This is a genomic window from Candidatus Pelagibacter sp. (assembly GCF_052049775.1).
Classification (GTDB): domain Bacteria; phylum Pseudomonadota; class Alphaproteobacteria; order Pelagibacterales; family Pelagibacteraceae; genus Pelagibacter.
This window is the reverse complement of the sequence record NZ_JBNGZH010000032.1, coordinates 1-57,287: the sequence shown is the minus strand read 5'-3', so window position 1 is coordinate 57,287 and position 57,287 is coordinate 1. Positions and strand designations below refer to the sequence as shown.

Sequence of the window (57,287 nt, the reverse complement as noted above, 5' to 3'; positions counted from 1 at the left end):
TGTAATTCTTATAGATTTTAATAGATGAAAGATCCAAACAATCCTTGTTTATTTTGTGATGTTAAAAAAAGTGGATGCGCTCATGAAAATGATTTAGCATATGCAAGTTATGACTCTTATCCAGTTTCAGAACATCATTGTTTAATTATACCTAAAAGACACATAAAAGATTATTTTGACTTATCTAATGATGAATTGATTGCGTGTAATGATCTTATAAAATTTGTTAAAAAAGAAATAACTAATAAAGATCCGTTAGTTAAAGGATTTAATCTAGGCACAAATATAGGAATTGTATCTGGTCAATCTATTTTTCATTGTCATTTTCATCTGATTCCCCGAAGAGAAGGAGATGTTGCTAATCCCCAGGGTGGAGTACGATCAGTCATTCCAAACAAACAACATTATAAAAGAAATAATTAGCCTGTTATAAAAGACAAATTGACCCCAGTTTGAGGTTGAACTATAAGCTCAACCAGATATAAAACTTAAGACTAATTCATAATTTAACAAAAGGCGGAAATGTTAAGTAATAATCCATTTTCAATTTTATCAGAAACTATATCACCCTTTGCAATGCAATCTTTCATTATTGCTATGGTTTTGTTAATTGCAGTAGGAACTATTATTCAAATGATACATCACAAAAATTTGACTTATTTTTTTAACAACGCGAAAAAAGCAAAGCTTTCAGCAACAAAAAAATTAGGAGTTGGAGAAAAAGTTTCAGTCATTGCTAAAACAACAGTGGTTGATATTGGCACAACTTCTGAATTAGGGTTTGGTAAAAGAAGGCTGGCCCATGTTCTAGGAATGTATGGCACAATTTTATTTTGGGTGTCTTCAGCTATTTTAGTTTTTTGTTACACAGGTGCTGATAAACCAAGTTCTCAAACTTGGTCAATGATTTGGCATGCAGGAGCAATATTAACATGTTTAGGTGGATATTGGTTTTGGTTTTTTTTAAGAGTTGATGTTTCAGCAGAAGCCCATCCTTGGTATAGAATTATTAAAGCTGATTTATTTGTTTTAGCTTTACTTGCGTGTTCAACTTTTGGGTTAGCTTGGTCATTCACTCAATTTAATGGACAAATAGGTTTGTCTTATTTGTTTTTAATTTTATTTGTTGCATCTAATCTAGTTTTATTTGGTGGTGTTTATTGGTCAAAATTTGCTCACATGTTTTATAAACCTGGAGCAGCTATTCAGAAAAATTTAGCAGAGGCAGACGGATCTAGGGATAATTTACCCCCACCAGCTGATGCCCCAGAACAATTTGGCCTGGGTATAAAAAGAGAAGAGCCAAAACATTATTAATATGTTAATAGAAAAAGGAGAATAATAAAAATTATGTCAACTTTTGTATACATGACAAGATGCGATGGCTGTGGTCATTGCGTAGATATATGTCCTTCAGACATCATGCACATTGATGAAAATATAAGAAGAGCAAAAAATATTGAACCAAACTTTTGCTGGGAATGTTATTCGTGTGTTAAAGCATGTCCTAATCATGCAATTGATGTGAGAGGGTATGCTGATTTTGCTCCGATGGGTCACAGCGTTAGAGTTAGAAGAGAAGAAGAAAAAGGAACTATTTCTTGGAAAATTAAATTTAGAAACGGAACAGAGAAAAATTTCGTTTCACCTATAACAACAAAACCTTGGGGAAAATTTATTCCTAAACTTGCTGAAGGTGATACTCCTAATCAAGGAGAAATTAATTCACAAAGATTATATAGTGAGCCAGAAGGATTAAATACCAATAAAGAATTACCATCGGTTCCAAAAGAGTCTTTTAAAAAAGGTGTTTATTATTAATGGCTAAGCACAAAACACATTATGAAGAGTGTGATGTATTAGTTGTTGGTGGTGGAATGGCCGGCACAGGAGCAACTTTTGAGGCCAGGCATTGGGGAAGAGATTTAAAGATTGTTTGTGTTGAAAAAGCAAACATTGATCGTAGTGGTGCTGTTGCACAAGGTTTATATGCAATCAATTGTTATATGGGTATGCAATGGGATGAAAATCAACCCGAAGACCATGTAAGGTATGCCAGAAATGATTTAATGGGAATGGTTAGAGAAGATTTGGGTTATGACATGGCTCGTCATGTAGACTCAACTGTTCATATGTTTGATGAGTGGGGTCTTCCTATGATGAAAAATGAAAAAACTGGAAGATATCTAAGAGAAGGTAAATGGCAAATAATGATTCATGGCGAAAGTTATAAGCCAATTGTTGCTGAAGCAGCAAAAAAATCTGCAGATAAAATTTACAACAGAATAATGATTACTCATTTATTAATGGATGAGTCTCAAGAAAATAGAATTGGTGGCGCAGTTGGTTTCAATATGAGAACAGGTGATTTTCATGTGTTCAGAGCTAAAGCAGTTATAGTTTCAGCTGGTGGAGCATCACATATTTTTAAACCAAGAGCTGTTGGAGAAGGAATGGGAAGAACTTGGTATGCACCATGGAGTAATGGATCTGCTTACGCTTTACCTATTGCAGCAGGTGCAAAGATGACCCAAATGGAAAATAGAATTGTATTGTGCAGATTTAAAGATGGTTATGGACCAGTTGGTGCATACTTTTTACATTTAAAAACATATACACAAAATGCTAATGGCGAAAATTACGAGAAAAAATGGTATGAGCAAACTAAAGAATTAGTTGGAGATTATATTGATCATCATCCAACTCCTACTTGTTTGAGAAACCACGCCTTTATTCAAGAGGTTGCTGCAGGTGGTGGACCGATACACATGGTTACCAAAGAAGCTTTCCAAGATCCTCATTTAGAAACTGTAGGTTGGGAAAACTTTTTAGGGATGACTGTTGGTCAAGCTGTAGTTTGGGCATCTCAAAATATTGATCCAAAATATACAAATCCAGAACTAACAACTTCTGAGCCTTATGTTATGGGATCACACGCAACATGCTCTGGAGCTTGGGTAAGTGGACCAGAAGATCTATCTCCACCAGAATATTTCTGGGGTTATAACAGAATGCTTACAATCGATGGACTTTTTGGTGCTGGAGATACAGTAGGTGGTAGTGCTCATAAATTTTCATCAGGCTCTTTTACTGAAGGACGATTAGCTGCAAAAGCAGCAGTTAAATATATAGAGGATAAAAAAGCAGAAGGAATTAATGTTACTGATAAACAATGTGAGGATTTTAAAAAGGCAGTTTACAAACCTTTAGAGACTTACACAGTTGCTCAAAACGAGATCACTGGTGGAACTGTTTCACCAAGTTACATTTCTCCAATACAAGGATTACAAAGACTTCAAAAAATTATGGATGAGTATGTTGGGGGAATTACCTCAAATTATATGACGAACGGCAATATGCTTAAGAGGGCCCTTGAACTTCTAGAGTGGTTGCAAGAAGATTTGGAAAACGTGGGAGCTGAGGACTATCATCAATTAATGAGAGCTTGGGAGCTCAAACACAGAGCTTTAACCTCACAATGTGTAACAGAGCATACATTATTTAGAGAAGAAACTCGTTGGCCTGGTTATTATTACAGAGGCGATCATATGAAACTTGATGATGAAAATTGGCATTGTTTAACTGTTTCTAGAAGAGACCCTAAAACAGGAAAATTTACTCTGGAGAAAGTACCAGTTTATCATATTGTTGACGAAAAAGAGAAGAAGAAGGCTTCGTAACACCAAATTCCAAACTTCTTTATGGACCTTTTGAAAAAATCTGACGAGGAGATATACGCGATAGCCAAGCCTTTTTGGGAAAATCTCGTAAGAGCCTCAAATATGAAAGATTATGGTGGCTTTACCAGAGATTTCTCTACCCAAATGCTGTTTGGTGCCAATGAGGTAGAGCTTGGAAAGCAATGGGCTAACAACAAGATTATCACCAATTTAAATGAGACCTATGAACCGTTCGGAACATTAAGAAGAGGTGACCATATTACTGTATTGATTAAGCAGACCAACAAGGAGGTGCCTGGAGAATTTTTAGGAAGGCTGGTCCTTGGTGTTGAGGATGGAGAGGTAAAAATTTTTGGAGCCACAATTTATTAATTAAAGTTTGACAATTTTTCTGCTGGTGCTATTGAGGATGTAGATGCACCTTTCAAATATAAAAATTCTACAAAAAATCTTAAATTATAAAACAGCATTAATTAAAACAGGAATTTTTTCAGCAATATTAGCTTGCTGGGGTGTAATATTATTTGGAACTTTTTTAACTTTTAAATAATTTTTTTAAAAAAGTTAATTATTTTAAATGGAAGTATTCTTACCAATAGCACAAGTACATGTTACTGCTATTGAAATCATTTTATTAAGTGCTTTAGTTGGAATTTTATCAGGACTATTTGGAGTAGGAGGAGGTTTTTTAATGACACCTTTCTTAATTTTTTTAGGTGTTCCACCAGCTTATGCCGTTGCCAATGAAGCAAATAATATTTTAGCTACCTCTGTTTCTGGATCTACTACTCATTATCTTAAAAATACATTGGACTATAAAATGGGTTTTATGATTGTCATTGGTGGTGCAATAGGAACTATTATTGGAATTTATACATTCACTTACTTTAAAGACATTGGCAAAATAGATACAGTTATCTCACTTGCTTACATGTATATCTTGGCAATTATTGGAACTTTAATGCTTGTTGAAAGTCTTGGCGAGATCGATAAAGCAAGAAAAAATACCATTGTAAAACGAAAATTACACGTTCATTATTGGATACATGGTCTTCCATTTAGGATGAGATTTCCTAAATCAAAATTATATGAGAGTGCATTCACACCAATTATCATTGGTTTATTCGTAGGTTTTATTGCAGCAATTATGGGTATTGGGGGAGCTTTTATATTAGTACCTGCCATGATTTATATTATAGGGATGCCCACAAAATTAGTTCCAGGAACTTCTTTATTTGTAACTATTTTTGTAAGTGTCATCGTAACATTTTTACATGCATTCAATTATGGATCCATAGATTTGATTTTAGTTTTAATGTTAGTTATTGGTTCGATAATTGGAGTACAAACAGGTCAAAAAATTGGTCAGTCAATTGAAAGTTCTGGACTTAAAGCATTATTAGCAGTTTTATTATTAATTGTTGGAATTGCAATCGCGTATGATACTTTTTTTGTTGATCATACTATGAATGGCATCACTAAGGTTGCGGAAAAGGATTTAACACCATTATCAGTTTTAGTTCAAAAATTTTCTAAAGACATGCCAATCGTGTATAGTTTATTTTCTATATTTTTTGCTATAGCGTTAGGTGTTGCTGCAGCATTTATTCGAAGATTTTTATCTGATTTAAAAAAAAAGCACTTTAGCAAACCAGCTAAGTAAAAATTTTAAGCACTCCGGTATAATTTGGTCATAACAAATTCTCTATGACCTAAAGCCTCAGCACAAGTAAGTCTACCATTTGCAACTTTTAAAGTAGTCTTAATTAATTCATCTCCAGCTTCAGACAAATTCATTTCTCTCGAGAGAATTTTTGAAACATCACAATCAATATGTTCTCCCATAGATTTAACTGTTAATGGATTTGCAGTTAATTTTATAACTGGTTCAATTGGGTTACCAACAATATTACCCTGACCAGTAGGGAATAAATGAATATTAAATCCTGCAGCTGCTTGTAGCGTTACACATTCTGCTGCAGCAGATGACGTATCCATAAAGTATAAACCTTTTCCTTTTTTTGGTTCCTCAGCCGGTTCTAAAACATCAACAAATTTACAATTTCCTATTTTTTGAAAATTTCCAAAAGCTTTTTCTTCAATAGTTGTTAAACCACCCGCTATATTACCAGCAGTTGGCTGACTTTCAGAAAGGTCATCAGTTGCTTCTTTTAAAATAAAATCGTTATAGGCGCTCCAAGTCTTCATAAATTTATCTGAAGCCTCTTTTGTGGCACCTCTTGTAGCACAAACTTTTTCTGCTCCTGTAAGTTCTGATGTTTCCCCAAAACACAAATGAACTCCAAGTGGTTCAAGTTTATCCATTAAATTTCCAACAGTTGGATTGGAAGCTAAACCAGACGTGGTATCAGACTCGCCACATTTTACTGAAATCCATAAATCACTTATAGGACATTCCTCTCTCTGTTTTTCAGAAGCCCACATAACAAATTCTTGAGCTTTTTTTGAGGCTTTCATTACAGTTCCAATATCGCCGGTACGTTCAATATGGAAACCCTCAACTGGTTTTCCAGTTTTTGCAATTCCATCGACAATTCTCTTAGTCCATTTAGGCTCAATACCAATCACAATTACCGCTGCAACATTCGGGTTACTACCGGTTCCAATCATTGTTCTAAAATGTAATTCTAAATCCGCTCCAAATTGTAATCTTCCATAAGAATGGGGAAGAGCTATTGTTCCTTTAATATTATTTGCAACTGCTTCAGCACATGCGTTTGAAATATCATCAACAGGTAAAATGATTACATGATTTCTTGTTCCTGCTCTGCCATTTTCTCTTTTATAACCTAAAAAACTTTTTGGAATTTCCATCTAATTACCACTTTTTTGTTTTGACGTTATGAACGTGCACATGTTGACCTTTTTTAATTGCTTTGACTACTTTACCTATATCGTGACCATATTTTAAAATTGTATCTCCCTCTTTTAAATCAATCATTGCAATTTTATGGCCTAGAGGGATTTCATCTGCTGATTGAATGTTAACTGAGCTGTCGTTCTCCATTATCCAGCATTTACAATCTTGTTTTGGAGTTATTTTTTCTATCACAACTACACCAACATTGTCTTTTTTGTCGTGAATTATAATATCTGTTGACATTTATATAGTGTCGATTTGTTTGTTTGAATTTTCTAAAATCTTATATATTAATCGCAAAAATTAACAATTAATTTTTAAAAAAATTGTTCTAAAGTAATTTAGAAAGGTTCTACAAATGACTAAAATGACAACAGAAGAAGCTTTTGTAAAAGTTTTACAAATGCATGGTATCGAACACTCTTTTGGAATTATTGGTTCAGCGTTCATGCCTATATCTGATATTTTCCCAGATGCAGGAATTACCTTTTGGGATGTGGCACATGAAACAAATGGTGGTTTGATTGCAGATGGTTACACAAGAGCTACAGGAAAAATGTCAATGGTTATTGCACAAAATGGTCCAGGTATAACTGGATTAGTAACACCAATTAAAACTGCTTATTGGAATCACACACCTTTATTATTAGTAACCCCACAAGCTGCAAATAAAACTATGGGGCAAGGTGGTTTTCAAGAAGTAGAACAAATGAATTTATTTAAAGATATGGTTTGTTATCAAGAAGAGGTAAGAGATCCTTCGAGAATGGCTGAAGTTTTAAACAGAGTAATAGAAAAAGCTATAAGAGGTTCAGCACCAGCACAAATAAACGTTCCAAGAGATTATTGGTGTCAAGTGATTGATATAGACCTTCCTCCAATCGTTAGATTAGAAAGACAAGGTGGAGGTGCTGAAGCAATTGCTAAGGCAGCAGATTTATTATCTAAAGCAAAATTTCCAGTTATTTTATCTGGAGCAGGTGTGGTTATTGGTGGTGCAATTGAGGAAACTAAAAAACTTGCTGAAAAACTTGATGCACCTGTTTGCTCAGGATATCAACACAATGATAGTTTTCCAGGAAGTCATCCTTTAGCAGTTGGGCCATTAGGATACAATGGATCAAAAGCTGCGATGGAATTAATTTCTAAAGCTGATGTCGTTTTAGCTTTAGGAACAAGATTAAATCCTTTTTCAACTCTACCAGGTTATGGAATTGATTATTGGCCAAAAAAAGCAAGTATAATTCAAGTTGATATGAATCCAGATAGAATTGGATTAACTAAAAAAGTTACAGTTGGAATAAGTGGTGATGCAAAATTAGTTGCAACACAAATATTAGAAAAATTATCATCAAATGCAGGCGATACGGATAGACAAAAAAGAAAAGATTTAATTCACCAAACAAAATCAGCATGGTTACAAAAATTATCAAGTTTAGATCATGAAGATGATGATGAGGGAACAGTTTGGAATAAAGAAGCTAGAGAAAGAGACGCAGATAGAATGTCACCAAGACAAGCTTGGAGAGCTATTCAAGCTGGTATGCCTGAGGATGTAATTATATCAAGTGATATTGGAAATAACTGCGCAATTGGAAATGCCTATCCAACATTTGAAAAGCCAAGAAAATATTTAGCCCCAGGTTTATTTGGTCCTTGTGGTTATGGTTTTCCATCAATACTAGGTGCTAAAATCGGTTGTCCAGACACACCTGTAATTGGTTTTGCAGGAGATGGAGCATTTGGAATAAGTATGAACGAAATGAGTTCTTGTGCACGAGAGGAGTGGCCTGCAATTACAATGGTAATTTTTAGAAACTACCAGTGGGGCGCTGAAAAAAGAAATACGACTCTTTGGTTTGATAATAATTTTGTTGGAACAGAACTCGATCCAGAATTAAGTTTTGCAAAAGTAGCAGATGCTTGTGGTTTAAAAGGTGTTACAGTTAAAACTATGGAAGAGACCACGGCTGCCATTAAACAATCTTGTGAAGATCAAAAGAAAGGTATCACAACATTTATAGAGGTTATTTTAAATCAAGAATTAGGTGAACCTTTTAGAAGAGATGCGATGAAAAAACCAGTAAGAGTAGCTGGTATTAAAAAAGAAGATATGAAGAAACAGCCTTCTCTAAATTCTTAATGTAAATCCATATCTGGCCAGTCTTTATCATTATATCTATCTAATTCTTTTTTTGTAATAGGTCTAAATAATATCCATCCAATCACGATTACTAGAGTTAATAGAATTAATGTTTGCATAAACTTATGAGGATTTTGTAATTACCAATATTAAATTTGAAGTCATAAAAAAAAGTTTATGTTTAATTATTTTGAATTTTTTAATATCTAATTTTTTACAAATATCAATTAAATTGCTTTCAGATAATAAGTTTAAATTTTCCTCAGTTGAATAAAAATTTAATCCAATAAATTTCAATATTTTCCTATGAATTTTTTTAGGCAACCAGTGAATAAGTGGTAAGTTGGTATGAAAATCTATTGGATAAAATCTGTTCGGAGTTTGAATAAAAACATGATTTTTAGATACTCTCCAAGCTTCTTTGACAAAAGCAATTTGATTATTGTATGAACCAACGTGTTCTAAAGTTGCATTTGAATGTACAATATCAAATGACATATCTTTTAAATCAGTGTTTGTGCCGTCTCCAATTATAAAATCTTTAATATTTGAATATTTTTTTCCTAAGATGCTACAATCCTGATCTGAAAAGCATGTAATGTTTTTGTTATTTTTGGTTTTCTCTAATATAACGTTTTGTTCACTATCAAGTGAAGGAGTTGTTCCTATATCTAATAAAGATTGATTATCATTATATTCTGTAAAATGTATGAAATGATAAAAAAAATTCTCACGCGCATTTAATATGATTTTCTTTATGAGTCTGTAAAAAAAAGAATTTTTAGACTCTGAATAAGTTTGAATTCTATGTTTTATTTTTTCTTCCATAAATATTAATTTATTACCGACATAGGGTCTAGTCTAGTCTGAAACCAATTAACTCTAAAATCGAGATGCGGACCAGTTGATCTTCCAGTTGAACCAACAGTACCAATTATATCTCCTTGATTTATTTTATCTCCAACAGAAACCATTACATTCTCAAGATGTGAATAAATAGTTGAGATGCCATGACCATGATCCATAATTATTGTTCCACCAGTATAATAAAGATCATCTTCTGCCATAGTAACAATACCTGATCCAGATGACTTGATCAAAGTTCCTTGTTTAGCAGCAATATCAATTCCATAGTGAGGCCATTTCGGTTTACCATTTAAAATTCTCTGGCTTCCATAGACACCACTAATAATACCTTCAACTGGCATAATAAATTGATTTTTGAAAAAAGGTAAATCTGAGTTAATTGCTCTTGCTTCACCTATTTTATTATTTTCTTCTTTTATTCTTTTGTAAACAGACTCTGGAGGCGTGACTTTACTTTCTTCCAAACCATCTATTCTTTGAATATTATATTTTCTTTTAAGAACTTTCTTTATTATTTTATCTTTTTTTCCATCAATAATTTTTGTAATTGTTAAATCAAATTTTCGATCTCTATCTAGACCAAAAACAAAAAAGCCATCCTCTGATACTTTAACTTGTTTTTTGTCTATTATAATTTTTGCTGTTGGATCAGTCTGCCCAATAATAAAGTGCCCTTGTAGAAATTGTCCTGTAAATTCTATTGCTACTAAATTTGTAGGTATAAAAAAAAAAATTAAAAGTAATAATTTAGTTACTATCTTGCAGTCCATCCACCATCAACCAATAATGAGGTTCCTGTAATCATTGCTGCAGCATCAGAGGCAAGAAAAACAGCTGCACTTGAAACATCAGAAAGTTCAGCAAATTTTCCTAATGGAATATTTCCTAATACTTCTTTTTTAAATTTTTTACTTTTAAGAAATTTTTTTGTCATTGGAGTAACTACAAATGTAGGACAAACTGTATTTACTCGTATGTTGTATTTTGCAAGATCGATAGACATACCTTTTGTTAATCCCTCTAAACCAAATTTTGTCATGTTGTATACACTTCGAATAGGACCCCCAACATGACCCATTTGTGATGACATGTTGACAATTGAACCACCAATTTTTTTTCTGTTTTTTGATTTTATCATTTTAAGAGCACATAGCTGAGCAAGGTTAAAAGTTGCTATCGTGTTAATCTTTACAAGATATTCCATGTTTTTAGTCTTCACTTTTGTGAAATGCTCTGGAATATTATTGCCAGCATTATTAATCAATACATCTATTTTTGGTTGTTTATTAATAATGCTTCTAATTTCATTATAATTTGTGATGTCACATACATAAGATTTACACTTTGACTTTAATTTTTTAATCTTTTTTGAAACTTCATCTAGATCTTTTTTAGTTCTACTAATTATAATTAAATTTGCTCCAGCTTCTGCAAGTGCTATTGCACAAGCTCTTCCAAGCCCTTTGCCAGCACCAGTGACAACAGCCGTTTTATTCTTTAAGTTATAATTTTTTAAATACATTATAAAAACAATATTTTAATATCTGTGTAAATCAATTCAATAGCAACAATTAATATTGCAATCAAACCTGCCCAAGCAATCCATTTATACTTCTTAATCCAATTTGATATTAAAGTTGCCGCAAATGCCATTAAGGCAATTGATAAAACCAAACCAAATACTAATAATCCATAATGATCTCCTGCTGCCCCTGCAACTCCTAAAACATTATCTAAGCTCATTGTAAAATCTGCTAAAAGGATTGTCCAAATCGCTTTGAAAAAACTTGAATTATCAACTTTTATATCATCATGATTTTCAGAACCTTCAATGACATCCACATACAATTTGTAGACAATATAAAGAAGAAGCAAACCTCCAAAAAGCCTTAGTCCTGTTATTTGAAGTAAATATGCAGTCAGTAAAGTTAAAATAATTCTTAAAAATACCGCACCACCAATTCCAAAAATAATAATTTTTCTTCTTTGCTCTAAAGGAAATTTTGATGCAACCATACCAATTATTATTGCATTGTCTCCTGCAAGGACTAAATCGATTAAAATAATTTGAGTTAATATAGTTAATTGTTCTGGTGTAAATAATTCAGCAAACATCAATCGGTAAGTATCATATCTGCACCTTTTTCTGCAATCATTATTGTAGGTGCATTAGTATTACCTGATGTAATGTTTGGCATTATAGATGCATCAATTACTCTTAAATTTTCAATTCCTTTTACTTTTAGTTTTTCATCAACTACAGCCATATCATCTTGACCCATTTTACATGTGCCAACTGGATGAAAAATTGTTTGTGCAAAATCTGAACCTGCTTTTACAAGTTCCTCATCATCATTAATGTCAATACCTGGTCTATATTCCTCAGGTTTATATTTTTTAAATGTTTCAGACTCCATTACAATTTTTCTCGTAAGTTTTAATCCTCTAGCTGCAATCATTCGGTCGTGATCGGTTGAAAGATAATTCATTTTTATTTTTGCATATGTTCTAGAGTCTTTATCTACAATACTGACATGACCTCTACTTGTAGGTCTAATATTTGAAACAGTGGGTGTAAAAGCATGAAAATCATGATTTTTAGTTGCTCCTAAAGTGTCCATACTCATTGGTTGGACGTGCCATTGTAGATCTGGTAATTCTAATGAGGGGTCACTTTTAGCAAACATACACATTTGGCTTGCTCCCATGGTCATTGGTCCACTTCGATTAAAAATATATTCCAGACCAATCATTAGTTTTCCAAATAAACTATTAACCTTTTTATTTAGCGAGTTAAGTCCTTGAATTTTATATATAGGTCTAAACATCAAGTGATCCTGTAGATTTTCACCAACACCTTTTAATTCTTGCACAACATCTATACCTAAATTTTTTAATTTTTTAGAATTTCCTATTCCAGAAGTTTGCAATATCTGAGGAGAACCTATCGAACCAGATGATAAAATTATTTCTTTATTACAAGTTAGTTTTTTAAGCTCATCACCTTGCCAATATTCAATTCCTATTGCAGTTTTGCTTTTAAAATTAATTTTTTTTACATGGGCATTAGTTATCGTTTTTAAATTTTGTCTATTTTTTATTGGGTTTAAATATCCAACTGCAGTACTGCATCTAAAGCCATCTTTTTCAGTAACTTGAAAATAACCACATCCATGATTATCGCCTGTATTAAAATCTTTCGTTTTGGGGATGCCAAACTCTTCAGCGGCATTTTGAAATTCATTCAATAATGGTAATTGAATTCTTTGATCAGAAACTGATAGAGGCCCTCCAATACCATGAAATTCATCTTTACCTCTCTCTTGGTTTTCTGCCTTTATAAAATATGGCAGAACATCATCCCAACCCCAACCAGTATTTCCTAATTGTCGCCAAATATCATAATCTCTGCTTTGTCCTCTAATATAAAGTAGTCCGTTGATAGAAGAGCTACCGCCTAAAGTTTTGCCTCTTGGATAACGGATTGATCTATTGTTCATTGAAGCATCAGGCTCGGTTTTATAACACCAATCAACAGAGGGATTGTGCATCGTTTTAAAATATCCAACAGGAATATGTATCCATGGATAATTATCTTTTCCACCAGCTTCAATTAATACGACTTTGTTATTTGGATTTTCAGAAAGTCGGTTTGCCAGAACACATCCTGAAGATCCTGCTCCAATAATTATGTAATCAAAATTTTCCATCAATAGTTGAATCGTTTTTTAGTTTAAGTTTTTTAATGCTTTTACACTTATATTTATCAATTGTCACTTGTGCAGGGTTTGTTTTTCTGATTGTATAAACCACTTATAATTAACTATAGAGAGGAATAATAATGAAAAAAATCATTTCAATGTTATTTGCAACAATTTTAGTGCTTGGTTTTACATCAAGTGCAAACGCTGCAAAAACATTAAAGTGTCAAACTGTTCTTAACACCAAAGCTGATGAAGTTAAAATGTTAAAGGACTTTACTGACACAGTAACTGAATTAACGAGTGGATCATTAAAATTTGAAATATTGCCAGCTGGTGCAGTTGTAGGAGTTAAAGAAACTCTAGATGCTGTTGATAAAGGTTTGATTGATTGTGGTTTCGCATGGACTCACTATTGGTCAGGTGATCACCCTGCTGCAATGTTATTTGGTTCGCCAGTAGCTGGTGGTGGAGTAGGTATCGACAATATCGCATTCCTATCATGGTTCCAATATGGTGGTGGTAAAGAGTTATACGACCAACTTTGGAAAGAAATGGGAAGAGATATTAAAGGATTTATGATTCAACCAGTTGGCCCAGAAGCTTTAGGTTGGTTTCCAAAACCAATTAAAGATATGGCTGACTTTAGAAAATATAAGTTTAGAACTCCTCCAGGAATTCCAGGACAAACTTATAAAGACATTGGTATAGCATCTGTTGCAATGGGTGGTGGAGATATTCTTCCAGCTCTTGAAGCAGGAACTATCGATGCTGCTGAGTGGTGTTGTCCAAAACCAGACTTAACATTTGGTTTCCAAAAAGTATTAAAGCATTATTACTTACAAGGTTTACACCAAGTAGTCGTAAATGCTGACTTTTATATTACTGGAAAAACATACAATGCTATGAGTGCTCATGAGAAAAAGTCACTTGAAGTAGCTGCTAATGCTTCATTAGCAAAATCTTTAAGTTACAGAATCTATGAGAATGGTAAAGCTTTAAGAGAGCTTACTACTAAACATGGAGTAAAACTAGAAGATACACCTTCAGATTATTTCACGGAATATATGGCTGCTGCTTTAGCTTCTTTGAATAAAAATGCTGAACAAAACGCATTTTTTAAAAAGGTATACGACTCTATGAAAGAGTTTGCTGATATAGCAGTTCCTTATTGGAGTGGTGCTCAAATGTCTAATGCGAAGCTAGGAATGGCTCACGCAGCAACATTAAAGTAATCAGTAATCAATCTTGATTTTTAGAGCGGACTTTTAAAGTCCGCTCTAATTTTTTTAACTAAAATTTTATGGCAGACGAACCTGGTAAACTAGATATCTCTGATGAAATGATTGCCGAAAGGCGAGGTGGATCAGGTAAAATGCCAACTGATATGCCATCATGGATGGCTAAATCTATTGTTAATATTGATAAATTTAGTAAGTGGATTGGTAGTATTGTTTGTTGGATACTGATGCCACTCATTTTTGCAATGACTTATGAAGTTCTTGCAAGAAAATTATTTTTAGCACCAACAATTTGGGCTTACGACATAAGCCGTTTTCTTTATGGCGCATTATTTATGCTTGGTGCAGGGTATGCTCTTTCTAGAGGAGTGCATATAAGAGCAGATTTTTTATACAGAAATTTTAAAACTAAAACACAAGGTCTTATTGATTTTTGGTTATATCTTTTATTTTATTTTCCAGGACTAATTGTTTTTCTTTATATGACTATAGGTTTTGTTGAAGAGTCAATTAGAAGGGGTGAACGAGGGATGGATACTACTTGGATGCCCTATATGTGGCCTATTAAAACGTGTTTGTTACTTGGAATTATTTTTTTATTAATTCAAGGTTTTTCAGAATTACTAAAAAGTTATTGGGCAGCTAAAAAAGGTGAGTGGCCGGGAGAGAAAAAATGATAGCAGAATTCATTGATCCAGCTATTTTAGGTTTTATTTTAGTTGGCGTGATGCTATTTGCAATATTTATCGGGTTTCCCATTTCATTTACTTTAATATTTCTAGGTTTTGTATTTGGCTATCTTGGGTTTGGAAAATTAGTTTTTTATTTAATGACCCTTCAATTTTCAATGGTCATGACCGAACAAACTCTCGCCGCCGTCCCGCTCTTTGTTTTTATGGGTATTATGATGGAACAAGCTGGATTAATGGAGAGATTGTTTTCAGCATTTCAAATGATGCTAGCAAAAGTTAAGGGTTCTTTATATTACGCAGTTTTATTCGTTTCAGTTATATTCGCGGCAGCAACAGGAATTGTTGGTGCATCAGTGACAATTCTTGGAATTATGGCTGCGAAGTCAATGAACAGATCAGGTTATGATGTAAAACTTGCTGCTGGCACTATTACTGCGGGTGGTACTTTAGGAATTTTAATTCCACCAAGCATTATGCTTGTTGTAATGGGACCTATTATGGAAATTCCAGTTATTGATTTGTTTGCAGCTGCAATCTTACCAGGAATTCTTCTTGCAAGTTTGTATGCCGCTTACACAACAATCAGATGTATGATTAATCCAAAACTTGGACCCGTTTTACCTGATGACATGAGAGCTGCCAGCATGAAAGAAGTATGGATAGAATTTTTCTTAGGTTTAGTTCCTCCGGCAGCTTTAGTATTTGCTGCATTAGGCAGTATTTTATTTGGATTTGCAACTCCAACAGAAGCAGCAGGTTGTGGAGCTATGGGTGCTTTATTACTCTCATTAGCTTATAAAAAATTAACTCTTTCAAAACTTCAAGAAGCATTAGTGAAAACATTAGAGATTACTGCTTTAATAATGGTTTTAGTTGCAGCATCAAATTTTTTTGGTGCAGTTTTTGCAAGATTAGGAACTCCAACTTTATTAACTGAATTTTTATTAGGCTTAGAGATGAACAAATATTTAATTTTAGCAATGATAATGGTGATGATCTTTTTATTAGGTTGGCCATTAGAATGGGTACCGATTGTAATGATTATTATTCCAATAATTTTACCATTGGTAGAGGCATTAGGATTTAATTTAACTTGGTTTGCAATTTTAGTTGCTGTTAATTTACAGACCGCCTGGCTCTCACCTCCAGTAGCACTCTCAGCTTATTTTTTAAAAGGAGTTGTCCCTGAATGGGATTTAAAAGATATTTACTATGGAATGATGCAGTTTATGGTCCTTCAAGTAACAGGATTAGTTTTGATCATTATATTTCCGAAAATTGCACTTTGGTTACCAACTCTCTTATATGGACAGTAGAATATTAAAGTTTTATATTGTCTAAGTGAGTCAGCAAAAAACAAAAAAAACTCTCATAAACTGGGATTTAGTAACTGTTAACCCTAACAGTAAAACTTGGGATTGGAAAGATTTGTTTTGTTTTTGGGGGGTTAATATTCAAAGTGTTATTGGATTTTCACTAATTGCATCTTTGTACTTAATTTATAATTTAAATACTGCAGTAGTTCTTTTTGGAACAATTTTAGGAACTTTTTTTGTTTATATATTTTGTAACTTAATTGGAAAACCATCCCAGAAATTTGGATTACCATTTGTTGTCTTATTAAGATCGTCATTAGGATTTAGAGGCGCCCAATTTTTTGGGTTGTTGAGAAGTATTGTTGGAATATTTATGTTTGGTATCCAAACATACTTTTTATCAAAGGCGATTGGTTTCTTAATTCGGGTTTTAATGTACTCAGTAGATAATTCAATTTTACAAAAAGAAATTTTATTAGTTTTTTTCATAGGATTAAACATTATCGATTGGGCTGCTATATTGATTTCAATTATGCTGCAAACTTACTTATTTAGTGTTGGCATGAATTATAACAAAAAATTAATAAAGTTTTCTGCATTAACGATTTATGCCGCAATGATAATGTTTTTCTTTATTGTTTTATTATCCGATGTAAAATTGACTGCTCAATCTTTTATAAATGTTTTAGATTTTCAAAATATCTTTAATCCAAATAACGTTGGTCCAATAATTACAGTTGCAGGGACTACATTTACCTTTTTTTCAATTATAATTTTATCATTTGGTGATTTTTCTAGATACGTTAAAAATGAACAAGAGCTTAAAAAAGGTAATTTAAGCTTAATTTTAAATCTAATAATTTTTTCATTTTTTGCGTTATTTATTGTTACAGGTGCTGATGCATTTCAAAATTTAAATGAGCAAAATGTAGAGATGATTTTAACTAACCCAACAGATATAATTGGAAAATTAGATAATATTCTTTTGGTTTCTTTAGCCTTGATTTTTATTATTATTGCTTCTGCATCAACAAATTTGATAGCAAACTTTGTTCCCTCTCAATATACATTAATTAATTTTGACCCCTCATCTTTTTCTTTAAAAAGCGCTAGTTATGTAATTGCTATTTTTGGATTTATTATAGGAGTTTTTTGGTTAACTTTTTTAAGCCAGGTTGGGGTCTTATCTTATATAGATACGATCGGTGCTTTTTTTGGTCCTCTATTTGGTTTAATGATTGCTGATTTTTACATGGTTAAAAAAGGAAAATTAGAAAACAAAGATATATACTCACTCGAAACTAGTGGAACTTATTATTATTCAGGAGGATGGCACCTTAAAGGAGTTTATTCTTTAATATTAGGATTTATTTTTTCTGCTTCAACAATTTGGAACACAAATTTTATGTTTTTACAATCTTACTCATGGATTATTGGTGCTTTTGTAACAGCTTTTGTTTATTACCTCTTAGCTAGAGAGTAGTTTTATGGATAAAATTTCTTTTGATTTTAAAGACAGAACTGCAATTGTTACCGGAGGCGCACAAGGCTTTGGTTTAGACATCACAAAAAGATTCATAAGGTCAGGTGCGAGTGTAATTATCTGGGACAATGATCTGAAAATGGTCGAAAAAGCAATTGAAGATATTAAAAGCCCAAATCTAAGTTTTAATATTGTTGATATTTCAAATTACTCAAAAGTTGAAGAATGTGTCCAAGAAATCACCAAGCACAAAAATATTGATATATTGGTTAATAATGCTGGGATTACTGGTCCAACAGCAACTTTATGGGAATATGAAATTGAGATGTGGAAAAAGGTTGTTGATATAAATTTAATGGGCACTTTTAATTGTTGTCGAACAATTGTGCCGAATATGATCAAAAATAATTATGGCAGGATAGTTAATGTTGCCTCAGTAGCAGGTAAGGATGGCAATGCAAACGCTAGTGCTTATAGCGTTGGAAAAGCCGGAGCAATTGGACTAACGAAATCATTAGGTAAAGAGCTTGCGGATAAGAATATAGCAGTAAATGCTGTTACCCCCGCAGGTGCTAAAACAAGAATTTTGGACCAAATGACCAAAGAACACGTCCAAAGAATGTTATCAAAAGTGCCAAGAGGACGATTTCTTGAGGTCGAAGAATTTACCTCTTTAGTCTGTTGGTTATCTTCAGAGGAGAATACATTCTCAACTGCAGCCGTTTTTGATATCAGTGGAGGTCGTTCTACCTATTAACTTCTTGGTTTTATTTCTACTATCTTTGTTTGATTAAGTTTGGCCCTGCCAAATTTTACATCTTTTGACATCACTGGAGCAAAAATCATTATTGACCAGTAAATTAATAAAATAAAAATGGAAATTGTCTTCATAATTAATATATACGAATAGAAATTGATTTTTGATTGTTTAAATTTTGTCAAAATAATGTATTAACAATTTTTTTTAAAAACTTATGAAAATAATTTTAAAACTTTTAATCAGCCTCTTTTTATTTACTGAGATTGGTGTAGCTAGTGAAATAAAAGTATTTGAATTTACCGAAGCTGAACTTTCACAGCTTGAGGTCAGAAAGGTGAGGGGTGCGGACAATAAGACAAATTACTCAGTTGGATCTAATGAAAATGGCAATTTTTTAAAATCAGTTGCTGATAATGCTGCCTCTGGTTTAGGAAAAGAAGTGAAAATTGACCTTAATAAGACACCTTATATTAATATTACATGGAAAGTTGAAAAAGATTTATCTGGGATAAAAGAAAATACAAAAAAAGGACATGATTTTGCAGCTAGAGTATTTGCTGTAAAAAAGACTGGTGCAACACCACTTTCTAATAGGGCAATAAACTATGTTTTCTCAAGTAATAATGAAATTGGATTTAGTTCACCAAGCCCTTATACCAAAAAGTCTATAGATAATGTTTTATCTACTACTAAAAATAATCTCAATCAGTGGGTTACTGTCAAAGCAAATGTTAAAGAAGATTTTAAAAAATTCCACGATTTAGATGTTAATGAATTAGATGGGTTAGCTATAATGTCTGATACTGATAATTCTAAAATGAAAGCTATAGCTTATTTTCAAAATATCTATTTTTCGGCAAATTAGATAATTATTTGATATAATTTTTCTATGCATGAAAATTTTTTTCACAAATTAAAAGTCTATTATGAAGATACAGATTCTGGTGGAGTGGTTTATTATGCAAATTATTTAAAATATTTAGAAAGAGCAAGAACAGAGGCTCTATTTTCAATAGGTTTTAGTAATAAGAAAGTTCAAGAACAATTTGGTTCATTAATAATCGTCAAGTCTTGTAACATCGAGTATAAAAAATCAGCCTTTTTAGAGGATGAATTAACAATTAGATCTTTTGTCAAATCTATAACTAAAACCTCTTTTTTTATGAACCAAATTATTACAAAAGGTGAAGATATTATAGTTGAAGCACAAGTTCATTTAGTTTTTATAAATAAAGATGGTAAGCCAGTTAAAATTCCTGAAGATATATATTCAAAATTTAAACCCTACTTTTGTGACACAATTAAAGTGTAGAAAATTTTTTTGCTTTTTTAAACAAACTGTTAATCATTAAAGGTGTTATAACTTTTGTATTAACATTTCTAGGACTTGGATGATAACAAGCAATTAATATTCTTTTATCAGGTAATAAATATTTTTTTCCGTGTTTAAATTCATATTTTTTATTCATATTAAATTTCTTTTTGTAGATTTTAAGACAATTATCAAAAGCAACTTTACCTAATGCTACAATTACTCTAAGTTTTTTTAATTGTTCTAATTCACTAGTAAAATAATTTGAACATTTGATTAATTCATTATTTTTAGGTTTATCTCCTGGAGGAACACATTTGAGTATATTAGTAATATAAGTAGATTTTAATCTTAAACCATCATTTTTATTTTCTGAAAAATTTTGATTTGATATATTTACCTTATGGAGACTTTTAAACAAAAAATCTCCTGATTTATCTCCAGTAAAAGCTCTTCCTGTTCTAGTTCCACCATGGGCTGCAGGAGCCAAACCTATAATCATTAATTTTGCATTGACGTCACCAAAACCAGTAACAGGCTTTCCCCAATACTTTTCATTTATGTTTTGTTTCCGTTTTTCTAATGAAATTTTTTTTATGAAATTAAATAAACGTGGGCATTTTTTACATTTAATTATTGTGTTATTTAATTTTTTGAATTTAATGCTCATTGATGAAATTAATTAAGGTTATAATAATAATATTTCTCACTTTAACAATTGAAATAAATGCAGATACCAAAAAAGAAATTATAAACAATCTTGAAAAAGGGGGTAATTTAATTTTTATCAGACATGCTTATGCCCCAGGTAATGGTGATCCAGAAAACTTTGATATCAATAATTGTGAGACGCAAAGAAATTTGAGTCAATCAGGAAGATTACAGTCAAAAAAAATTGGAAATTTTTTTAAAGAAAATAATATTCCTATTAAATTAGTAATTTCAAGTGAATGGTGCAGGTGTAAAGAAACGGCTTTGATTGCTTTTGAAAATTATCAAACAGAAAATTTTCTCAATTCTTTTTACAGCGCAAAATTTGCAAAAAATAGAAAAATGCAAATGAAAAAGCTTAAAGATTATGTAAAAAGTTGGAATGGTGATAAAAATTTAGTGTTAGTCACTCATTATGTAGTAATATCAGAAGCTCTTAATTATGCACCAAGTTCAGGAGAAATTGTGATTGCTGATAAAAATTTTCAAAAGTTGAATAGTATAGAAATTGATTATTAAAGATTATGTCCTCAAAGAGAGCAATGAAACAAGCACAAAAACAAGCTTATGCAAGACACAGAAGTAACATTACTCAAAGTCGATTTGGTCAAAAAAAAAGAATCTTTAAAAAAAAAGGTAAAAAAAATTAACTTTCACTATCAAATTTTTCCACTTTTTCACATGAAGAAATTTTAGAAATTCCCTCTTCATCATTTAAAACAGTTTTCATATAAACTTCTTGTTTGCCTTTTTCAAAAAGTATTTGAGTATAAAATTGTGGATATCCATGTTTGTGAGTTAAAATTTTTCCATTTTCCTCGTAAATATTTCTTACATATGAGTTAGATTTTTTTACACTGAGATCTGTTAATCTGTATTTTTGATAAGTTTTTTCTTTGTACACATAGTTTCTGATCATGATTAATTGATTTAAATTAAGTATGTACTCATTTTTTAAAAACTCATCTTGTTTGTCGTCACAAGCACTCATTACTATGATCTCAGATTTTACACTTTGTATGGGTAAAATGAGTAATAAAAAAATGATAAAATATTTAACTTTTTTCATGTTTGTCAGCTAAAAATAAACTTATTAAAAATATAGCTGTCCAGCCAAGTCCTAAAAGACCTTTATATACATTGGTGTCTGCACTCCATATTTTAAGAAATACAGCTCCAAAGATAAGGCCTATTATGTAAATAATTGACACTATTGTAGTTCTACTCATTTTTTAAACTTTTTTTAAAAAGAGAAATACCATTTTCAATTTTATATGTATAGGACTCCTCAAAACTTTCTAATTGCCATCCAGACAATCTAGCTTTAATTGTTTTTAGATTATCTATTTTCCATTGATCTGAAGTATCCTGTTGTTTCCAAACTTTTTTCTCCTCGTTATTTCTGCCACAACCATAACAATATCCAGTTTTAGGATCAGTTTTACAAATACTTATACAAGGTGAAACAATCATAATATTCATTATAATGGAAAAATTATAAATTTTACAACAAATGTCGTTGGACAAATAGTTTCAATAATATATAAAACTTCAAGATTTGCGGGGCGATGGCGGAATTGGTAGACGCGTCGGTCTTAGGAACCGATAGAGCAATCTGTGAAGGTTCGAGTCCTTTTCGCCCTACCATATTATTAGTTTTTTTTTAAACTAATTTTGCACAAGTGATAAGATCGTATCAAAATCGTATCAATGATCGTATCAACACAAAATGTGCAAATTTTGTAATAGTTAGACACGTTAGTCTATGAGACTAACGCGGCTACCAAGTTAAAAAAAAGTATAAAAGATGAAAGTAACAGTAGAAAACAAAAAAGGTCTAAATAAAAATTTAAAAGTATTCATAGATAAAAAAACTATGAGCACTCATATGGATCAAAAGTATGAAGAAATTAAAGGAACTGTAAACCTTAAAGGTTTTAGACCTGGAAAAGTACCAAAGGAAATTTTAAAAAGACAATTTGGAAAAGCAGTTTTTGGTGAAGTCTTAGATAAGGTTATTAAAGACTCTTCAACCAAAGCATTGCAAGAAAATAATATCAAACCAGCGGGTCAACCTAAGCTAGATCTAAAAACATACGGAGAAGATAAAGATCTTGAATATATTATTTCAGTAACAGAGCTTCCAAAGGTTGAAGTAAAACCAATAGAAAATATTAAGTTTGATGAGTATTTAGTAAAAATAGATGAGGCTGAGGCAAATAAAAGAATAAAAGAGATAGCAAAAAATCAACCAAACTTTAAAGAAGCTCCAAAAGATACAATTGCAAAAGAAGGTGATTTGGTAGCCTTTGATTATAATGCCACTATTGATGACAAGCCATTTAAAGGTGGTGAGGGTAAAAATACACAATTAACTTTGGGTAAAGATTTATTTTTAAAAGGTTTTGATAAACAACTAATGGGTGTCAAAGTAGGTGATGAAAAAACTATTGAAGCCACTTTGCCTGAAAACTTTCCTGAAAAAGAATTAATAAATAAAAAAGCAAAATTTAAATGCAAAATAACTATATTAAAAAATCCTGAACCAGTAAAAATCGATGATGAATTTGCAAAAAATTTTGGTGCAAAAGATTTGAAAGACCTAAAATCTTTAATTTCAAAACAAATAAACGATGAATATAAAAATTCTCTTGAGCGTTTCTCTAAAAATCAAATTTTAAAAGAGATAGAAAAATTTAATATAAAAGATATTCCAGAAAATTTAATTGATGAAGAAATAAAGATACTCTCTCAAGGAATGTCCGAAGAAGATGCAAAAAAAAGTAGGAAAAATTTTGAAGAAATAGCGAAAAAAAGAATTAAAGTTGGATTAGTTTTAAATGAATTTGGTGAGCAAAATCAAATCAAGGTAACAGAACAGGAACTACAAGCTGAAGTTCAAAAACAAATTAGAATGATGCCAGGTCAAGAAAAAATGGTCATGGATTTTTATCAAAAAAATCCTTCAGCATTATCTAGCTTGAGAGGCACAGTCTACGAAGAAAAAATTTTAAAATTGATAAAAGAAAAAGCAAAACCAAACAAGAAAGAAGTTTCAAAAGAAGAAGCAGAAAAAATTTTAAAACAATCTCAAATGCAAGAATATAGTCATTCAAATGATGGCAAAGAAAAAACAGAAAAGAAGGTTGAGGCTAAAAAAACTTCAATGAACAAAACTAAAACAAAAACCTCAAAAACAAAGTCGCCTGTCAAAAAAACAAAAAAAGTTAGCAAAAAGTAATCTCAAGTTGTATAAGTAAAACGAATCAACTTATGACAAATAAAATATTAGAACATATGAGCACTTTAGTACCTATGGTTGTTGAACAATCAAGTAAAGGAGAAAGAGCATATGATATTTACTCTAGACTATTAAAAGAGAGAATAATTTTTCTAACAGGTCAAATTAACGATAATGTTGCATCTTTAGTTACTGCTCAACTTTTATTTTTGGAAGCAGAAGATCCTAAAAAAGAAATTTATTTATATATAAATAGTCCTGGGGGTTTAGTAACTGCGGGTCTCGGTATCTACGATACAATGCAATATGTAAAACCAGATATTTCCACATTATGTATCGGTCAAGCAGCGTCAATGGGATCATTTTTACTTTCAGCTGGAAAAAAAGGTAAAAGATTTTCATTACCGAATTCTAGAATAATGGTTCATCAACCATCTGCTGGTTTTCAAGGACAAGCAACCGATATTGAGATTCATGCTAATGAAGTTTTATCTTTAAAAAAAAGATTGAATGAAATTTATTCAAAACATACAGGTAAATCAGTAGATGAAATCAAATCTGCTCTAGAAAGAGATAACTTCATGACAGCTGATGCTGCCAAGTCATTTGGGTTGATAGATGAAGTGGTAGAAAAAAGATCTTAATACACAAGATATTGACATCAAATTATTAGAAACTTGATTAACATTAGTCTCTTATAATAAAGTAATTAAATTGATTCGTTATAAAAACTATGAATACAAATAACAAAAATATTTTATATTGTTCTTTCTGCGGAAAGAGTCAACACGAAGTTAGAAAACTTATTGCAGGCCCAACTGTTTTTATCTGCGATGAGTGTGTTGAACTTTGTATGGATATCATCAAAGAGGAGAGCAAAGATACTTTTGTAAAACATCAAGATGGGTTACCTTCACCAAAAGAAATTTGTTCAGTTTTAGATGATTATGTAATTGGACAATCACATGCAAAAAAAGTTTTATCTGTAGCAGTTCATAATCATTACAAAAGACTTAATTATGAGAATAAAACAAGCAAAAATGTAGAACTTGCTAAATCAAATATTCTATTAGTTGGACCAACCGGATGTGGAAAAACTTTACTAGCACAAACACTGGCCAGAATTTTGGATGTTCCATTTACAATGGCTGATGCAACCACATTAACTGAGGCAGGTTATGTTGGTGAAGATGTTGAAAATATTATTCTAAAGTTATTACAAGCTGCAGACTATAATGTTGAAAAAGCACAACGTGGAATTGTTTATATAGATGAGGTTGATAAAATTAGCAGAAAATCTGAGAACCCATCTATAACTAGAGATGTTTCAGGTGAAGGTGTACAACAAGCGCTTTTAAAAATAATGGAAGGAACAATAGCAAGTGTTCCACCACAAGGTGGAAGAAAACATCCTCAGCAAGAATTTTTACAAGTTGATACAACAAATATTTTGTTTATTTGTGGTGGTGCTTTTGCAGGATTAGATAAGATTATATCACAAAGAGACAAAGGAACCTCTATTGGTTTTGGTGCTGATGTAAAAAATACACAAGATAAAAAGACTGGTGAATGGATGAAAGGTTTAGAACCTGAAGATTTGTTAAGATATGGACTTATCCCAGAATTTATTGGACGATTACCGATGATTGCTACTCTAGAGGATTTAGACGAAAAATCTTTAATTAAAATATTACAAGAGCCAAAAAATTCTTTAACAAAACAATATCAGGAATTATTTAAATTAGATGGTGCAAAACTAAGTTTTAAAGAAAGTGCATTAAAAGAAATTGCCCTTAAAGCAATTAGAAAAAAAACAGGAGCAAGGGGTTTAAGATCAATTTTGGAAAATATTTTACTTAAGACGATGTATGATTTACCTAGTCAAGAAAATATAAAAGAGGTCATAGTTGATGCTGCATCTGTAAAAGGGCAATCACAACCAATAATAGTTCATTCAGAATCGGACGATAAATCTAAGCCCAGCAAGACCTCAGCGGCGTAATATCCTTAATAAATAAGAAAAAGGTATTGCAATATAATTTATAATATCCATATTCTTACTCATGGACGTTAAAATTTCATTACCTTTATTACCACTAAGAGACATAGTGGTGTTTCCAAGTATGGTGATACCTCTATTCGTAGGTAGAGATAAATCTATCTCTGCTCTTAATGAAGTAATGAAAAAAGATAAAAAGATTATTTTAGTAACTCAAAAAAACTCAGAAATAGATGATCCAAAAAAGACAGATATTTTTATGTATGGTTGTGAGGGTAGTATTCTACAACTTTTAAAATTACCAGATGGAACTGTCAAAGTTTTAGTGGAAGGTATAAAAAGAGTTAAGATTTTAGACTTTAAAGATAATGAAAAATTTATTATTTGTGAATTTACTCACTATAATGACATCATAACTAAAGATGAAGATTTATATCCGCTAGCAGCAACGGCTTTGAGAAGATTAGAAAAATTGACATCAATTAATAAAAAAATTTCTAATGAAACTATTAATTCTATCAAACAATTAAAAGACCCTTCTCAGATTGCTGATAATATTGCATCTCATATAACTGCAACTATTTCAGAAAAACAACAAATCTTCGAGACCATAGATGTTAAAAAAAGATTAAATGCAATTATTAAGATAATGGAGAACGAAACAAGCATAATTGGTGTTGAAAAAAGAATTCGCGGCAGAGTTAAAACACAGATGGAAAAAACTCAGAGAGAATATTATTTGAATGAACAACTAAAAGCTATTCAAAAAGAGTTAGGCGAAATTGAAGATGGAAAAGATGAAAATACAAGCCTTAATAAAGCGATAATTAAAGCGAGAATGCCTAAAGAGGTTGAAAAAAAATGCTTACAAGAATTAAAAAAATTAAAAAATATGAGTCCAATGTCTGCCGAAGCGACTGTTGTTAGAAATTACTTGGATTGGATGACAGAACTTCCATGGCACAAAAAAAGTGCTGTAGATATTGATCTTAAAAAAGCTTTAGAAATTTTAGACAAAGATCACTTTGGTTTAGAAAAAGTAAAAGAGAGAATTATTGAATTTTTAGCTGTTCAAAAAAGAATGGAAAAAATAAAAGGACCAATTTTATGTTTGGTTGGCCCTCCTGGTGTTGGTAAAACATCTCTAGGAAAATCAATAGCAAAAGCTACAAATAGAGAATTTGTAAGAATGTCAGTTGGTGGTATGAGAGATGAAGCAGAAATAAGAGGACATAGAAGAACATACATAGGTTCTCTACCCGGTAAAATAATCCAAATGATGAAAAAAGCTGGTACGAAAAATCCATTAATTCTTTTAGATGAGATTGATAAAATTGGTAATGACTATCGAGGTGACCCATCATCAGCATTACTCGAAGCACTAGATCCTGAACAAAACACAAGTTTTAATGATCATTATCTTGAGGTTGATTATGATTTATCTGATGTCATGTTTGTAACGACAGCTAACACTTTAAATATACTTCCACCCCTATTAGATAGAATGGAAGTTATAAGACTTGCTGGCTATACAGAAGATGAAAAAATAAATATCGCAAACAAATATTTATTACCAAAACAAATTAAAGATAATGGTGTTAAAGATAAAGAGATGAATTTACAAAATGATATAATTCAAGAAATTATTAGAAGTTACACAAAAGAGTCTGGTGTTAGAAATCTAGAAAGAGAAATTTCTAAAGTCGCTAGAAAAGTAGTTAAGAAAGTTGTTTCTGGCGAGGAAAAAGAAGTCAAGATTAATAAAGACAACTTGTCAGATTTTTTAGGTGTTCCTAAATTTAAATCAGGTGAATTAGAGACTGAAAATAGAGTAGGAATAGTTACAGGATTAGCATGGACAGAATATGGTGGTGAAATTTTGAAAATTGAAACTGCTACAATGCCTGGTAAAGGAAGAATGCAAATAACAGGTAAGCTTGGTGATGTAATGCAAGAGTCAGTCAAAGCTGCAAAATCTTTTGTTAGGTCTAAATGTTTAGAATATGGAATTATACCTCCATTGTTTGAGAAAAAAGATTTTCATATTCATGTTCCAGAGGGTGCTACACCAAAAGATGGTCCATCTGCAGGAATCGGGATGGTTACTTCCATAGTGTCTTCTATAACAAACATTCCAGTTAAAAGAGATGTTGCAATGACAGGTGAGGTTACTTTAACAGGTCAAGTATTACCAATTGGTGGCTTAAAAGAAAAACTTATTGCAGCGCATAGAGCAGGAATCAAAGAGGTTTTAATTCCAAAAGAAAACGAGAAAGATTTAGTTGATATGCCAAAAAAAATAATTGATGAAATTAAAATAACTCCTGTTGAGTATGCTGATGAAGTTTTAAAGATTGCTTTAACTAAGGAGCTGAAAAAGACAGAGTGGGTTGAAGTTGATATTTCTAAAAAAGACGACAAGTCTCAAGCAAGCATTCAATAAAAAATTTATTTATGGAATTATATATTATTTTATTAATTGTAGTTTTTGTGACTTATTATTTAACAAGACCAACATCGAAAACAGAGAAAGATAATTTTAACTCTAAAAATAATTGGAGAGGTGGATTTTAAAAAATTATCTTTTATTTATAACAACTAATTAATCTTGACCTTATTTTACTAAAAGATATAACCAACATTTTGGTTTTGGGCGGTTAGCTCAGTTGGTAGAGCATCTCGTTTACACCGAGGGGGTCAAAGGTTCGAGTCCTTTACTGCCCACCAAAAGAATCAAAAGTGGGGGTGTAGCTCAGTTGGTTAGAGCGATCGCCTGTCACGCGATAGGTCGAGGGTTCGAGTCCCTTCACTCCCGCCACTTATTTTAATTAAAGCTGATAATCGTTATCAAATGAGCTGTATATTTTGAATAATGTGACCTATCACCACTTCATCTGGCTTTAAAAAATGATATATATTCCACCATGACAGCGGAATTTTTAAAAGATTATTTACCTATAATATTATTCTTAATTATAGCATTAGGACTTAGTTGCGCTTTTATAGTAATTAATTTTATCTTATCTCCAAAAAATCCAGATCCAGAAAAATTATCAGCTTATGAGTGTGGATTTGAACCATTCCAAGATTCAAGAATGGAATTTGATGTGAGATTTTATTTAGTTGCAATTTTATTTATTATTTTTGATCTTGAAATTGCTTTTTTATTTCCGTGGGCAATTTCTTTAGGAAATATTGGTATCTTAGGTTTTACGTCAATGATGATTTTTTTATTCATACTTACAATTGGATTCATTTATGAATGGAAAAAAGGTGCATTAGACTGGGAATAAAATTTTTTTAAATGAAAAATAAATTAGATCAAGTACCTGATGAATTTAAACAACTTGCAGAAGATTTTGGCAAGAATGGGTTTATAACCACTTCATTAGAAAATTTAGTAAACTGGTCAAGATCAGGGTCTTTGCATTGGATGACTTTTGGTCTTGCTTGCTGTGCTGTTGAAATGATGCAAACAGCTATGCCAAGATATGATCTTGAAAGGTTTGGCGCTGCACCAAGGGGATCGCCTAGACAATCTGATGTTATGATTGTTGCAGGTACCTTAACAAATAAGATGGCACCAGCATTAAGAAAAGTTTATGATCAAATGCCAGAACCAAGATATGTTATATCAATGGGAAGTTGTGCCAATGGTGGTGGTTACTATCATTATTCATATTCTGTTGTAAGAGGCTGTGATCGTATTGTGCCCGTTGATGTTTATGTACCAGGCTGTCCACCTTCTGCTGAAGCATTGTTATATGGAATAATGCAATTACAAAAAAAAATTAGAAACAAAGGATCTTTTAACAGATAAAATGAATAACTTAATTGATTTAGAGAAAAAAATAAATTCAGAACTTACGACTAAAATTAATAAGACATCAATTAAACATAATCAAATTTATGTTGAAATTGATAAAGAAGATTTAATTGACGTAGTTCTATTTATAAAAACAAACAAAGATACTAAGTTTAGACAGCTTATTGATATTACGGTTGTAGATTATCCTGAGGAAACCCAAAGATTTAAGATTGTGTATTTATTTTTAAGTCATGAGTTTAACCAGAGAATGATCCTAAGTTATTCTATCAATGAAAACGAGCTTATCTCCTCTCTAACATCTATATTTCCATCAGCTAATTGGATGGAAAGAGAAGTTTTCGATATGTACGGCGTAAATTTTAAAAATCATCCTGATTTAAGAAGAATTTTGACTGACTATGGTTTTGAAGGCCACCCATTAAGAAAAGATTTTCCTTTAACTGGCCATTCGGAAGTTAGATATAGCGAAGAGAAAAAAAAAGTTATCAATGAACCTGTAAAACTAGAACAAAATTATAGAAATTTTGATTATGAAAGTCCTTGGGAAGGAACAAAATACATAAAAGAAATATCAGAAACTAATGACAAAAAAAATTAAAAATCTAAATTTGAATTTCGGTCCACAACATCCTGCTGCCCATGGTGTGTTAAGACTAATTCTTGAACTGGATGGTGAGGTTGTAGAAAAAGCAGATCCACATATTGGTTTGTTACATCGAGGAACAGAAAAATTAATTGAAAATAAAACTTATATGCAGGCTGTCCCATATTTTGATCGACTAGATTATGTTGCTCCTATGAATCAAGAGCATGCTTTTGCTTTAGCTATTGAAAAAATTTTAAATATCGATGTTCCAATAAGAGCTCAATATATAAGAGTAATGTTTTGTGAAATTGGAAGAATATTAAGTCATATATTAAATGTTACTACTCAAGCTTTAGATGTGGGTGCCTTAACACCATCATTATGGGGATTTGAGGAAAGAGAGACATTAATGACTTTTTACGAACGAGCATCTGGATCTAGATTACATGCAAATTATTTCAGAGCAGGTGGAGTTCATCAAGATTTACCAGCTGGTTTAGAAAAAGATATAGCGAAATTTTGTGAAACTTTTCCAAAAATAATAAATGATCTCGAGAACCTTTTAACTGATAATAGAATATTTAAGCAAAGAAACGTGGATATTGGAGTGGTAACCAAAGATGATGCACTAGACTACTCTTTTAGTGGTGTAATGATTAGAGGCTCAGGAATCCCGTGGGATTTAAGAAAATCTCAACCCTACGATTGCTATGATCAGTTAGAGTTTAAAATTCCAGTAGGTAAAAATGGTGATTGTTATGATCGATATTTATGTAGAATTGAGGAAATGAAGGAAAGTGTATCAATTATAAAACAATGTTTAGCAAGGATGGAGAAAGGTCCAATTAAAACTTTTGATGGTAAAATATCCCCTCCATCTAAAGCAGAGATTAAACAATCTATGGAAGCATTGATACATCACTTTAAATTATTTACTGAGGGATATCGTGTACCCAAAGACGAAATTTATACTGCTGTAGAAGCACCCAAAGGTGAATTCGGTGTTTATTTAATCTCAGATGGATCTAGTAAACCTTATAAGTGCAAGATTAGAGCGCCAGGATTTTCACATTTACAATCAATGGATTATTTGATTAAGGGTCACATGTTAGCAGATGTACCTGCTGTTCTTGGTTCACTTGATATAGTTTTTGGGGAGGTTGATAGATGAGTTTAAGAAGACCTGCAAAAAACCAACCTGAAAATTTTGAATTTAACCCTTCTTCATTAGAGGCAGCAAAAAATATTGTTTCTAAATATCCAGAAGGTAAACAACAAAGTGCTGTGATGGCATTATTATATATTGCTCAAAAACAAAATGAAAACTGGATACCTTTAGCTGCAATGAAATACATCGCAAAATTTTTAAATATGCCATACATAAAAGTATATGAAGTTGCTACTTTCTATAGCATGTATAATCTATCCCCAGTGGGTAAATATTTTGTCCAAGTGTGTACCACAACCCCATGTATGATAAGAGGTGCAAACAAATTAGTCGAGGCATGTAAAGAAAAAATTTCAGAGGATGAATCAGTCCTTTCAAATGATAAAAGTTGTTCATGGATGGAAGTTGAGTGTCTTGGTGCATGTGTCAATGCACCAATGATGCAAATTAATGACGACTATTATGAAGATCTTGATAAAGAAAAAACTTTAAAAATTTTAGATAAAATTTTAAAGGGAGAAAAACCAACACCTGGCTCCTATAGAGGAAGAATCAATAATGAGCCAGAAAATAATAGAAAAACATTAATGGATTTAAAAAATGCTTAAGGATCAAGACAGAATTTTTCAAAATTTATACAATGATTTGGGACCCGACCTAGCATCATCTCAAAAAAGAGGTGATTGGGTTAATACTAAAGAAATAACAGATAAGGGCAGAGACTGGATTATAAATGAAATCAAAGACTCTCAACTTAGAGGAAGAGGTGGTGCAGGTTTTCCTACAGGTTTAAAATGGTCTTTTGCACCTAAAGAGGTCGGCTCTAGACCTCATTATTTAGTCATCAATGGAGATGAATCTGAGCCAGGCACTTGTAAAGATAGAGATATTTTAAGATTTGAACCTCATAAATTAATCGAAGGTTGTTTGATTGCATCTTATGCAATTCAAGCACATGTTTGTTACATTTATATTAGAGGTGAATATTTTGTAGACGGACAAAAGCTACAAGCGGCAATTGACGAGGCTTATGAAAAAAAACTATTAGGTAAAAACGCTGCAGGCACTGGGTGGGATCTGGATATTTATATTCACTATGGAGCTGGAGCATATATTTGTGGAGAAGAAACTGCATTACTCGAAAGTATTGAGGGAAAAAAAGGTCAACCAAGATTAAAACCTCCTTTTCCGGCACTAATTGGACTTTATGGTTGCCCAACAATAATTAATAATGTGGAAACTATAGCTGTTGTACCAACTATATTAAGAAGAGGTGGGAAATGGTTTGCGTCTTTAGGAAGAGAAAAAAATACGGGTACCAAAATTTTTTGTATATCTGGAAATGTAAATAATCCTTGTAATGTTGAGGAAGAAATGAACATTCCATTAAAAGAACTAATTGAAGTACATGCTGGTGGTGTCATAGGTGGCTGGGATAATTTACAAGCTGTCATACCTGGTGGATCATCAATGCCATTAATACCAAAAGATAAATGTGAGACTTTGACTATGGACTTCGACTCATTAATGGCTGAAAAAAGTGGATTAGGTACAGCTGGTGTAGTTGTGATTAATAAAGATCAAGACATTATAAAATGTATGGCTCGAATAGCGAGATTTTACAAACATGAAAGTTGTGGCCAATGCACACCTTGTAGAGAAGGTTCGGGCTGGATGTGGAGAATGCTTGAAAGAATGGCAAAAGGAGAAGCGTCCAAAGATGAGATAGACATGTTGGGTGATGTTACAAAACAAATAGAAGGTCATACGATTTGTGCATTTGGCGAGGGTTCTTCTTGGCCAGTTCAAGGTTTATTAAGACATTTCAAAGATGAAATTAAAAAAAGAAATAAATTTGATCCAATTGTAAAAGAAAATAAAAATATACCTTATTTGGTAGATCAACACTTATTGGATAAAAATGCTTAAATTAAAAGTTAATGATATTGAAGTAGAGGTTGAGGAAGGGTTGACTGTTCTTCAGGCTTGTGAAAAAGCAGGCGCAGAAATACCAAGATTTTGTTATCACGAAAAACTATCAATAGCTGGTAACTGCAGAATGTGTTTAGTTGAAATGGAAAAATCTCCAAAACCAATAGCCTCATGTGCAATGCCCGCTGCAGATGGAATGGTTATAAAAACTAATACTCCAAAAATAGAGAAATCAAGGAAAGGTGTGATGGAGTTTTTATTAGCAAATCATCCATTGGATTGTCCAGTATGTGATCAAGGTGGGGAATGTGATCTTCAAGATCAATCGATGTTTTATGGAATAGATAAGTCAAGATTTAAAGAAAACAAAAGAGCAGTGCCTGAGAAAAATATGGGTCCACTGATCAAAACTCAAATGACAAGATGTATTCATTGTACAAGGTGCGTGAGATTTGCAACCGAGATAGCTGGTGTTCCTGAGTTAGGTGCAATTGGAAGAGGTGAGGATATGCAAATTACTACATATTTAGAGCAATCAGTTCAATCAGAACTATCAGGAAACGTAATTGATCTTTGTCCAGTAGGAGCTCTAACATCTAAGCCTTATGTTTTTGAAGCAAGACCATGGGAATTAAAAAAAACGCAGACAATTGATGTAATGGATGCAGTTGGTTCCAATATTCGAGTTGATACCTATGACTGGGAAGTGAAAAGAGTTTTGCCCGTTATAAATGAGGACATAAATGAAGAGTGGATTTCAGATAAAACAAGATATGCTTGTGATGGATTATTAAATCAAAGATTAGACACTCCGTATATAAAGTATAATAATAAATTTGAAAAAGCCTCTTGGGATGAAGTTTACAAAATCATCAAATCAAAAATAGAAAATGCAAACAAAGATAAAATTTGCGGATTTGTTGGTGATCTAACAAATATGGAGACAAGTTTTATTTTCAAAGAATTTTTAGAAAGAACAATTGACACGAAAAAATATGATTTTAGATCTACAAAAAGATTTATCAACAATTCCAAAAGAGAAAATTATTTATTCAATTCATCGATAAACGGAATTGAAGAAGCAGATTTAATTTTATTAATAGGCACAAATCCTAGATTTGAAGCAACAATGATTAATGCGAGAATTCGAAAAGCATATTTAAGTAATAATACCAGAGTTATTTCCTTAAATGATCTTGGAGACCTAACTTACAACTATCAAAGTTTAGATGGGAGAGTAAAAACCATCAAAAATATATTTGAAAATAATAATGAATTGTCAAAAGAAATTATTGAGTCAAAAAAACCAATGATTGTATTTGGCGAGTCCTTTTTTAAAATTAAATCAGCAAGTTATTTATTTAATTTATCCAAAAAATTTTTATACAAGAATAATAAATTGAATAATGATTGGAATCCAATAAACATATTATCAGTGGATGCATCTACGGTTGGAAATCTAGATTTAGATATCATTGATAAAAGTAATAAAATTCTAGATGAACTTTATGAAAATAAATTTGAAATTATTTTTTTACTTGGCCAAGATAATTTAGATTTTAAAAAGAAGGATGAATTTATTATTTATCAAGGAAGTCATGGAGATAGAGGTGCAGAAATTGCAGATATAATTTTACCAGGTGCTGCTTATACTGAACAATCTGGACATTACACTAATTTGGAAGGTAAATTACAAAAAGCTTATAAAGCATCTTACCCCCCAGGTGATGCAAAAGAGGACTGGCAAATTATTAATGATCTCGCTGAGATTATGAATAATAGAAAACTTTTTAATGATAAAGATGAACTCGAAAGTAGTATGTTTAACTATTTAAAGATGAACAAAGACCAGCAAAATACAGAATTAGATGATAAATTAAATGAAAGTGATTTTGCTGATGAATTTTTAAAAGTTGATTATAAAGACTACTATTTTTCTAATGTAATTGCACGTTCATCAAAAACTATGCTTGAATGTAATAACGCAAAAGTTGAATTAAAAAAAACAGGCACAGAGGGTTAATTCATGGAATACTTAAATATTATTTTTCAAGAGAGTTACAAAATTTTATTTTTATTAGTGCCTGTTTTAGTTTCAGTTGCTATGATCGTATGGTTGGATCGAAGAGTTTGGGCTTTTGTTCAAAAAAGACAAGGTCCAAATGTTGTTGGTCCATTTGGCTTATTACAATCCCTAGCAGATGCCTTAAAATATATTTTCAAGGAAATAATAATACCTGCTAGTTCAAACAAAGTAATTTTTATTCTTGCTCCAATAATAACTATGACTCTAGCTCTAATAGCATGGGCTGTAATTCCTTTTGGAGTTGAACAAGTATTGGCAGATATAAATGTTGGAATTTTATATATTTTTGCTGTCTCATCATTGGGTGTGTATGGGATAATAATGGGTGGATGGGCATCGAATTCAAAATATCCTTTTTTAGGAGCAATTAGATCTGCTGCACAAATGGTATCTTATGAAGTATCGATTGGTATCATTATTATTAATGTCTTATTGTGCGTTGGATCTCTAAACTTGAATGATATTGTAGTTGCTCAAAAAGAAATGTGGTTTGTAATACCATTATTTCCAATGTTTGTAATTTTTTTTATATCAGCTTTAGCTGAAACGAATAGACCACCCTTTGATTTACCAGAGGCAGAGGCTGAATTAGTTGCGGGTTACCAAACAGAATATTCTGGGATGATGTATGCAATGTTTTGGTTGGGAGAGTACGCAAATATTTTGTTAATGTGTGCACTAGGGTCAATTTTATTTTTAGGAGGCTGGTTATCTCCAATCGATCTTTATCCTTTTAATTTAATCCCTGGCGCTCTTTGGTTAATTTTCAAAATTTTATTTTTATTTATTCTTTTTGCGTTGGTCAAAGCGATTGTTCCAAGATATAGATATGATCAACTTATGAGACTAGGTTGGAAAATATTTTTACCATTATCTTTAACTTATGTTGTTTTGACAGCAAGTTATCTTTTTTACTTTAATCTTTTACCTACAATATAAATGAAAATATCAAGATTTTTTAAAACAATATTAATGACCGATTTTATCAGTGGGCTTTTTATTGCTGTTAAGGAACTTTTCAAATCAAAAAAAACGATAAATTATCCATTCGAAAAAGGCAAAATTAGTCCAAGATATAGAGGTGAACACGCATTGAGAAGATATCCTAATGGAGAAGAAAGATGTATAGCTTGTAAATTGTGTGAAGCTGTCTGCCCTGCTCAAGCAATTACAATTGAATCTGCCGAAAGAGCTGATGGAAGCAGAAAAACTACACGCTATGATATTGATATGATGAAATGTATTTATTGTGGATTATGTGAAGAGTCTTGTCCTGTAGATGCAATTGTCCAAGGACCAAATTTTGAATTTTCAACTGAAACTCGTGAAGAACTCTATTATACAAAAGAAAAACTCCTAGATAACGGAGATAGATGGGAAAATGTTTTAGCAGCAAATATTAAATCAGACAATCCATACAGATAATTTATGATTGCACATGCAATATTTTTTTATGTCTTTTCTGTCATTGCAGTTGTTTCTGCCATAATGGTAACTGTTTCTAAAAACACAGTTCATTCAGTTTTTTTTTTAATTCTTGATTTTATAAGTATATCTTGTCTCTTCATAATGATTGGTGCCGAATTTTTGGGGATGATTATGCTGATAGTTTATGTTGGTGCAGTTGCAGTGCTATTTTTGTTTGTTGTAATGATGCTTAATGTTGCTCAACAAAAAAATCAGTGGTTTGTTTCAAAAGATAGCTCAAGACATATCCCTATAGGATTATTAATCAGTGTAATAATATTTTTTGAATTGATAATTGTAATAGGTGGCTGGAAATATAAACCTGATTTATTTAATTCTACAAAATCATCACTAGAAAATGGGGTTAGTAACACTCATTCACTGGGTCAGGTTTTATACACTGATTATATACATGTGTTTCAAATTAGTGGGATGATACTTTTGATTGCTATGATAGGTGCAATAGTCCTTACTTTTAGACAAAGAGAGGGTGTTAAAAAACAAAGTTATTTAAAACAAATATCTAGAGAAAGGTCTGAAGGTGTGGAAGTTCTTGAAGTTGCATCTAATAAAGGAGTAAAAATAGATGATTGATATAGGTTTAGGTCACTATTTAACTTTAGGTGCTGTTATTTTTAGTATTGGAATAATTGGTATATTTCTTAATAGAAAAAATATTATTGTAATCTTGATGAGTATTGAACTTATCTTATTAGCTGTAAATATTAATTTAGTATCTTTTTCAATTTATTTAGGAGATCTTTCTGGTCAAGTGTTTACCCTCTTTATACTAACTGTTGCTGCAGCTGAGGCTGCAATTGGTCTTGCGATCATAGTTGTTTATTTTAGAAACTCTGGAACTATTCGAGTAGAGGAGATAGATAAACTAAAAGGTTAATATGGAAATTTCAATTATAGCATTACCATTAATTGCTTCAATTATTTCAGGATTTTTTGGAAAATTGATAGGAGATAGGAGTTCAGAAATAATTACCAGCCTATTGGTATCTATTTCAGCAATTTTTTCTGTCCTTGTTTTGTATGAGGTTGTTGTTAATCAATATCAAGAGAACATCATCATAGCGACATGGATTAGCTCTGGATCGCTTGAAGTAAATTGGTCAATGAAAATTGATTCATTATCTGCTGTGATGTTAGTTGTTGTTACATCAGTTTCTGCCTTAGTTCATATTTATTCAATCGGTTACATGTCTCATGACCCGCACAAACCAAGATTTATGGCTTACTTATCTTTATTTACATTTGCAATGCTGATGTTAGTTACTGCGGATAATTTCATTCAATTATTTTTTGGTTGGGAAGGTGTAGGCTTATGTTCGTATTTTTTAATAGGATTTTGGTTTAAAAAAGAAACAGCTAACAAAGCTGCAATTAAAGCATTTGTAGTGAATAGAGTGGGTGATTTTGGATTTGCTCTAGGAATATTTTTAATTTTTTATTTATTTGGAACTGTAAATTATACTGAGGTTTTTGCTGAAATTCCAAACATTACAGATAAAAATTTGGTATTTTTAGGTATCACATTTAATGCTGTAGATTTGATTTGCTTACTTTTATTCATTGGTGCAATGGGTAAATCAGCACAAATTTTACTTCATACTTGGTTACCAGACGCTATGGAAGGACCAACACCCGTTTCTGCCTTAATTCATGCCGCCACTATGGTAACAGCAGGAGTTTTTCTAGTTGTAAGGTGTTCACCAATTTATGAATACTCTGATTTAGCTTTAAATATCATCACAATTGTTGGTATGAGTACCGCATTCTTTGCTGCAACAGTAGCTCTGGTACAAAATGATATTAAAAAAATAATTGCATATTCTACTTGTAGCCAATTAGGTTACATGTTTTTTGCCACTGGTGTGGGAGCATATAATGTTGCAATGTTTCATTTATTCACTCACGCGTTTTTTAAAGCACTATTATTTTTAGGATCTGGATCAGTTATTCATGCTCTTAAAGACGAACAAAATATAAATAATATGGGCGGAGTGTGGAAAAAACTTCCATACACCTATTTACTAATGATTATAGGAACGCTAGCTTTAACGGGGTTTCCATTTTTGTCAGGTTTTTATTCTAAAGATGCAATAATTGAATTTGCTTATTTGAGAGGAAATACAACAGGATATTATGCTGCTGGTATAGGTATTTTTACAGCATTTCTTACATCAATTTATTCTTGGAGATTAATTTTTAAAACTTTTCATGGTGAGTATAATAATAAAGAGATTAAGATAGAAGAGACGCACGAGTCTCCTATCGTGATGTTGATACCTCTAGTTTTATTATCAATTGGTGCAATATTTGCAGGATTTTTATTTAAAGAATTATTTATCGGTTATGAAAGTCTAAATAATTTTTGGCGTGACTCAATATTTTTTCTAAAACCATTAAGCACTGATCACCCACCACTATGGTTTTTATTACTTACTCCAACTTTGGTAATAGTGTCTATTCCACTGGCATATTATTTATTCCTTAAAAATAGAAATTTACCTGAACGATTAGCTAGTATAAATAAACCGCTTTATCAGTTTTTGTTAAATAAATGGTATTTTGATGAACTTTATGATGTTTTATTTGTTAAACCATCAAAAAAATTAGGTTTATTTTTATGGAAGTTCTTTGATTTGAAAATTATCGATGGGTTTGGTCCAGACGGTATTTCGTCGATGATCAAAAAATTTTCACTAAAAGCTAATAAATTTCAAAGTGGGTATATATATCAATATGCTTTTGTAATGTTACTTGGTTTTTCTGCTTTATTAACATTCTTAATTGTAAAATAATGAACTTTCCTATTCTTTCCTCTTTGATTTTATTACCATCAATTGGAGCTTTATTCTTATTTTTTACCAAAAGTGATAAAAAAAATAATTTTACTGGAAAATATGTTGCTTTATTTACTTCAGCAGTAAATTTTTTTTTATCAATTTATCTATGGATATTATTTGATCCAACAACTTCTGAGTTTCAATTTGTTGAGGAAAGAATTTGGATTAAAGATTTAATAAATTATAAGGTAGGTGTTGATGGTATTTCAATTTTGTTTATTTTGCTAACAACATTTATAACACCTCTTTGTATTATATCTGTAAATAATTCAATCAAAGAGAGACTAAGTGAATTTTTGATAGCTGTACTTATCATGGAGTCTTTTATGATCGGTGTATTCTGCTCTTTAGACCTTGTTATTTTTTATTTATTTTTTGAGGCAGGTTTAATTCCCATGTTTTTAATTATTGGTATCTGGGGTGGTGCCAGAAGAGTTTATTCGGCATTTAAATTTTTTTTGTATACCTTGCTTGGTTCAGTCCTAATGTTAGTAGCTATAATTACAATATATTGGTTGAATGGAACTACAGATGTAGTTGAACTTTATAATTCTGGAATTGATATAAAGTATCAAAATCTTTTATGGTTAGCTTTTTTTAGCTCTTTTGCAGTTAAAACTCCTATGTGGCCAGTTCATACATGGTTACCAGATGCTCATGTTGAAGCACCGACAGCAGGATCTGTTTTATTAGCAGCTATATTATTAAAAATGGCAGGTTATGGTTTTATTAGATTTTCTCTTGGATTATTTCCTGCAGCATCAGAAATCTTCACTCCGCTTGTTTATACACTTAGTGTGATTGCGATAATTTTTACTTCTTTCATAGCTTTAATGCAGGAAGATATGAAAAAACTAATTGCTTATTCATCGGTTGCACATATGGGTTACGTTACTTTAGGAATTTTTACAATTCAACAACAAGGTATTGAGGGAAGTATTATTCAAATGATCAGTCATGGACTAGTTTCTGCAGCACTTTTTTTATGTGTAGGCGTTGTCTATGACAGAATGCATTCAAGACTTATAAATACTTATGGTGGAATCGTAAGTATTATTCCAAAATATTCTATTTTATTTATGTTATTTACCTTAGCAGCTCTAGGCCTACCTGGAACAAGTGGTTTTGTTGGTGAGTTTTTAATTTTGATGGGTGCATTTAAGGATAATTTTTTAGTAGCTGTGATTGCTAGCTTAGGGGTAATTATTGGTGCTGCATATATGCTTTGGTTATACAAAAGAGTAGTTTTTGGTAAATTAATAAATACAGATTTAAAACAGATGTTTGATTTAAATAGATCTGAGTTATTTATTTTATCTTGTTTAGCTGTGCCAACTCTATTTTTTGGATTTTATCCAGATCCTTTAATTAATACAATTGAGGTTTCTATCTCAGATTTAATTGATCAATATAACTTTAAACTAGCAAGTAAAATATAATGGAAAATTTACATTTAGTATTACCTGAAATATTTTTATCATTATCGATAATGTTTTTATTAATATTAGGTGTTTTTAAAAAAAATAGCTCAAGACTTGTTCAGAGTCTTGCTTTAGCTGTTTTGATTGTAACCGCTGTTATTACTTTTAATGAAACAATAGGTATTAACGAAACAAAATTATTTAATAATAGTATTATCATCGATTATCTATCTTCTTTAATGAAAATAATCACTTTATTAGCTGCCTTCTTAGTCTTAATCATTTCTTCAAATTATCTTAAAACTTTTCAAATTTTTAAGATTGAGTATCCAATATTAATTTTAAGTTCTGTATTAGGAATGATGGTTATGATTAATTCTAATGACTTAATTGTGTTTTATATGGGTCTTGAGCTTCAGTCATTGGCATTATATGTTTTAGCTACGTTCAATAGAGATCAAATAAAATCTTCTGAAGCGGGACTCAAATATTTTGTTTTAAGTGCCTTGTCCTCTGGTTTGTTGCTATATGGTTGCTCTTTGATATATGGATTTACTGGCTCCACCAATTTTAATGTAATAGCTGATCAATTAAATTCAAATGAGTATGCTTTGACATTTGGTATCGTATTTATTTTAGTGGGACTAGCGTTTAAGATTTCTGCTGTTCCTTTTCACATGTGGGCTCCAGATGTTTATGAAGGTTCACCAACTTCAGTGACATTATTTTTTACAATGGTTCCAAAAATAGCAGCATTGACAGTATTTATAAGATTTTTATATGTGCCATTTTTAAATCTGATTGATCAGTGGCAAATGATTTTAATTTTTTTATCGATCGCATCAATGCTATTTGGTGCTATTGCTGCCATAGGACAAACAAATTTGAAAAGGCTTGTTGCTTATAGCTCCATAGGTCATGTTGGTTACGCTTTAGCTGGTGTAGTGGCAGGTACTAATGATGGCATTCAAAGTTCAGTAATTTATATAACTATATATATACTAATGAACTTAGGATTATTTTCATGCTTGTTAATGTTGAAACGAGACAATAACTATTACGAAAAAATAGATGATTTGTCAGGTTTGTCTAAAAATCATCCAATGCTAGCGTTATCATTACTTATAATTCTATTCTCACTAGCTGGGATTCCTCCTTTGGCTGGTTTTTTTGCTAAGTTTTATGTTTTTAAAGCAGTCATTGAACAATCAATGTATTTTTTAGCAATCGTAGGTTTATTATCAACAGTCGTTGCAGCTTTTTATTACTTAAGGTTAATTAAAATTATGTATTTTGATGAGAAAAAAGAAAAATATGATACCGACCATAGTTTTTGGTTAAAATTTTCTTTGACAGCATCTACATTGTTAATTCTGATATACTTCATATTTCCAAGTCAATTAATAGAGGTAGTTTCAAGAATTAATATTATTTGATGAAATTCAGAATTTTAAGATTTAAAAAATTAAGAAGCACGAATGATACAGCCATAAGAATTGTTAAAAGTTCCAATTTAAAGTGTGGAATGATAATTGCTGAGAGCCAAAGTAATGGACGTGGGCAGTACGGAAGAAAATGGACTTCATTTAAAGGAAATTTATTTGTAAGTTTTTTTTATAATTTAGAAAATATGGATTTAACTATAACTAAAATTACAAAATTAAATTGTATATTAGTAAAAAACCTAATTTCAAAATATTATAAAAAGAGGATTGTATATAAAAAACCAAATGATTTATTAATTAAGGGAAAAAAAATTTGTGGAATTCTCCAAGAGATAATAAATAAACAAAATCAAAAATTTTTAATAATTGGAATTGGAATTAATTTGATAAAAAACCCTATAATTAGCAACTATCCAACTACTAATTTAAATGATTTAATTAATAAAAAAATTTCAAAAAGAAATATTGAGATACAATTGAAAAAAATTTTTGAAAAAAATTTAAAGACCTATAAACATGAAAAAAAATAAATAGTTATATGTATATTTTGGGTGATATTGGAAATTCAGATACAAAGATATTTTTAGTCAACAAAAAAGATAGAATTTTAAAAAGAACAAGTTTAATTTCAAAAAATATCAATAATAAAAATTTGGACCAAAAAATTAAATTTTTGATTAAAGATATCAAAAAAGTAGAGAAAATACTTTTTTGTAGTGTAGTACCAAAATCTTTTAATCTGATTAAAAAATATTTTCATAAAAAGATTAAAATTAGATGTTATGAAATTAAAAATCTTAATTTAAGTTCATTAATTAAAATCAAAGTTAATTATAAACAGGCTGGTTCAGATCGTTTAGCTAATGCAATTAGTCTACAAAATGGTAAAGATAATTTTATAATTTTAGATTTTGGTACTGCGACCACATTTGATATAGTTGAAAAAAAATATTATAGAGGTGGCATAATAGCCCCTGGAGTTAAAATATCGCTTGAAACTTTGTCTGACAAAGCCTCATTGATACCCCAAATAGATTTAAAGAAGATAAGAAATATAGTTGGCAACAATACAATTTCGGCAGTCCGTTCAGGTTTTTTTTGGGGTTATATAGGACTAATTGACAATATCATTAATTTGATTAAGAAAGAAACTGGAAAATCTTTCAAACTTGTAATTACCGGTGGTTACTCTGATTTGTTTAGAAAATCATTAAAGACTCGTGTAATACAAAATAAAGATATCACAATTAAAGGATTAATTAAAATTGCTAAGTTAATAAAATAGATGAAAAAAGAATTATTATTTTGTCCGCTAGGAGGTTCAGGTGAAATTGGAATGAACATGAATCTTTTTGGCTATGGTGAGCCTGGAAATCATAAATGGATAATGGTAGATATTGGAGTAACTTTTGCTGATGATACAATACCAGGCATTGATCTTATATATCCAGATCCTGGATTTATTGTTGAAAGAAAAGATAATTTATTAGGAATAATATTAACACACGCACACGAAGATCATATTGGAGCAATTGCTCACTTATGGCCAAAATTAAAATGTAAAATTTTCGCAACTCCGTTTACCGCTGTATTAATTAAGGAAAAATTTAAAGAAAAACACATCGACATAACAAAAGATTTACAGATAGTCGAGCTGAATGGAAATGTGCTGTTGGAAGATTTTGAAATCGAGTACATTACTTTAACCCATTCTATTTTAGAACCCAATGGATTAAGAATTAAAACTCCCGCAGGTGTGGTTTTACATACTGGTGACTGGAAAGTCGACCCAAACCCCCTAATAGGTGATGAAATAAATGCGAAAAGATTAAAAGAAATAGGTGATGAAGGTGTATTAGCAATGATTTGTGACTCTACAAATGTTTTTAGTGCTGGCAGATCAGGCTCAGAGTTAGATGTAAGAAAAAATTTATTAAATATAATGGGTCGATTAAAAAAAAGAATTATTGTGACATCGTTTGCTTCAAACGTTGCCAGAATGGAGACAGCTTTTTATTGCGCTGAACAAACTGGAAGACAAATTTCATTAGTCGGAAGATCTATGCATAGAATTTATAAAGCAGCAAGACAATGTGGATATTTACAAAATACTATTGACCCAATTGATCCAAGAGAGGCTAAAAATTTTGCCAGGGAAAAAATAGTTTATTTGTGTACAGGCAGCCAAGGTGAACCGATGGGTGCAATGATGAGAATATCAAATTACACTCATCCAGATGTTTTTATTGAAAAAGGTGATGCAGTAATTTTTTCATCAAAGATTATTCCAGGTAATGAGAAAAAACTTTATAAATTACACAATCAATTGGTCAAAGATGGAATTGAGGTTATCTCAGAAGAAACAGAGTTTATACACGTCTCAGGACATCCAAATCGTGAGGACCTTAAAGACATGTATCAATGGGTTAAACCAAAATGTGTGATCCCTGTTCATGGAGAGCACAGACACATGATAGAACACATAAGTTTTGCTAAAGAAATGCAAGTACCTCATCCGGTTCAAGTTGAAAATGGTGATATAGTCAAGCTATACCCTGGTGAAGCACCTGAGGTATATGATAAAGCGCCCAGCGGAAGATTATACTTAGATGGAAATGTGAGTGTAGAAGAGGATTCTCAATCAATCAAAGATAGAAAAAATTTAAGTAGCAATGGATATTTGGAAGTTACTATATTGATAACACCCAAAGGAAATATCCATAATAACCCCGTCACAACATTTAGAGGTTTGCCCATTTATGAAAAAGATGAATTTCTTTATGGGTTAGAAGATGAGATTGAAAAAACAACAAGATCCTTTAAACTTGGAAGCAGACAGCAAGAAAGTAATTTAATAGACGCTCTTAAAATTGCTTGTAGAAAATTTACAAAAGAGAAAACTGGAAAAAGACCATATACTAATATTAATTTAGTAAGGATTTGATGAGTCCAACTGGCTTAGCTATAATCTACATTATTATCTGGTGGATTGTTTTTTTTGCAATTTTACCAATAGATGTTGAAAGGAAAAAAATAGTTAAAGTAGATGGTGAAGATCCGGGTTCACCAGAAAATCCTAAAATGTTAAAAAAATTCCTTTATTGTACTGGAATAACAACAATTATATTCATGGCCATTTATTTATTAATGAAATTTGAATATTTAAATTTAAGAAATATAATCATTTAACATGCATATTTCTAAATCTTTTATTCCTATTTTAAAAAATAATCCTTCAGAAGCAAAAATAAAATCACACCAGCTTATGTTAAGAGTGGGGATGATAAAACAATCTTCAGCAGGCATATACTCTTGGTTGCCCCTTGGTTTTAAAGTAATGAAAAAAATTGAAAGAATTGTCAGAGAAGAACAAAATAAAATAGGTGCACAAGAAATACTAATGCCCACAATACAATCCAGCGAGATTTGGAAAGAGAGTGGACGTTATGAGGATTATGGTGAGGAAATGTTACGAATAAAAGATCGTCAAGATCGAGAAATGCTTTATGGACCAACAAATGAAGAATTAGTAACCGATATTTTTAGATCATCTCTAAAATCATATAAATCATTACCCCAACTTCTTTATCATATTCAATGGAAATTTAGAGATGAAATCAGACCAAGATTTGGAATTATGCGATGTCGGGAATTCTACATGAAGGATGCATATTCTTTTGATGTTACAGATGAAGATGCATTGTTTTCTTATAATAAATTTTTCTTATCTTATTTAAAAACTTTTAAAAGATTAGATCTTACAGCAATTCCAATGGCAGCCGATACAGGACCAATTGGTGGAAATCTTTCTCATGAATTTATTATCCTAGCAGAAACTGGAGAGAGTAAAATTTATGCAGATAAAAGAATATTTGATTTGAATTTTGAAGGAACAAAACTTGATGTTAAATCTCTACTAGAAATGAGAAGTCAATATGAAAAATTTTATTCTGTTACTGATGATAAATTTAAAGAAGATGAGTTTAATGAAAAAGTTTCCGAGAAAAATAGATTGAAAACAAAAGGCATAGAGGTTGGTCATATTTTTTATTTTGGAGATAAATATTCCAAACCAATGGAAGCAGCAGTCGATTTACCTGGAGGTAAAAAAGACTATGTAAAAATGGGTTCTTATGGAATAGGAGTTTCAAGATTAGTAGGAGCAATTATAGAGGCAAAATATGATGAAAAAAATGAAATCATGAAATGGCCAATTTCTGTTGCACCATATGATATTGCAATAATTCCTATGATTAATAAAAATGATACATCTGCACTTGATAAAGCAAACAAAATAAGTCTTGAGTTAAATCAAAATAACATCGATGCGATTATTGATGATACTGATGAGAACTTATCCTCAAAAGTAAAAAAAATGAATTTAATTGGAGCTCCATATCAAATAATTATTGGAAAACAAACTGAAGGTGATTTATTTGAATTTAAAAAAATAAACAAAGAAACTCAAAAAATTAATTTAAAAGAAATTATTAAGATTATAAATAAACAAAAAACTCACAATTGATTTCAACTTTAGAAAAAGAAATTACATTTAGATTTTTAAAAGCTAGAAAAAAAGATGGCTTTTTAAATGTTATATCTATCTTTTCATTTATTGGGATAAGCCTAGGTGTTGCAGTACTAATTATTGTTATGTCAGTAATGAATGGATTTAGATCAGAATTAATAAATAAGATAGTTGGTTTTAATGCTCATATAACTGTTGATACTTATGAAAATCAAATTCAAATTGATAAATTAAAGAATACTAATCTCAATCTTATCGCGAGTGAAATGATATTGAGCAACTCAGGAGAAGCAATAATTATTAAAAAAGAAACCTCTAAAGGTATTATTTTGAGAGGTTATTCAAGAAAAGATTTTCCTAAACTAAAGATAATAAAAGATAAAACATTTGTTGGGAATAAAACTAACTTAACAGGAAACTACATTTCTTTAGGGAAAGAGTTAAGTTTCACCCTGAATCTTAAGCTTGGTGATGATGTATCAATAATGTCATCATCAGGTGTAGATACAATTGTTGGCAGTATTCCAAAGAAAAAATCTTTTACCATTGTTTCATTGTTTGAAAGTGGCTTAGCAGATTTCGATAATAATGTAGCATTTATCAATATTGATACTCTAGATGAATTTATGAATCTTTCAAAAAAAGACAGAAAGTTAGAAGTTTATTTAAAGGATCCACAAAATATTGAAAATCAAAAAGAGATTGTTCAAACAATATTCCCAAATGATTTTGTGTATAGTTGGGCTGATACTAACAATTCTTTATTCTCAGCTTTAAAAGTAGAACGCAATGTGATGTTTATTATATTATCTCTCATAATTATTGTTGCTGCTTTTAATATTATTTCAGGCTTGACGATATTGGTAAAAAATAAAACTAGAGATATTGCTATTTTAAAATCTATTGGTGTATTGAATAAATCTATCATAAAGATATTTTTTTTAGTTGGGGTAACTATAGGTACAACTGCTACATTGTTTGGAATAATATTAGGGGTTACATTTTCTATGTATGTTGAAAATGTTAGAAAATTTTTAAGTGATGTTTTTAACATAAGTTTATTTCCTGAGGAAATATATTTCCTAAGCACAATGCCATCTGAAATAAACCCATCTTCTATTTTTATTATTTCATTGTGTTCAATTTTTATAACGATAATTGTATCCATATTTCCAGCTATGAAGGCAGCCAAACTAGATCTAATAAAAGCATTGAAATATGAGTAATTTAATTCAACTATCAAAAATTAATAAAAGCTTTTTAAGTTTAAAAAGGATAAATGTTTTAAAAAAAATTTCATATAAATTTAAGTCTGGAAAAATTTATTCTCTAATGGGACCCTCAGGCTCAGGTAAATCAACTTTATTAAATTTATTGTCCTTAATAGATCAACCCAGTTCAGGATCTATAATAATTGATAATAAAAAGATTGATCCAAACAATTCTCAAAAAAATGATCTATTAAGAGCTAATAAAATTGGGATAATCTATCAACAAGATAATCTTCTCTCTGATTTTACAGCAATAGAAAACTTAACCTTAGCTAGTTTAGCAAACGGTAAAAATAAAGCGGATGCTATAAATAAATCTAAAATAATGCTCAAAAAAGTTGGTCTAGCAAAAAGATTAAATCATTACCCCTCACAATTATCTGGCGGTGAGAAACAAAGGGTATCGATTGCAAGAGCTTTAATAAACAATCCACAAATTATTCTTGCAGATGAGCCTACTGGAAGTTTGGATATTGAGACTGCAAAAGGAATTTTTGAGCTATTAAAAAATCAGATAAAGCCTGATAGAATAATAATATTTGCAACTCATAATAGATTTTTTGCTAATAAGTCGGATTGCTTATTGGAAATAGTTAATGGTAATATAAAGACCATTAATGGCTGAGTCTCAAATTCAAAACTTTAATCATCTAAAAATACACTCTCAATTTTCAATATGTGAAGGAGCAATAAAAATTGATGACTTAAAAGAAATATCTAAAGAAAAGAAAATTAGATCTCTAGCTTTATGTGATACATCGAATTTATGTGGTGCCCTAGAATTTGCAGAAAAGATATCTAAAGTTGGAACCCAACCAATTATTGGTACTCAGATCAATTTTAAATTAGATGATACTGTTGGTCTATTACCACTGTTCGCATTGAATGAAATTGGATATAAAAGAATAATTGAATTATCTTCATTATCATATCTTAATAATGATGGAACCTCTGATCCACATTTAAATTTTGAGGAGTTGTTAAAGAATAAAGAGGGGGTTGCCATTTTTTCAGGAACAATAAATGGATTATTTGGTCAATTATTCAATAAAGGAAAATTTTCCGAAATTGAGAAATTATACTCTAAACTCAAACAAAAATATGATGATAAATTTTATATAGAAATTCAACGTCATGGAGATCAAAATGAAATTTCATTTGAAAAGTTTAATTTATCGCAGTCTTTAAAGTTGGAAATATCAATAATTGCCACAAACGAAGTTTTTTACTCAAACAAAGATATGTATGAGGCTCATGATGCATTAATTTGTATTAAAAACAAAACCTACGTAAATGAGAAAAATAGGATTAAATATTCAAATCAACACTATCTTAAAGATAATTCTGAGATGTCCGAATTATTTTCTGATTTACCTGAAGCGTTAGAAAATAATTATAATTTCCCGTATCTTTGCAATTTTCGACCAAGTTTTTCAAAACCCATATTACCTGACATCAGTTCAGATAAAGGTGGAAATGCTGATGAGATATTAAAAAAAAATTCTTTGAATGGATTAAAAGAAAAATTTAAGAGTATTTTTAATATTCAGGCTGAGGACCTTTTAAAAAATGAAAAATATTTAATTTACAAAGATAGGTTAGATCATGAGCTAGATATTATTATACAAATGAAATATTCAAGTTATTTCTTAATTGTTTCAGATTACATTATATGGGCAAAAAAAAATGATATCCCAGTAGGGCCTGGAAGAGGATCTGGCGCAGGTTCTTTAGTAGCATGGTGTCTTTTAATTACAGATGTTGATCCCATAAAATTTAATCTAATTTTTGAAAGATTTTTAAATCCCGATCGTATTTCAATGCCAGACTTTGATATAGATTTTTGTGAGGAAAAAAGAGACCTAGTTTTTGAGTATTTAACTAAAAAGTATAAGGAAAGTGTTGCTCATATAATTACTTTTGGAAAATTAAAAGCCAGAATGGTTATTAGGGATGTTGGTAGAGTATTAGGTTTATCATATGGTTTTGTTGATAGTATATCTAAAATGATACCTTTTGATCCTTCAAGACCTCAAAATTTAACAGAATGTATTGCTGGGGAGCCAAGACTTCAAAAATTAATTAAAGAAGATCCAAGAGTTAAAAAACTTACAGAACTTTCTTTAAAGCTAGAGGGATTGAACAGAAATGTTGCAACTCACGCCGCTGGAGTTGTAATAGCTGATAGAAAATTACAGGAAGTTGTTCCTTTATATAAAGATTCATCAACAGATCTATTACTTCCCTCAACTCAATTTGATATGTATTCAGCTGAGGATGCTGGACTAATTAAATTTGATTTTTTAGGACTAAAAACATTAACGGTAATTAATAATACTCAAAAATTAATAAAAAAAAAAGAAAAGGGTTTCAATATTGAGAATATCAATTTCGAGGATAAAAAAGTTTTTGAAATGTTATCTTCAGGTAATACAGTTGGCTTATTCCAAATTGAGAGTTCTGGAATGAGAGAAGCGCTAACTCATATGAAGCCTAACCATATTGAAGATATTATTGCATTAGTTGCTTTGTATAGACCAGGTCCAATGAGCAATATTCCAACCTATAATGATTGTAAGCATGGTAAACAAAAACCAGATTATTTACACCCTTTATTAGAAGATATTTTAAAACCAACCTACGGTGTAATTATATATCAGGAACAAGTAATGCAAATTGCACAAAAATTGTCAGGTTTTACAGCTGGTCAAGCAGATATTTTAAGAAGAGCGATGGGAAAGAAAAAAAGATCTGAGCTTGAAAAACAAAAACAAAATTTTATTGCTGGTGCTGTTAAAAATGGAATAAGTAAAGAGGTGGCAGCTGGGATTTTTTTAAAAATAGAACCTTTTGCAGAATACGGATTTAATAAAAGTCATGCTGCTGCATATGCCATTATATCTTATCAAACAGCATATTTGAAAACTTATTATCCAAAAGAATTTATTGCTGCCTCAATGACCATGGATATATCTAATCAAAATAAACTCAGTGAATTTTATGAAGAGCTTAAAAGATTGAATATTGAAATTATTAGACCGGATATAAACCAATGTTTCGCAGACTTTAGAACCGAAAATGGAAAATTTTATTATGCTTTGGGTGCTATTAAAGCTGTGGGATATGAAGCTGTTTCTAATATAGTTCAAGAAAGAACAAACAATGGAACATTCAAATCTATTAAAGATTTTTTAAATCGTGTAAGTCCAAAAGACATAAACAAATTACAACTTGAGGGACTTGTTAAAGCAGGCGCTTTTGATAATTTAAATATTAATCGACAATCTTTATTTAATTCCATTCCTAATTTTATTACAAAATCAAAAAACATTTTTGAAAATAAATCTGCTAATCAGATAGATTTATTTGGTGAAAATGCCAATGAAGAAAACGAGATAACTACCAGCATTGATGACTGGAAGTTTGAGGAAAGATTATCTAAAGAGTTTGAAGCAGTTGGTTTTTTCATTTCAGATCATCCATTAAATCAGTTCAAAGAAGTATTTGATGATTACAATATTTATGATTATCAAGAATTTAATAACCAAGATGACTTAAAAGAGTCAAATGTAGCTGCAACATTATTAAAAATTCAGGAGAGGAAAACTGCAAAAGGAAACCCTTATGCGGTTTTAAAGCTTACTGATTTATCAAGTGTTTTTGAGTTGTTTATTTTCTCAGATACGTTGGAATTAAATCGAGAAATCCTTAAAGAGGGAAATTCTTTTATTTTGACTTTATTTAAATCTTCATCAGACTCAGAAAATAGATTTAAAAGACTTAATGTTCAAAAAATTATCTCTTTAAAGGATTTGTTAAACAGACCAATTCAAGAAGTAACGTTTAATTTAAAATCTACAAAAGAACTAGATGAGATATCAAAATATTTGCCTAAACATGGAAACACATTGATAAAAATCAATATTAGTGACTATAAAAATAATTTAAAGTTTCACTTAAAAAATAAGAGAAATATTGACAGAAAAACATTAAATATTTTAAGAAATAAGGAAATTTCAGCAATTATTAGTTAATTAAGACTTGTCTAATTCAAAATTTCTTTGTAAATAACTTTCAATTTTAAATTAACACGCACACAGTTTGTTGGTTTTAAACCTCCGGTCCTTAATTGGAAATGACTGTGGTGGCTTAACCGGGAAAAAATATGAAGATACCAAACGTTACTATTCAACAACTATTAGAAGCTGGAGTACATCTTGGTCATAAGACTTTAAGATGGAATCCAAAAATGAAGAAATATATATTTGGAAAAAGAGATAGTATTCACATTATCGATCTAACCCAAACTTTGGAATTAACGAAAATTGCTTTGGAAAAGGTTTATGAAACAATTTCAAATAATGGAAAAATCTTGTTTGTATCAACAAAAAAACAAGCTTCAGAGGCAATCGCAGAAGTAGCAAAAGAAACAGACCAATATTTTGTCAATTATAGATGGTTAGGTGGAATGCTTACAAATTGGGGTACCATTTCAAATTCAATAAAAAAACTAAAAAAATTAGAGACAGATTTAGTTTCTGAAAATAGAGGATTTACAAAAAAAGAACTTTTAAAAATGAGTGTGAAAAAAGATAAATTACAAAGATCACTTGGAGGAATTGCTGAAATGAAAAAAGTTCCAGACCTAGTGTTCATTATTGATACAAATTATGAGTCACTTGCAATTCAAGAGTCAGTAAAATTAGGAATTCCAATTATTGCAATATTAGATAGTAACTCAAATCCTGATGGAATTGATTTTCCAATACCTGGTAATGATGACGCTAGAAGATCGATTGATCTCTATTGTAATCTAATTAAAGAAACAATTGTAGGTGCTAAAAAGGCTGCACCTGCAATTGAAATAAAAAAAGACTCTGAAAAAAAAGAAAAAGTTGATAAATCCAAAACTGTTGCTGAAATAGATCGGGAAAAGTTGGAAAAAAAATTCTCAAAAAAAAAGCCTGAAAAACTAAATTAAATGAGTGATATAGAAAAAGTAAAAAAACTTAGAGAGGCAACTGGTGCCGGGTTTAAAGATTGTAATTTAGCAATTAAGGAATCTGGTGGTGATTTAGATAAAGCTGTTGAAATTTTAAGAGTAAAAGGAATTTCAAAAGCCTCTAAAAAAATGTCAAGAGATGCAAAAGAAGGAGTAGTGGCAGTAAGTGGAGACGAAAACAAAACATCTATTATAGAAGTAAATTGTGAAACAGATTTTGTTGCGAAAAATGATGATTTTATCAATTTTGTCAAAGAATTGAGTGAATTAAATAATGAAAATGACTCAGAGGTTGAAAAACTAAAAAGATCCAAAATGAAGAATGGTATTAGTGTTGAGGAAAATTTAGTTGCTTTAATTGCAAAGATTGGAGAAAAAATCACAATAGGTAAAACAAAAACAATTTCAAATTCTTCCTCAATAAATTGTCAATATTTACATACTGTGGTCAAAGATAATTTGGCTAAATTAGCTGTGATAGTTTCATTAGAAACTAAAAATAATACTGATATTGTGAAAACATTTGGAAAACAATTATCTATGCATATAGCAGCATCAAATCCTTTAGCACTAGAGTCTAAATTAATCGATAAAGCTATCATTGATAAAGAACAGGAATTAGTTACTGAAGAACTTAAAAATTCAGGAAAACCAGAAGAGATTGCGAAAAAGATAAGTTTAGGTAAGATGAACAAATTTAAAGAGGAAAACGCTCTTTTAACACAAGCTTGGGTTATGGAACCAAAAAAAAAAGTTCAAGATGTTTTAAGAGAACTTGCTATTAATGATTTAAAGATCAAGGAGTTTAGCAGAATTAAAATAGGGGAATAAATGTTTGATGAAAAATCACATAACCTCAAAATGGATAAATCTATAGAAGCTTTTTTAAAAGAATTATCATCATTAAGAACTGGTCGAGCAAATGCTGCAATGTTAGATATTGTTAGAGTGGATGTTTATGGACAACAGATGCCAATTAATCAAATTGGCAGTATAACAACACCAGAACCGAGAATGATAAATATTCAGGTTTGGGATCAGAACAATGTTCCTTTGGTTGATGCAGCTATAAAAAAATCTGAATTAGGATTAAATCCGCAAATTGATGGTCAATTAATTCGATTACCAGTGCCTGAACTTAATGAGGAGAGGAGAAGTGAGTTAAAAAAATTGATTAAATCTATGGGTGAAAAATGCAAAATATCTATTCGAAATATCCGAAGAGAAGCAAATGAAGAACTTAAAAAACTTTTAAAATCTAAAGAAATTGGTGAAGATGAGGAAAAATCTTTTGAAAAAAATGTTCAAAACATCACTGATAAGCACATTCAAATTGTGGATGAAAAAGTCTCTTCAAAAGAAAAAGAAATAATGACAATATGAACCCATTAAATCATGTAGCCATTATCATGGATGGTAATGGAAGATGGGGTTTAAAATATAGAAATTCTAGAAATGTAGGACATAAAGAAGGCTTAAAAACAGTTGAAACAATAATTAAATCTTCAATAAAAAACAAAGTAAAACACCTAACACTATATGCTTTTTCTACTGAAAATTGGAAAAGACCAAAAAAAGAAATCAATTATCTTTTTAAATTATTAGAAAATTTTTTAACAAAGAGACTTGATGATATTCATAGGCAAAATATAAGAATTAAAATTTTAGGTCATAAACGATTTTCAAAAAAATTAAATTTTCTTTTAAACTCTGCAGAAAAAAAAACAATAAATAATTCTAAATTACAAATTAATTTAGCTTTAAATTATGGCTCAAAATTAGAACTTATCAATGCTTTTAAAAAAATTAAAAGAAACAAAATTAAAATTAACGAAAAAAACTTAGAAAAAAACCTTCAAACTAAAAATATTCCAGATCCAGATATATTGATCAGAACAGGCAATACAAAAAGGCTAAGCAATTTTTTATTGTGGCAACTAGCTTATTCTGAAATTTTCTTTGAAAAAAAATTATGGCCTGCATTTACTGAAAAAGATTATATAAAAATTATTAAAGAGTATAAAAATATTAAAAGAAATTTTGGAAGAATATGATTAACAAAGAATTACAAAAAAGAATTCTTAGTTCAATGATTTTGGTACCATTATCATTTTTTTTTATTATTCAGGGATCTTTTACTTTTATATTTTTTTTAAGTTTAATTTTTTTGATAACAAGTTTGGAGTGGTTAAAAATGACAAAAAATAAAGATTTAATTAGAATTTTTGGATTATTTTTTTTATTTTTTTCTTTTTTTTCGACAGTTTATCTTAGACAATTTATCGGTTTAAATTTCTTTCTATTTCTAATTATAGTTTGCATATTTACTGACATGGGTGGTTATATTTTTGGTAAAACATTTAAGGGACCCAAATTAACTAAAATAAGTCCAAAAAAAACATATTCAGGTGTTATTGGAAGCTTTTTAATGGCATTATTATTTGGGTTAATTTATATAAAATATCTAGGGAAAAAAAGTAGAATTCTTTTGGAAACGGATCCAATATTTATAGTTCTATTAATCTTAATTATTTCATTAACGAGCCAAATGGGAGATTTGATAATTTCATATTTCAAAAGAAAAGCTAAATTAAAAGATACTGGAAAAATTTTACCAGGCCATGGAGGTATTTTAGATAGGATTGATGGAATAATTTTTGTAATGCCAATAATATATCTTTGTGTATTACCTATTTTAATTAACAAATTAGATCTTATCAAATAATGAAAAAAAAAATTGCCATTCTTGGTTCCACAGGCTCAATCGGAAAATGTTTAATTGATATAATTAAAAAAGATAAAAGGAATTTTGAAATAATTCTTTTATCAGCTGATGAAAATTATAAAGAACTTTTAAGACAAGCTAAATTTTTTAAAGTTAAAAATTTAATCATCACAAATAGGCACAGTTATAACATAATTAAAAAAAATAGACTTTCCAAAAATATGAATATTTATAATGACTTTAATAATTTTAAAAAAATTTTTAAGAAAAAAATTGACTACACAATGAGTTCTATTTCGGGAATACAGGGACTTAAACCCACAATTGAAATCATTAAATACTCAAAAAGAATAGCTATAGCTAACAAGGAGGCAATTATATGTGGATGGGATTTAATTGAGAAAAGGTTAGATAAACACAAAACAGAATTTATACCTGTAGACTCTGAACATTTTTCAATTTGGTACGCATTACAAAATACTGAAAAAAATCTAATTGAAAAAATTTACTTAACAGCCTCAGGTGGTCCATTTCTAGATAAAACTTTAAAAAAATTAAAAAAAGTTAATATTAACCAAGTTATAAATCATCCTAATTGGAAAATGGGAAAAAAAATATCAACAGACTCTGCAACTATGATTAATAAAGTTTTTGAAATTATAGAGGCAAAGAAAATATTTAAAGTTTCCTATAATAAATTAGCAATTATAATTCATCCAAAATCATATGTGCATGCTATAATTAAATTTAAAAATGGGTTGACTAAAATTATTGTTCACGACACCAACATGAAAATTCCAATTTTTAATTCTTTGCATTTATCAAAAAAAATGATCAATTCTAAAAAATTAGATTTCAATATACTTAATAATTTGGATTTTAGGGTCGCAAATTCTAAAAAATTTCCATTAATAAAAGTCCTTAAAATGTTACCTAACAATA

Annotated in this window: 63 protein-coding genes and 3 tRNA genes (1 of these 66 running past the window's edge); 53 read left to right on the top strand and 13 right to left on the bottom strand. The window is 30.5% G+C overall.

Annotated elements, in window-relative coordinates; translation table 11 throughout:
* The 8 genes from ACTT83_RS05020 to ACTT83_RS04985 all read left to right on the top strand — a co-directional run.
* Window positions 1–21 carry the end of an aminotransferase class IV gene (locus ACTT83_RS05020; RefSeq protein WP_440919018.1) on the top strand. Its footprint begins 753 nt before the window's first position, so only the last 21 of its 774 coding nucleotides appear in the window; its start codon lies off the left edge, out of view; the stop codon is at window positions 19–21.
* Window positions 22–24: 3 nt separating this feature from the next.
* Entirely contained in the window at window positions 25–423 is a 399-nt protein-coding gene (locus ACTT83_RS05015; RefSeq protein WP_440919017.1) for an HIT family protein, read from the top strand.
* Window positions 424–522: 99 nt separating this feature from the next.
* A complete protein-coding gene (locus ACTT83_RS05010; protein WP_440919016.1) occupies window positions 523–1,317 on the top strand; it encodes an adenylyl-sulfate reductase in 795 nt (264 codons plus the stop codon).
* A 33-nt stretch (window positions 1,318–1,350) separates the two neighbouring features.
* The gene (aprB, locus tag ACTT83_RS05005; RefSeq protein ID WP_075522233.1) at window positions 1,351–1,821 is read left to right on the top strand and encodes an adenylyl-sulfate reductase subunit beta; all 471 of its coding nucleotides are present in this window, start codon (window positions 1,351–1,353) and stop codon (window positions 1,819–1,821) included.
* Entirely contained in the window at window positions 1,821–3,680 is a 1,860-nt protein-coding gene (aprA, locus tag ACTT83_RS05000; protein ID WP_440919015.1) for an adenylyl-sulfate reductase subunit alpha, read from the top strand. The genes aprB and aprA overlap by 1 nt, the downstream gene beginning before the upstream one ends.
* 21 nt (window positions 3,681–3,701) lie before the next feature.
* Window positions 3,702–4,052 (top strand): hypothetical protein, encoded by a 351-nt coding sequence (locus tag ACTT83_RS04995; RefSeq protein WP_440919014.1) that lies wholly within the window; start codon window positions 3,702–3,704, stop codon window positions 4,050–4,052.
* Between the two features lie 43 nt (window positions 4,053–4,095).
* The gene (locus ACTT83_RS04990) at window positions 4,096–4,230 is read left to right on the top strand and encodes a hypothetical protein (protein ID WP_440917863.1); all 135 of its coding nucleotides are present in this window, start codon (window positions 4,096–4,098) and stop codon (window positions 4,228–4,230) included.
* Window positions 4,231–4,257: 27 nt separating this feature from the next.
* Window positions 4,258–5,343, top strand: a complete 1,086-nt coding sequence (locus tag ACTT83_RS04985) for a sulfite exporter TauE/SafE family protein (protein ID WP_440919013.1) — start codon at window positions 4,258–4,260, stop codon at window positions 5,341–5,343.
* 5 nt (window positions 5,344–5,348) lie between these two features.
* Here ACTT83_RS04985 and ACTT83_RS04980 read toward each other — a convergent pair whose 3' ends face one another.
* Window positions 5,349–6,515: a UxaA family hydrolase gene (locus ACTT83_RS04980; RefSeq protein ID WP_440916542.1), complete on the bottom strand. Its 1,167-nt coding sequence runs from the start codon at window positions 6,513–6,515 to the stop codon at window positions 5,349–5,351.
* Window positions 6,516–6,519: 4 nt separating this feature from the next.
* On the bottom strand, window positions 6,520–6,804 hold the full coding sequence (locus tag ACTT83_RS04975; RefSeq protein WP_440916541.1) for a UxaA family hydrolase: 285 nt from the start codon (window positions 6,802–6,804) through the stop codon (window positions 6,520–6,522).
* 115 nt (window positions 6,805–6,919) lie between these two features.
* Here ACTT83_RS04975 and xsc point away from each other — a divergent pair, with 115 nt between their 5' ends.
* On the top strand, window positions 6,920–8,704 hold the full coding sequence (gene xsc, locus ACTT83_RS04970; protein WP_440919012.1) for a sulfoacetaldehyde acetyltransferase: 1,785 nt from the start codon (window positions 6,920–6,922) through the stop codon (window positions 8,702–8,704).
* Here xsc and ACTT83_RS04965 read toward each other — a convergent pair.
* From ACTT83_RS04965 to ACTT83_RS04940, 6 genes are read right to left on the bottom strand one after another with little or no spacing between them, the layout of a single operon-like run.
* Complete coding sequence (locus tag ACTT83_RS04965) at window positions 8,701–8,823, bottom strand: hypothetical protein (RefSeq protein WP_440919011.1); 123 nt, start codon at window positions 8,821–8,823, stop codon at window positions 8,701–8,703. The two genes, xsc and ACTT83_RS04965, sit on opposite strands and share 4 nt — an antisense overlap.
* A 4-nt stretch (window positions 8,824–8,827) precedes the next feature.
* Window positions 8,828–9,532 carry a methyltransferase domain-containing protein gene (locus ACTT83_RS04960; protein ID WP_440919010.1) on the bottom strand — a complete coding sequence of 235 codons (705 nt, stop codon included), beginning with the start codon at window positions 9,530–9,532 and terminating at the stop codon, window positions 8,828–8,830.
* 5 nt (window positions 9,533–9,537) lie between these two features.
* Window positions 9,538–10,341 (bottom strand): M23 family metallopeptidase, encoded by an 804-nt coding sequence (locus ACTT83_RS04955; RefSeq protein WP_440919009.1) that lies wholly within the window; start codon window positions 10,339–10,341, stop codon window positions 9,538–9,540.
* On the bottom strand, window positions 10,326–11,093 hold the full coding sequence (locus tag ACTT83_RS04950; protein ID WP_440919008.1) for an SDR family NAD(P)-dependent oxidoreductase: 768 nt from the start codon (window positions 11,091–11,093) through the stop codon (window positions 10,326–10,328). Before ACTT83_RS04950 ends, ACTT83_RS04955 begins: the two co-directional genes overlap by 16 nt.
* Window positions 11,093–11,686: a TerC family protein gene (locus tag ACTT83_RS04945; RefSeq protein WP_440919007.1), complete on the bottom strand. Its 594-nt coding sequence runs from the start codon at window positions 11,684–11,686 to the stop codon at window positions 11,093–11,095. Before ACTT83_RS04945 ends, ACTT83_RS04950 begins: the two co-directional genes overlap by 1 nt.
* Window positions 11,686–13,281 (bottom strand): GMC family oxidoreductase, encoded by a 1,596-nt coding sequence (locus tag ACTT83_RS04940; protein WP_440919006.1) that lies wholly within the window; start codon window positions 13,279–13,281, stop codon window positions 11,686–11,688. Before ACTT83_RS04940 ends, ACTT83_RS04945 begins: the two co-directional genes overlap by 1 nt.
* A gap of 131 nt (window positions 13,282–13,412) precedes the next feature.
* Here ACTT83_RS04940 and ACTT83_RS04935 point away from each other — a divergent pair, with 131 nt between their 5' ends.
* From ACTT83_RS04935 to ACTT83_RS04915, 5 genes are all read left to right on the top strand, one after another.
* Window positions 13,413–14,507: a TRAP transporter substrate-binding protein gene (locus ACTT83_RS04935; RefSeq protein ID WP_440919005.1), complete on the top strand. Its 1,095-nt coding sequence runs from the start codon at window positions 13,413–13,415 to the stop codon at window positions 14,505–14,507.
* Window positions 14,508–14,575: 68 nt separating this feature from the next.
* Window positions 14,576–15,190 (top strand): TRAP transporter small permease subunit, encoded by a 615-nt coding sequence (locus ACTT83_RS04930; protein WP_440919004.1) that lies wholly within the window; start codon window positions 14,576–14,578, stop codon window positions 15,188–15,190.
* A complete protein-coding gene (locus ACTT83_RS04925) occupies window positions 15,187–16,521 on the top strand; it encodes a TRAP transporter large permease (protein ID WP_440919003.1) in 1,335 nt (444 codons plus the stop codon). The genes ACTT83_RS04930 and ACTT83_RS04925 overlap by 4 nt, the downstream gene beginning before the upstream one ends.
* A gap of 25 nt (window positions 16,522–16,546) precedes the next feature.
* The gene (locus tag ACTT83_RS04920; RefSeq protein ID WP_440919002.1) at window positions 16,547–18,004 is read left to right on the top strand and encodes a cytosine permease; all 1,458 of its coding nucleotides are present in this window, start codon (window positions 16,547–16,549) and stop codon (window positions 18,002–18,004) included.
* 4 nt (window positions 18,005–18,008) lie between these two features.
* Window positions 18,009–18,761: an SDR family NAD(P)-dependent oxidoreductase gene (locus tag ACTT83_RS04915; RefSeq protein ID WP_440919001.1), complete on the top strand. Its 753-nt coding sequence runs from the start codon at window positions 18,009–18,011 to the stop codon at window positions 18,759–18,761.
* On the opposite strand, the gene ACTT83_RS04910 is transcribed toward ACTT83_RS04915, so the two are convergent.
* Window positions 18,758–18,895, bottom strand: coding sequence for a hypothetical protein (locus ACTT83_RS04910; RefSeq protein WP_440919000.1), 138 nt, complete (start codon window positions 18,893–18,895; stop codon window positions 18,758–18,760). The two genes, ACTT83_RS04915 and ACTT83_RS04910, sit on opposite strands and share 4 nt — an antisense overlap.
* An 83-nt stretch (window positions 18,896–18,978) precedes the next feature.
* Between ACTT83_RS04910 and ACTT83_RS04905 the strand changes: the two genes are divergently transcribed.
* Window positions 18,979–19,629 carry a DUF3047 domain-containing protein gene (locus ACTT83_RS04905; protein ID WP_440918999.1) on the top strand — a complete coding sequence of 217 codons (651 nt, stop codon included), beginning with the start codon at window positions 18,979–18,981 and terminating at the stop codon, window positions 19,627–19,629.
* Window positions 19,630–19,653: 24 nt separating this feature from the next.
* A complete protein-coding gene (locus ACTT83_RS04900; RefSeq protein ID WP_440918998.1) occupies window positions 19,654–20,076 on the top strand; it encodes a YbgC/FadM family acyl-CoA thioesterase in 423 nt (140 codons plus the stop codon).
* On the opposite strand, the gene ACTT83_RS04895 is transcribed toward ACTT83_RS04900, so the two are convergent.
* Window positions 20,066–20,746, bottom strand: a complete 681-nt coding sequence (locus ACTT83_RS04895; RefSeq protein ID WP_440918997.1) for a uracil-DNA glycosylase — start codon at window positions 20,744–20,746, stop codon at window positions 20,066–20,068. The two genes, ACTT83_RS04900 and ACTT83_RS04895, sit on opposite strands and share 11 nt — an antisense overlap.
* A gap of 2 nt (window positions 20,747–20,748) precedes the next feature.
* Here ACTT83_RS04895 and ACTT83_RS04890 point away from each other — a divergent pair, with 2 nt between their 5' ends.
* Both ACTT83_RS04890 and ACTT83_RS04885 read left to right on the top strand, forming a co-directional pair.
* A complete protein-coding gene (locus ACTT83_RS04890) occupies window positions 20,749–21,306 on the top strand; it encodes a histidine phosphatase family protein (protein ID WP_440918996.1) in 558 nt (185 codons plus the stop codon).
* Between the two features lie 5 nt (window positions 21,307–21,311).
* Entirely contained in the window at window positions 21,312–21,437 is a 126-nt protein-coding gene (locus ACTT83_RS04885; protein ID WP_440918995.1) for a hypothetical protein, read from the top strand.
* Here the strand turns inward: ACTT83_RS04885 and ACTT83_RS04880 are convergent.
* The 3 genes from ACTT83_RS04880 to ACTT83_RS04870 are packed head-to-tail and all read right to left on the bottom strand — an operon-like array spanning window position 21,434 to window position 22,269.
* Window positions 21,434–21,856, bottom strand: a complete 423-nt coding sequence (locus ACTT83_RS04880; protein WP_440918994.1) for a hypothetical protein — start codon at window positions 21,854–21,856, stop codon at window positions 21,434–21,436. The two genes, ACTT83_RS04885 and ACTT83_RS04880, sit on opposite strands and share 4 nt — an antisense overlap.
* Entirely contained in the window at window positions 21,843–22,016 is a 174-nt protein-coding gene (locus tag ACTT83_RS04875) for a hypothetical protein (protein WP_440918993.1), read from the bottom strand. Before ACTT83_RS04875 ends, ACTT83_RS04880 begins: the two co-directional genes overlap by 14 nt.
* Entirely contained in the window at window positions 22,009–22,269 is a 261-nt protein-coding gene (locus tag ACTT83_RS04870) for a DUF1289 domain-containing protein (RefSeq protein WP_440918992.1), read from the bottom strand. The genes ACTT83_RS04875 and ACTT83_RS04870 overlap by 8 nt, the downstream gene beginning before the upstream one ends.
* A gap of 80 nt (window positions 22,270–22,349) precedes the next feature.
* Here ACTT83_RS04870 and ACTT83_RS04865 point away from each other — a divergent pair.
* The 35 genes from ACTT83_RS04865 to ACTT83_RS04695 form a co-directional block, all read left to right on the top strand.
* Window positions 22,350–22,434: transfer RNA gene (locus ACTT83_RS04865), tRNA-Leu, on the top strand.
* Window positions 22,435–22,594: 160 nt separating this feature from the next.
* Window positions 22,595–24,028: a trigger factor gene (gene tig / locus ACTT83_RS04860; RefSeq protein WP_440918991.1), complete on the top strand. Its 1,434-nt coding sequence runs from the start codon at window positions 22,595–22,597 to the stop codon at window positions 24,026–24,028.
* Window positions 24,029–24,060: 32 nt separating this feature from the next.
* On the top strand, window positions 24,061–24,672 hold the full coding sequence (gene clpP / locus ACTT83_RS04855; RefSeq protein ID WP_440918990.1) for an ATP-dependent Clp endopeptidase proteolytic subunit ClpP: 612 nt from the start codon (window positions 24,061–24,063) through the stop codon (window positions 24,670–24,672).
* Between the two features lie 89 nt (window positions 24,673–24,761).
* Complete coding sequence (gene clpX, locus ACTT83_RS04850) at window positions 24,762–26,030, top strand: ATP-dependent Clp protease ATP-binding subunit ClpX (RefSeq protein WP_440916518.1); 1,269 nt, start codon at window positions 24,762–24,764, stop codon at window positions 26,028–26,030.
* Window positions 26,031–26,091: 61 nt separating this feature from the next.
* Complete coding sequence (lon, locus tag ACTT83_RS04845; protein WP_440918989.1) at window positions 26,092–28,470, top strand: endopeptidase La; 2,379 nt, start codon at window positions 26,092–26,094, stop codon at window positions 28,468–28,470.
* Window positions 28,471–28,678: 208 nt separating this feature from the next.
* Window positions 28,679–28,754 (top strand) — tRNA-Val (locus tag ACTT83_RS04840).
* 14 nt (window positions 28,755–28,768) lie between these two features.
* Window positions 28,769–28,845, top strand: a tRNA-Asp gene (locus tag ACTT83_RS04835).
* Between the two features lie 106 nt (window positions 28,846–28,951).
* Window positions 28,952–29,320: an NADH-quinone oxidoreductase subunit A gene (locus tag ACTT83_RS04830; protein ID WP_440918988.1), complete on the top strand. Its 369-nt coding sequence runs from the start codon at window positions 28,952–28,954 to the stop codon at window positions 29,318–29,320.
* Between the two features lie 11 nt (window positions 29,321–29,331).
* Window positions 29,332–29,847: a NuoB/complex I 20 kDa subunit family protein gene (locus ACTT83_RS04825; RefSeq protein WP_440918987.1), complete on the top strand. Its 516-nt coding sequence runs from the start codon at window positions 29,332–29,334 to the stop codon at window positions 29,845–29,847.
* Window position 29,848: 1 nt separating this feature from the next.
* On the top strand, window positions 29,849–30,454 hold the full coding sequence (locus tag ACTT83_RS04820; RefSeq protein ID WP_440918986.1) for an NADH-quinone oxidoreductase subunit C: 606 nt from the start codon (window positions 29,849–29,851) through the stop codon (window positions 30,452–30,454).
* Window positions 30,438–31,613 (top strand): NADH-quinone oxidoreductase subunit D, encoded by a 1,176-nt coding sequence (locus ACTT83_RS04815; protein ID WP_440918985.1) that lies wholly within the window; start codon window positions 30,438–30,440, stop codon window positions 31,611–31,613. Before ACTT83_RS04820 ends, ACTT83_RS04815 begins: the two co-directional genes overlap by 17 nt.
* Complete coding sequence (gene nuoE / locus ACTT83_RS04810) at window positions 31,610–32,218, top strand: NADH-quinone oxidoreductase subunit NuoE (protein WP_440918984.1); 609 nt, start codon at window positions 31,610–31,612, stop codon at window positions 32,216–32,218. The genes ACTT83_RS04815 and nuoE overlap by 4 nt, the downstream gene beginning before the upstream one ends.
* A complete protein-coding gene (nuoF, locus tag ACTT83_RS04805; RefSeq protein WP_440918983.1) occupies window positions 32,211–33,539 on the top strand; it encodes an NADH-quinone oxidoreductase subunit NuoF in 1,329 nt (442 codons plus the stop codon). The genes nuoE and nuoF overlap by 8 nt, the downstream gene beginning before the upstream one ends.
* On the top strand, window positions 33,532–35,565 hold the full coding sequence (nuoG, locus tag ACTT83_RS04800; protein WP_440918982.1) for an NADH-quinone oxidoreductase subunit NuoG: 2,034 nt from the start codon (window positions 33,532–33,534) through the stop codon (window positions 35,563–35,565). Before nuoF ends, nuoG begins: the two co-directional genes overlap by 8 nt.
* A 3-nt stretch (window positions 35,566–35,568) precedes the next feature.
* A complete protein-coding gene (gene nuoH / locus ACTT83_RS04795; protein WP_440916509.1) occupies window positions 35,569–36,567 on the top strand; it encodes an NADH-quinone oxidoreductase subunit NuoH in 999 nt (332 codons plus the stop codon).
* A complete protein-coding gene (nuoI, locus tag ACTT83_RS04790; protein ID WP_440916508.1) occupies window positions 36,568–37,053 on the top strand; it encodes an NADH-quinone oxidoreductase subunit NuoI in 486 nt (161 codons plus the stop codon). It begins immediately after the preceding gene.
* A gap of 3 nt (window positions 37,054–37,056) precedes the next feature.
* The gene (locus ACTT83_RS04785; RefSeq protein WP_440918981.1) at window positions 37,057–37,689 is read left to right on the top strand and encodes an NADH-quinone oxidoreductase subunit J; all 633 of its coding nucleotides are present in this window, start codon (window positions 37,057–37,059) and stop codon (window positions 37,687–37,689) included.
* Complete coding sequence (gene nuoK / locus ACTT83_RS04780) at window positions 37,682–37,993, top strand: NADH-quinone oxidoreductase subunit NuoK (RefSeq protein WP_440916506.1); 312 nt, start codon at window positions 37,682–37,684, stop codon at window positions 37,991–37,993. Before ACTT83_RS04785 ends, nuoK begins: the two co-directional genes overlap by 8 nt.
* A gap of 1 nt (window position 37,994) precedes the next feature.
* Window positions 37,995–39,908, top strand: coding sequence for an NADH-quinone oxidoreductase subunit L (gene nuoL, locus ACTT83_RS04775; protein WP_440918980.1), 1,914 nt, complete (start codon window positions 37,995–37,997; stop codon window positions 39,906–39,908).
* Complete coding sequence (locus ACTT83_RS04770) at window positions 39,908–41,392, top strand: NADH-quinone oxidoreductase subunit M (protein WP_440918979.1); 1,485 nt, start codon at window positions 39,908–39,910, stop codon at window positions 41,390–41,392. The genes nuoL and ACTT83_RS04770 overlap by 1 nt, the downstream gene beginning before the upstream one ends.
* Window positions 41,392–42,810: an NADH-quinone oxidoreductase subunit NuoN gene (gene nuoN / locus ACTT83_RS04765; RefSeq protein ID WP_440918978.1), complete on the top strand. Its 1,419-nt coding sequence runs from the start codon at window positions 41,392–41,394 to the stop codon at window positions 42,808–42,810. Before ACTT83_RS04770 ends, nuoN begins: the two co-directional genes overlap by 1 nt.
* Window positions 42,810–43,349, top strand: coding sequence for a biotin--[acetyl-CoA-carboxylase] ligase (locus tag ACTT83_RS04760; RefSeq protein WP_440918977.1), 540 nt, complete (start codon window positions 42,810–42,812; stop codon window positions 43,347–43,349). The genes nuoN and ACTT83_RS04760 overlap by 1 nt, the downstream gene beginning before the upstream one ends.
* A gap of 8 nt (window positions 43,350–43,357) precedes the next feature.
* Complete coding sequence (locus ACTT83_RS04755; protein ID WP_440918976.1) at window positions 43,358–44,104, top strand: type III pantothenate kinase; 747 nt, start codon at window positions 43,358–43,360, stop codon at window positions 44,102–44,104.
* Complete coding sequence (locus ACTT83_RS04750) at window positions 44,105–45,763, top strand: ribonuclease J (protein ID WP_440918975.1); 1,659 nt, start codon at window positions 44,105–44,107, stop codon at window positions 45,761–45,763. It abuts the gene before it with no gap.
* Entirely contained in the window at window positions 45,763–46,008 is a 246-nt protein-coding gene (locus ACTT83_RS04745) for a DUF1467 family protein (RefSeq protein WP_440918974.1), read from the top strand. Before ACTT83_RS04750 ends, ACTT83_RS04745 begins: the two co-directional genes overlap by 1 nt.
* Before the next feature lies 1 nt (window position 46,009).
* Entirely contained in the window at window positions 46,010–47,344 is a 1,335-nt protein-coding gene (proS, locus tag ACTT83_RS04740; protein ID WP_440918973.1) for a proline--tRNA ligase, read from the top strand.
* Window positions 47,341–48,573: an FtsX-like permease family protein gene (locus ACTT83_RS04735; RefSeq protein ID WP_440918972.1), complete on the top strand. Its 1,233-nt coding sequence runs from the start codon at window positions 47,341–47,343 to the stop codon at window positions 48,571–48,573. The genes proS and ACTT83_RS04735 overlap by 4 nt, the downstream gene beginning before the upstream one ends.
* Window positions 48,566–49,243 carry an ABC transporter ATP-binding protein gene (locus tag ACTT83_RS04730; protein WP_440918971.1) on the top strand — a complete coding sequence of 226 codons (678 nt, stop codon included), beginning with the start codon at window positions 48,566–48,568 and terminating at the stop codon, window positions 49,241–49,243. Before ACTT83_RS04735 ends, ACTT83_RS04730 begins: the two co-directional genes overlap by 8 nt.
* Window positions 49,236–52,652, top strand: coding sequence for a DNA polymerase III subunit alpha (dnaE, locus tag ACTT83_RS04725; RefSeq protein ID WP_440918970.1), 3,417 nt, complete (start codon window positions 49,236–49,238; stop codon window positions 52,650–52,652). Before ACTT83_RS04730 ends, dnaE begins: the two co-directional genes overlap by 8 nt.
* Before the next feature lie 131 nt (window positions 52,653–52,783).
* Window positions 52,784–53,599, top strand: a complete 816-nt coding sequence (gene rpsB / locus ACTT83_RS04720) for a 30S ribosomal protein S2 (RefSeq protein WP_440918969.1) — start codon at window positions 52,784–52,786, stop codon at window positions 53,597–53,599.
* A complete protein-coding gene (gene tsf / locus ACTT83_RS04715) occupies window positions 53,600–54,451 on the top strand; it encodes a translation elongation factor Ts (RefSeq protein WP_440918968.1) in 852 nt (283 codons plus the stop codon).
* Window positions 54,452–55,003, top strand: coding sequence for a ribosome recycling factor (frr, locus tag ACTT83_RS04710; protein WP_440918967.1), 552 nt, complete (start codon window positions 54,452–54,454; stop codon window positions 55,001–55,003).
* Window positions 55,000–55,674 carry a polyprenyl diphosphate synthase gene (uppS, locus tag ACTT83_RS04705; RefSeq protein ID WP_440918966.1) on the top strand — a complete coding sequence of 225 codons (675 nt, stop codon included), beginning with the start codon at window positions 55,000–55,002 and terminating at the stop codon, window positions 55,672–55,674. The genes frr and uppS overlap by 4 nt, the downstream gene beginning before the upstream one ends.
* Before the next feature lie 140 nt (window positions 55,675–55,814).
* Entirely contained in the window at window positions 55,815–56,345 is a 531-nt protein-coding gene (locus ACTT83_RS04700) for a phosphatidate cytidylyltransferase (protein ID WP_440918965.1), read from the top strand.
* Window positions 56,345–57,287, top strand: a 943-nt coding sequence (locus tag ACTT83_RS04695; protein WP_440918964.1) for a 1-deoxy-D-xylulose-5-phosphate reductoisomerase, incomplete at its 3' end; no start/stop codon positions are given. The genes ACTT83_RS04700 and ACTT83_RS04695, both read left to right, overlap by 1 nt.

What these genes read in the sequence shown, in the direction of transcription:
- ACTT83_RS05015 (WP_440919017.1), top strand. Translation starts at nt 25, where the DNA reads ATGAAAGATCCAAACAATCCTTGTTTATTTTGTGATGTTAAAAAAAGT.
- ACTT83_RS05010 (WP_440919016.1), top strand. Translation starts at nt 523, where the DNA reads ATGTTAAGTAATAATCCATTTTCAATTTTATCAGAAACTATATCACCC.
- aprB (WP_075522233.1), top strand. Translation starts at nt 1,351, where the DNA reads ATGTCAACTTTTGTATACATGACAAGATGCGATGGCTGTGGTCATTGC.
- aprA (WP_440919015.1), top strand. Translation starts at nt 1,821, where the DNA reads ATGGCTAAGCACAAAACACATTATGAAGAGTGTGATGTATTAGTTGTT.
- ACTT83_RS04995 (WP_440919014.1), top strand. Translation starts at nt 3,702, where the DNA reads ATGGACCTTTTGAAAAAATCTGACGAGGAGATATACGCGATAGCCAAG.
- ACTT83_RS04990 (WP_440917863.1), top strand. Translation starts at nt 4,096, where the DNA reads ATGCACCTTTCAAATATAAAAATTCTACAAAAAATCTTAAATTATAAA.
- ACTT83_RS04985 (WP_440919013.1), top strand. Translation starts at nt 4,258, where the DNA reads ATGGAAGTATTCTTACCAATAGCACAAGTACATGTTACTGCTATTGAA.
- ACTT83_RS04980 (WP_440916542.1), bottom strand. Translation starts at nt 6,515, where the DNA reads ATGGAAATTCCAAAAAGTTTTTTAGGTTATAAAAGAGAAAATGGCAGA.
- ACTT83_RS04975 (WP_440916541.1), bottom strand. Translation starts at nt 6,804, where the DNA reads ATGTCAACAGATATTATAATTCACGACAAAAAAGACAATGTTGGTGTA.
- xsc (WP_440919012.1), top strand. Translation starts at nt 6,920, where the DNA reads ATGACTAAAATGACAACAGAAGAAGCTTTTGTAAAAGTTTTACAAATG.
- ACTT83_RS04965 (WP_440919011.1), bottom strand. Translation starts at nt 8,823, where the DNA reads ATGCAAACATTAATTCTATTAACTCTAGTAATCGTGATTGGATGGATA.
- ACTT83_RS04960 (WP_440919010.1), bottom strand. Translation starts at nt 9,532, where the DNA reads ATGGAAGAAAAAATAAAACATAGAATTCAAACTTATTCAGAGTCTAAA.
- ACTT83_RS04955 (WP_440919009.1), bottom strand. Translation starts at nt 10,341, where the DNA reads ATGGACTGCAAGATAGTAACTAAATTATTACTTTTAATTTTTTTTTTT.
- ACTT83_RS04950 (WP_440919008.1), bottom strand. Translation starts at nt 11,093, where the DNA reads ATGTATTTAAAAAATTATAACTTAAAGAATAAAACGGCTGTTGTCACT.
- ACTT83_RS04945 (WP_440919007.1), bottom strand. Translation starts at nt 11,686, where the DNA reads ATGTTTGCTGAATTATTTACACCAGAACAATTAACTATATTAACTCAA.
- ACTT83_RS04940 (WP_440919006.1), bottom strand. Translation starts at nt 13,281, where the DNA reads ATGGAAAATTTTGATTACATAATTATTGGAGCAGGATCTTCAGGATGT.
- ACTT83_RS04935 (WP_440919005.1), top strand. Translation starts at nt 13,413, where the DNA reads ATGAAAAAAATCATTTCAATGTTATTTGCAACAATTTTAGTGCTTGGT.
- ACTT83_RS04930 (WP_440919004.1), top strand. Translation starts at nt 14,576, where the DNA reads ATGGCAGACGAACCTGGTAAACTAGATATCTCTGATGAAATGATTGCC.
- ACTT83_RS04925 (WP_440919003.1), top strand. Translation starts at nt 15,187, where the DNA reads ATGATAGCAGAATTCATTGATCCAGCTATTTTAGGTTTTATTTTAGTT.
- ACTT83_RS04915 (WP_440919001.1), top strand. Translation starts at nt 18,009, where the DNA reads ATGGATAAAATTTCTTTTGATTTTAAAGACAGAACTGCAATTGTTACC.
- ACTT83_RS04910 (WP_440919000.1), bottom strand. Translation starts at nt 18,895, where the DNA reads ATGAAGACAATTTCCATTTTTATTTTATTAATTTACTGGTCAATAATG.
- ACTT83_RS04905 (WP_440918999.1), top strand. Translation starts at nt 18,979, where the DNA reads ATGAAAATAATTTTAAAACTTTTAATCAGCCTCTTTTTATTTACTGAG.
- ACTT83_RS04900 (WP_440918998.1), top strand. Translation starts at nt 19,654, where the DNA reads ATGCATGAAAATTTTTTTCACAAATTAAAAGTCTATTATGAAGATACA.
- ACTT83_RS04895 (WP_440918997.1), bottom strand. Translation starts at nt 20,746, where the DNA reads ATGAGCATTAAATTCAAAAAATTAAATAACACAATAATTAAATGTAAA.
- ACTT83_RS04890 (WP_440918996.1), top strand. Translation starts at nt 20,749, where the DNA reads ATGAAATTAATTAAGGTTATAATAATAATATTTCTCACTTTAACAATT.
- ACTT83_RS04885 (WP_440918995.1), top strand. Translation starts at nt 21,312, where the DNA reads ATGTCCTCAAAGAGAGCAATGAAACAAGCACAAAAACAAGCTTATGCA.
- ACTT83_RS04880 (WP_440918994.1), bottom strand. Translation starts at nt 21,856, where the DNA reads ATGAAAAAAGTTAAATATTTTATCATTTTTTTATTACTCATTTTACCC.
- ACTT83_RS04875 (WP_440918993.1), bottom strand. Translation starts at nt 22,016, where the DNA reads ATGAGTAGAACTACAATAGTGTCAATTATTTACATAATAGGCCTTATC.
- ACTT83_RS04870 (WP_440918992.1), bottom strand. Translation starts at nt 22,269, where the DNA reads ATGAATATTATGATTGTTTCACCTTGTATAAGTATTTGTAAAACTGAT.
- tig (WP_440918991.1), top strand. Translation starts at nt 22,595, where the DNA reads ATGAAAGTAACAGTAGAAAACAAAAAAGGTCTAAATAAAAATTTAAAA.
- clpP (WP_440918990.1), top strand. Translation starts at nt 24,061, where the DNA reads ATGACAAATAAAATATTAGAACATATGAGCACTTTAGTACCTATGGTT.
- clpX (WP_440916518.1), top strand. Translation starts at nt 24,762, where the DNA reads ATGAATACAAATAACAAAAATATTTTATATTGTTCTTTCTGCGGAAAG.
- lon (WP_440918989.1), top strand. Translation starts at nt 26,092, where the DNA reads ATGGACGTTAAAATTTCATTACCTTTATTACCACTAAGAGACATAGTG.
- ACTT83_RS04830 (WP_440918988.1), top strand. Translation starts at nt 28,952, where the DNA reads ATGACAGCGGAATTTTTAAAAGATTATTTACCTATAATATTATTCTTA.
- ACTT83_RS04825 (WP_440918987.1), top strand. Translation starts at nt 29,332, where the DNA reads ATGAAAAATAAATTAGATCAAGTACCTGATGAATTTAAACAACTTGCA.
- ACTT83_RS04820 (WP_440918986.1), top strand. Translation starts at nt 29,849, where the DNA reads ATGAATAACTTAATTGATTTAGAGAAAAAAATAAATTCAGAACTTACG.
- ACTT83_RS04815 (WP_440918985.1), top strand. Translation starts at nt 30,438, where the DNA reads ATGACAAAAAAAATTAAAAATCTAAATTTGAATTTCGGTCCACAACAT.
- nuoE (WP_440918984.1), top strand. Translation starts at nt 31,610, where the DNA reads ATGAGTTTAAGAAGACCTGCAAAAAACCAACCTGAAAATTTTGAATTT.
- nuoF (WP_440918983.1), top strand. Translation starts at nt 32,211, where the DNA reads ATGCTTAAGGATCAAGACAGAATTTTTCAAAATTTATACAATGATTTG.
- nuoG (WP_440918982.1), top strand. Translation starts at nt 33,532, where the DNA reads ATGCTTAAATTAAAAGTTAATGATATTGAAGTAGAGGTTGAGGAAGGG.
- nuoH (WP_440916509.1), top strand. Translation starts at nt 35,569, where the DNA reads ATGGAATACTTAAATATTATTTTTCAAGAGAGTTACAAAATTTTATTT.
- nuoI (WP_440916508.1), top strand. Translation starts at nt 36,568, where the DNA reads ATGAAAATATCAAGATTTTTTAAAACAATATTAATGACCGATTTTATC.
- ACTT83_RS04785 (WP_440918981.1), top strand. Translation starts at nt 37,057, where the DNA reads ATGATTGCACATGCAATATTTTTTTATGTCTTTTCTGTCATTGCAGTT.
- nuoK (WP_440916506.1), top strand. Translation starts at nt 37,682, where the DNA reads ATGATTGATATAGGTTTAGGTCACTATTTAACTTTAGGTGCTGTTATT.
- nuoL (WP_440918980.1), top strand. Translation starts at nt 37,995, where the DNA reads ATGGAAATTTCAATTATAGCATTACCATTAATTGCTTCAATTATTTCA.
- ACTT83_RS04770 (WP_440918979.1), top strand. Translation starts at nt 39,908, where the DNA reads ATGAACTTTCCTATTCTTTCCTCTTTGATTTTATTACCATCAATTGGA.
- nuoN (WP_440918978.1), top strand. Translation starts at nt 41,392, where the DNA reads ATGGAAAATTTACATTTAGTATTACCTGAAATATTTTTATCATTATCG.
- ACTT83_RS04760 (WP_440918977.1), top strand. Translation starts at nt 42,810, where the DNA reads ATGAAATTCAGAATTTTAAGATTTAAAAAATTAAGAAGCACGAATGAT.
- ACTT83_RS04755 (WP_440918976.1), top strand. Translation starts at nt 43,358, where the DNA reads ATGTATATTTTGGGTGATATTGGAAATTCAGATACAAAGATATTTTTA.
- ACTT83_RS04750 (WP_440918975.1), top strand. Translation starts at nt 44,105, where the DNA reads ATGAAAAAAGAATTATTATTTTGTCCGCTAGGAGGTTCAGGTGAAATT.
- ACTT83_RS04745 (WP_440918974.1), top strand. Translation starts at nt 45,763, where the DNA reads ATGAGTCCAACTGGCTTAGCTATAATCTACATTATTATCTGGTGGATT.
- proS (WP_440918973.1), top strand. Translation starts at nt 46,010, where the DNA reads ATGCATATTTCTAAATCTTTTATTCCTATTTTAAAAAATAATCCTTCA.
- ACTT83_RS04730 (WP_440918971.1), top strand. Translation starts at nt 48,566, where the DNA reads ATGAGTAATTTAATTCAACTATCAAAAATTAATAAAAGCTTTTTAAGT.
- dnaE (WP_440918970.1), top strand. Translation starts at nt 49,236, where the DNA reads ATGGCTGAGTCTCAAATTCAAAACTTTAATCATCTAAAAATACACTCT.
- rpsB (WP_440918969.1), top strand. Translation starts at nt 52,784, where the DNA reads ATGAAGATACCAAACGTTACTATTCAACAACTATTAGAAGCTGGAGTA.
- tsf (WP_440918968.1), top strand. Translation starts at nt 53,600, where the DNA reads ATGAGTGATATAGAAAAAGTAAAAAAACTTAGAGAGGCAACTGGTGCC.
- frr (WP_440918967.1), top strand. Translation starts at nt 54,452, where the DNA reads ATGTTTGATGAAAAATCACATAACCTCAAAATGGATAAATCTATAGAA.
- uppS (WP_440918966.1), top strand. Translation starts at nt 55,000, where the DNA reads ATGAACCCATTAAATCATGTAGCCATTATCATGGATGGTAATGGAAGA.
- ACTT83_RS04700 (WP_440918965.1), top strand. Translation starts at nt 55,815, where the DNA reads ATGACAAAAAATAAAGATTTAATTAGAATTTTTGGATTATTTTTTTTA.